The sequence below is a fragment of the Algoriphagus hitonicola genome (assembly GCF_900113375.1).
In the GTDB taxonomy this organism is placed as follows: Bacteria; Bacteroidota; Bacteroidia; order Cytophagales; family Cyclobacteriaceae; genus Algoriphagus; species Algoriphagus hitonicola.
Genome location: NZ_FOPC01000001.1, coordinates 346,029 through 403,699 on the forward strand (window position 1 = coordinate 346,029; position 57,671 = coordinate 403,699).

Genomic DNA, 57,671 nt, shown 5'->3' on the forward strand with positions numbered 1-57,671 from the left:
ACGGGTTATAAAAACTTGGATTTCCTTTCCCAAGCGAGTAGGCGAAGCGGGCTGTCCATGGGTTTTGGCAAGCATGGGGATTTCACTCCATGCTTCAGCCTGAGCGGTGAGTTTCTGAATAACTTCATGCAGCTGAGGTAAAATCACCTTTTCCAGCCCATCTTTAAGCATCAGCGGTGTGGCGGTATTGTTGATGTCTTGGGAGGTCAGCCCAAAGTGGATAAACTCCTTATAGGCTTGCTGACCCAGCTCGTCAAATTTTTCCTTTAGAAAATACTCTACGGCTTTGACATCGTGATTGGTGGTTTTTTCGGTTTCTTTGATCCATTCGGCATCTTCCTGAGAAAAGTTTTTCACCATATTTCGAAGGGCCGAAAACAGATCGGTATCAAAATCCTGAAGTTGGGGAAGCGGTAATTCGCAGAGCGCGATGAAATATTCGACTTCCACATGAACCCGGTATTTGATCAGGGCAAATTCGGAAAAATAGCTTCTCAAAGGGATGGTTTTGGCAGCGTATCGGCCATCTACAGGGCTAATAGCACTCAGTGCATTCAATTCCATGGGTATCTAGTTAGTGCCTATTGGCTCAGGGGGTTTTTAATTCAGGCTGCAATTTAGGGCAAAGCCTGCAAATTCGCCCGCTCACCGAAAGAATAATCCTCCTAAGGCAAACTTACTTTCTGCTTTTTGGGTTTTGTTTCTGAATTTCTCGGGTTTGGGGCAGATTAATCTTTCCAAGCCCTTAATTTTGCACCTGAATAAAAGAATCCAATTTTCGAATGTTCAATTTATTTAAGAAGAAAAAGGAGGAAGTGAAAAAGACATCCTTTCTCCCGCTGAAGGTACGTGAGGTAGTCAGAGAAACGCCGGATACGGTGAGTATTTATTTTGAGCAGCCGGAGCCAGCTATGGATTACAAGCCGGGTCAATTTTTGACTTTGGTGATGGATTTTGAGGGCAAAGAAGATCGCAGGTCTTACAGTCTCTGTACTTCTCCGTTTGTGGATCCCTTTCCCGGTATTTCCGTCAAGCGGGTGACAGGTGGCTTATTTTCCAATTTTCTCAATGAGAAAGTTTTTCCCGGCAAAACCATCAACGTACTTCCCCCGATGGGGAATTTTACGGTAGATTTTCATTCGAAAAATCAGCGCCATTACATCATGGTTGCAGGTGGAAGCGGGATCACTCCGATCATGGGAATATTGAAATCTGTATTGGTCAATGAACCCAATTCCATCGTTACGTTGATCTATTGCAGTCGTAACGAAAATCAGATTATTTTCAAAAACCAACTGGAAATGCTCGCTAAGGCGAATCCAGAACGCTTAAAAGTGAAGCATAACCTCAGTCAACCTTCAGATTCCTGGAAAGGATTTAAGGGGCGATTGAATAAAGACTCCTTCCGAAGCCTGGTGAGTCTAGCCGAATACGAACAGCGGTATGAGGAAATCTATTTCCTTTGCGGTCCGGATGGTATTATGAATACGGCCAAAGAAGTCTTGATGGAGCAGGGAGTCGATGAGGCCCGGATTCATGAAGAAAGTTTTTATTCGGCTGCCGCTGAGCAGGCTAAACTCGAAGCTAAGGCTGGAGTGACTAAGGGGCTTTTGACCCGAGATGTAAAAATCATATTGGAAGGCGAAGAGCACATGATTACGGTGGATCCTTCCAAGACGATTTTGGAAGCGGGATTGGAGCAGGGGTTGAATATGCCTTATAGCTGCCAAAGTGGACTTTGCACGGCATGTAGAGGGAGAGTTTTACAAGGCCAAGTGAAAATGGATGAGGATGCGGGGTTGAGTAAAAATGAAATCGATGAGGGTTTTATCTTGTGTTGTTCCTCAAGGGCAGCTTCGGATGATATCCAAATTACCATAGAATAATACCTGCTATTTTGACTAACGAAGAACTCAAAAAATCCTACCATAAACTGGAGCAGTTGGTCTTGATTCTGATGATCCTTGCTTTACCGATTTTTGGGATGGTTTACTTGTATTTTATTTCTGGAAATCTTAACTGGAACCTACCCCAACTCCCCGGTTTTGTTAATGGGTTGCTTGTGGGATTTAGCATTGGTCTTCTGGTGGCTCAGTATGTTAAGTTTCATCAGGATGTTAAAGCAGGAAAGGGCTCACCGGATTTAATGGAAAAAGTCTCGGTTTACATCCATTCGACACGAATTCGGTTTTATTTCCTTTTTTTAACCTCTCTGATTTGCGCCATTGGCTTGTTGTTTTTCAAAAGCGAAATTTATGTGGTGCTATTTGCGGTAGCCTTGGTTTTTTTTTCTTTGGCAAAACCTACTCCAGATCGAATCAAGCGGCTATTTCGGCTTAATAAAGAAGATGCGGAGTTTGTTCGGCTGATTTCCAGACCGGACTGATAGAGTGATAAAATGATAAAAGCCCCGATTTCATTTTGAATTCGGGGCTTTTCTATTTGGGAAAATCAGCCTTAATTCTCAATCACAATGGATCCGGAAGTGATGTTTCCTTTGATGGAATTTGAGGAATTGTTGTTGATTTCTAGGGTTTTTCCGGTGGAGATATTTCCCACTGTTAGATTTCCCGAAGAGGCTCTTAGATCAAAATTAAAATCCTTGAGATTGGAAGTGGTTTTTACCCGGAAGTTTCCAGAAGATCCACTGAAAGAAGTATTGGCCCCTAAGCCGGCATTTTCTGCCCGGACATTACCAGAAGTGAAGCGAAGACGTCCGAGCTCTCCTACATCCGTAAGCCTTGCATTACCAGAGGTCAATTCTACCTCAACGGCTCCTTTGATAGTTTCTGCGGTCAGCGAACCACTGGTAGATTCATAGGTGAGACTACCATCTACATCACTGATGTCCGCATTACCAGAAGTCATGTAAGCGGCGACACTTCCGCTGACTCCATCGACTTGAATAGATCCAGAAGTGGCTCTCAAATCTAAATCCCCCTGGAGGTTTTGTGCAGAGATCCTTCCTGAAGTGACGCTGAGCTTGGTCAGATCTTGAGATACGTTTTGCACCTCGAGATTTCCAGAGCTGTTTTTTATTTGGATATTGATATTTTCGGGTCCGGTGATGTTGATGAATCCCTTACTTCGGTTGTTCCAAGAGTAGTTTCCGGATTCTCGCTTGTAAGAGATCTTTAGGACATCCCCGAGGGTCACAAACACGATATCCTGTCGATCATCATTTGACTGAAGAAATGCCTCTACATGCACGACATCTGATCCACCGACGTAGCTAACATCCAGCCAGCCTCCTGATACTTCGATCGTTTTAATTCCTGGGTAATCCTTGTCCACATCGACAAGGACTTCTTGGGCTTGACTGATAGTCCCCAGTAGGAGAAATAGTCCTAGAAGAGATGAGAATTTTAGAAGGTGTTTCATGGGATGGATTATTTAAAGATTAAACCAAAGCTAAAGGCATTCACATCGGGACCTTTCCCGGTCTCGAAAAGTGAATTAGCGTCATAATTGAAATAAAGATCCACGTCACCAATTCCGATTTCCGCGCGGGGGCCGTAGCGGAGATTGCTGACGTACATGTTTGATTTGGTGAAGATTTTTTCTTTGTTCCCATCCAAATCATCATAAACAAATTTTCCTCGTCCACCGATTCGAAGTCCCGCAAATCCACCGACACCGATTCTGACTTTGCCGTTGTTAGTCAATACCGTGGGCACCAAAGTTAAATTAGCAAAAGAGGCCGAGAGTTTGGATTTGGTACCGACTCCTTCAGTGAACTCATTGAAAACCAATCCGTCAGCTGTGCGATCGATAAATAGCTTTCGGTCTTCCAACTTAAAATTATACCAGGAGACGCCAATTCCGGTTTTCAAATGAAAGTTTTTGCTTGCACGATAATTCCCCACATAGTTTAGTCCCACATTCCAACTTCCCCAAGGCTTCACTTGAGGAATATTGTCAGTTGGCGCCCAGATGTTGATTCCTAGATCGGTTTCCATTCCACTTTGAAATTTGGTGGATTTTCGGGAAAATTCCGGTTTGGGTTCGTCAGGTGTGGAAAAAGCATAGGATTTGGTTCCATCGTCATATTTTTCCATGTACCAATTGAGTCCCAAAAACCGGGATTCCTTAGTTTTTACGACTGTTTTTTCTTGTGCCAAAGCGAATTGGCTAGTCAAAGCAATCAATAATAATAGGGATGAAAAATTTTTCATAATAAACAAATTAGTTGGTTTAGTTTCTTTTAGGGAATGGGGAGGAGGGAGTCCTCCCTAGGTTTTAAAATACTATTCCGAAGGTGATGGGGTGAAGTTCCGGACCTTTCACCTCTTGGAAGAGTTCATTCAAATCATAGGTGGTAAAGAAGGTCACCCGCCCGACACCTACTTCACCTCTGACACCATATCGGAAATTATTGAGGTAGAGGCCGGTGTTTTGCTTATCTTTTTTGCGACCTGAGCCTTCGTACTCTCGATAGACATACTTGGATTGACCCCCAAGTCTGTATCCTGCATAAGGTCCTGCAGCGATTCGGAAACCTCGTCGACCGTTATCTTTCATTTTTCCAAAATCCAATTCCAGTAAAGTCATGGCAGTGATGTAGGAGGCGGAGATTTTACTTTTGAATCCATTCACGTCGGTTCGCTGTGCGAAGTCGATTCCTCCCAATCCGCGGGTAGCTTGATAGTCGCGGTTTTCAAATTTGAAATTGTACCATTGGAAGCCCAATCCAAAGTTCCAGTGAAAACCTCTGGAAATCCGTTGGGAAGCCATCCAGTTGAGACCGATATTCCAGCTGCCCCAGCCTTTGACTGCATAAGGGTTTTCGGAGGTGGGAAAACTGCCGCTAGGGGTGAGGTAATTGGAGATTCCGATGTCTGTGTTGAAATAGGTTCTAAAAACCGGGTCTTTATCTTTCTTTTCACCGCTTTCGATTTTCACTCGGGTATTTTCCCCATTTTCGTCCACATAGACACGCATCTTGCCGATGTTGACTTCGGTTTCTCCGCCATTTTCTCTCACGCGGACGATTTCTTTGGAGCTGCCGTCTTTCTTTTTGATTTCTACGATGGTCAACTCACCGGTATCTTCATTTTCTTGAAGGTCGAGAGAGGCGATGATTTCATTGATATTCATCATTTTCAGCTTTTCAAAATCTTCCTTGTTCTCGACGATGATGACTACTTTTCCGGATTTTCCGAATTCTATGATTACAGAATCTTTGTTGATCTGATGATCTGCGATGGAGTGCAGATCAGAGGCAAAGGCAACATGCACCAGCGCCATCATACAAATTAATAACAGGTATTTTTTCATGATTTCTTTCCCTTTGGTGGGTTGGTGATTTGATTAAGGCTTTTGGCTGGCGCGTTCTTTTTTGGAAGTAAGCCTTGCATACAAGCCGTTTTTGGCATCTTGAAGGTTGGCAAAGAGGTCTACCTTTTCAGTTAATCCTTCCAGTTGATCCACGGTTTTTCCCAGATTGGCTACGAGTCCTTTATTGTCCTTGAGTCCATCGGAGCGAATGGTTACCGTGTATGCTGGCTTCTCTGGGCTTACTGGATTCAGTTCGGCAATTGTCGGATTGCTTGGAACAGTTTTAAGTTCAGGTAGATTTTTTTCTACAAATAGGGGCTCGCTTTTATTTCGGATAATCGCCGATTTTTCATCAGATACGGTTTCCTCTTTTTTATCCGCTTCAGCGAGTAGATTATTCGTCGCTGGAGTTTTGAAATTCGCAGAAGACTGATTTTCCTCGGCAGGTTTTACTGTTTTTTCCGACTGTTTAGAATCGGATTTGAGCTCTGAATCGATCACGTCCGGGTTTTCCTCGACTTTAGGCGTTTCCACTTGTTCGAAACTTGTCGAAGGACTCTCTAAAGCTGGATTTTGCTCTTCGGAGGCCAGAAGATCTTCTTTTTTTATCGTTGAATCATTGCTCCAAAAGAGTGCTCCGACGCTCAACAAAACCAAGATGACCGCGGCTGCTGCCCAGAGGAATCCGCGATTTTTTCGGGGTTGGGAAGGCAGTTGGTTTTCGAGTCTTTCCCAGGCAAGTGCGCTGGGCTTTTCTTCGTGATTCTCCAGTTTTTGCCGGAAAATCTTATCCATATTTTTTGATTGATTAGCCATTGATTCTCCTTTCGTTGAGGTTTTGGGCAATAATTTTTTCCTTAAGGGTATTTCTCGCGCGATTGAGCTGGGATTTAGAAGTGCTTTCGGAGATGCCCAGCATTTCTCCGATTTCCTGATGCGAATAGCCCTCTAAAATGTAGAGGTTGAAAACGGTCCGATAGCCCACCGGAAGATTCTTAATCAGCTCCATGAGGTCAGCAGCTTCCAAATGGTTGAGCTCATACTGCTGATCTTCATACTGACTTTCATTTTCCATATTCACCTCCATCATCAAGTGGCGGTTGCTCCTGAGTTTCATCAGTGCCTGAGTGACGACGATTCGCTTCATCCATCCTTCGAAGCTTCCCTTTTGCTCAAACTGAGGCAGCTTCTCAAAGATTTTCATAAAGCTCTCGATCATCACGTCCTCGGCATGCTCCCGATCCTTGAGGTAGCGGATGCAGATGGCAAGAAATTTCCCCGAATAGGTATCATACAGGTGTCGCTGCGCACTGCGATCGCCTTTGAGACATGCTTGGATTAATCCTGGTTCGGAAGAAAAGTCGAGTCTGGTAAACATTCCGTTTTATGCTTTCAAATAGGTAGATGTCCTTTGGTTAAAAATCGTTGCATGGAATATTAAAAAATCTGAAAAAAAATATAAAAAGCTGTAAATCAAAGTGATAAATTTTTGATTCTTGGATAGGATTAATGCATCCCCTTCCTGCTCGCTAATAGGCTGCCTTATAATTGACCAAAATGTTCAGTTCGGACCAGTTGCCTTTTTCCACTTGAATGGGCTGAATATTTCCGTTTAGATCAAAACTATTGGCAAAAAGCCCGTCTTCTTCTTGCGTAAATACCGAATACTGTCCCGGGGCCAATTCCACTTCAAAATTTCCCTCTTCATCGGATTCTACTTCAGCGATGGGTTTTCCATCAACTGCGGTAAAAAGGCTGTTTTCCATCTTGGTATCGGAGATTTTGGTCAAGGGGTAAATGATGATTTTTCGTTGGATTGGTTCACCAGTTTTGCGTTCGGGAGCAGCCTCTCCTTCTTCGCTGATCATCGGCATTTGATTGCCTTCTATCCAAGTGACTTGTCCTTTAATTCCCTGTCCTTTACTTTTCATGGTTTTGCATTGAGAAAATAATACTACCGTTAGGCTTAAGGTCAGAATTGTCAAAAATTGCTTCATCGTGATTTTTTCTTTTAAATACCCTCAAATAAAACGACCGATTCCAGGTAGTTAGGAATGATAGTTTGCCATCCAAGTTCGTTGTGCAATTTTTCAGCCAAGACCTCTGCACTTTTATCCTCTCCATGGACTATAAAGGTGATTTTTGGTTTTTCGCAAAATCCTTCGGCCCATTCCATCAATTCATCCTGATCGGCATGTGCGGATAATCCATCGATTTGGTAGATTTTGGCATTTACCGGAACTTGATTGCCGTAGATCGTCAGAAATTTTTCTCCTTCGATGAGTCTTCGACCGCGAGTCCCCTCGGCTTGAAATCCCACAAAAACCACCCCATTTCGCTCCTGAGGTAAGTGATGATACAGGTGATGAAGGACACGCCCACCTGTTGCCATTCCACTGGCAGATACGATGATGGCGTTTCCCCTATATTCATTGAGCGATCTGGATTGCTCTTGCTTTTGAAAATAATGAAGCTGATCGTGCTGAAAAGGATGATGTCCTTTTTCCTCTAAAACAGCACTAAGCTGATGGTCCTGGTGAAAGTCATTGTAAAGTTTGGTGGCATCTATGGCCATTGGCGAATCCAAAAAGATCGGAGCTTTTGGAATTCGGCCTTTTTGCATCAGCTGAAACAAATAATAGAGTACCAACTGGGTACGGCCTACCGCAAAGGAGGGAATGATCACTAAACCTCCTCGATCAAAAGTCTCACGAATGGCAAGTCCAAGCTCAGCCTCAGGATTGCTCTGAGAAGCCTTCCGATCTCCATAAGTGGATTCGATCCAAAGGATATCTGCCTTTGGGATTCGGGTGGGAGGGTAGAGCAATGGATCGTGATATCTTCCTAGATCTCCCGAGAAAACCAACTTTTTTTCTTGCCGATCTCCTTTAATCTTGATTTTGGTAATGGCTGCTCCTAAAATATGGCCTGCATGATAGTAGGTGACGGTAATATTTGGGTGGATGTCAAAGGGCTTTTCAAAGGCCTGTGGAACCAATAATGGGAAAACAGCCTCGGCGTCTTCAATTCCATAGAGCGGCTGAGGATCATCATGTCTGGAGAATCCCTTTTTTTTGGCGTATTCTGCTTCTTCTTCCTGGAGCTTACCCGAATCCAAAAGCAGGATTTTTGCGAGTTCGGCGGTAGCTTCTGTGCAATAGATCGGACCACGAAATCCCTGCTTGACCAATCGCGGCAAATAGCCGATATGGTCCAAATGTGCATGGGTCAGGACTACGGCTTCCATCTCATCTACTGGCATGGGGAACTTATCCCAATTTCGCTCCCGGAGTTCTCTTCGGCCCTGAAATAGACCGCAGTCTACTAAAAATTCAAATTCACCAATGTCTATCAAATACTTAGACCCCGTGACACTGCCTGCACCTCCTAAAAACTTTACGGTTACATCCATGATTTTTCAGTTTGAAGGCAGAAGATACAAAAAAAGAGGCATCCTAACGGACACCTCTTTTTAAATTAGGTTTATTCTTTTAAAAAATATGCACCTTGAAATTTGGCCCGCGAGAGGCTATCAATCCGCTCCTTTTCACTTAGAACTTGGTCTTCAGGATTTTCACTTTCTTCAGTTTCATTGTCTGCTTCATCATAGGTTTTTTCAGGACAAGTCAAGCAGAGTAATCCATTTTCATTAAAGACCCATATACTTCGTTGGGAAACATCAGATGTACGATATCCATTAATATAAATGGTGTTTTTGATGATTTCCAGTAAAGATCGCTCCATGATGAAAGGTCTATCATACGGAACTCTAAGCTGAAGGTCTAGTTCCTGAGCCCTAAACATGTCTGTATTTTTCAAGTCAAACCCTTCATTGAAGAGGATCAAGGAATCAAGCACTTCTACTTGGTAATCCAGTTTTTGGGCATTTTCCAAGGCTTCCGCTTTGGTTCTTCCTCTTGACAGAAAGGACTTTTCCAGAGTGAGCAAGGAATCCGTCGTGCCTACGATCTGTAGATCGACATGATTGAAGGTAGCTTCCTCAGATACTGGGTTGAGCTTGAAAATCAATACGCCTTCAGAAACAGGAAGGGTTTCCTGAATCTCATGCCGATTTTCCTCTTTAAACTGAGCGACGATTCTTGGAATCTGAAAAGCCGAAATACCGATGCAAAGCAACCAAAGACCCAAAGCAACCAAGCCAAATCTACTGCCCACTAGATTCTTTTGAGCCAAGACACTAAGTCCCAAGAGCAAAAGAATAATCCCCGGAATAATGATGATAAAAGAAGCCCCGATCACCAACCAAATGGGAATCAAATTGGAGAATAGGTCAATAGGGAAGTTATCCATCAATATTTGATAATCCTCACTGGCGAATATTCCGAAATAAACCGCGATAGAGATCAGTGGTGCTATTGTCAAAATCAAGCCTAAGAACAATACAAACAGCCCAAAGATCACACGGAGAACGGTAAGGAAAAATTTCCCCAAAGGCCCCAAAGCACTTCCTATGGCTTCGATCACCTGACCTAACACCCGAAATGGAGCCATCAGGATTTTTCTACCGGTGGATTCCTGCTTGGGCGGAATGGGATTCTGGTTTTCCTTCAGTGTGGAGTCAATATTGTCCAGCGTGATCTCTCCGCCTTTCATCCGGATACGCTCGGTGATGGAGGTGGCTACCGGTGTGATAATCCACAAGATCAAGTAGATCAGGATGCCCGATCCGCCAGCTAAGGTAAGTATCACAAAAGCCAATCTGGTCCAAATCACTTCGACCCCAAAGTATGCGGCCAATCCACTGGCTACCCCACCAAGGGCTTTGTCGTCTGGATTACGGTAGAGTTTTTTGATGTTTTTGTCCTCCTCAATATCATAAGACACGGGAAGAATAACCCACATTACGATGTAGGCAATGACCGTGAAGATCCCGAAGGAAATATTGAAACGGAACTCATCAAATATCCAGAATCCATCGGATAGAAAAGTCTTGTTGATTTGACCGCTGAACAATAGAAGTAGGGCTATCAATCGAGGCCAAAGTGGATCGATGGAGAAGTAATGTGCGATTCCGGCACAGACACCTCCGAGGATTTTTTTAGGCTCGATCCGCATGAGCTTTTTGTAGCCCCTGTTTTCAGGATCGGGAGGAGTCACGTACTTGTAGAAGTCGTCCTTGCTCTCCTTCTCCTCTGCAGCCTCTTCGGCTTCTGCCTCACTGATGGAAGCAAAATCAGCGATCGTACCCATCTTTTCGATGAGTTTGTCCACATTTTCTGCGGTGATGACTTGCTTGTTGTTTTTCAGATTGCTCAGAAAAATCTCTGCGATTCGGGTTTCGATATCCGAGATGATTTCATGATTGTCTTTATAAGAGGAAAAGTGCCGATTGATTGCATCGAGATACTTGCGAAGGGTATCGTATCCGTCTTCCTCTATGTGGAATAAAATCCCACTGATGTTGATGCTTATGGTCTTTTTCATGTGTGTGTCTATTTATTCTTTTTCGCCAGGGGTGATATCTTCCTGGGAAGAAGAGTCGGTGGTTTTTTTCTCTAGGTGCGTTTGTGTGATCAGTTGGGTGGACTTGACCAGCGATTTCCAGGTTTCCTCTAGGGTATGAAGAAAGGTGCTTCCCAGAGTGGTGATGGAGTAATATTTGCGTGGAGGTCCGGATTCTGATTCCACCCATCGGTATTCCACTAGAGATGCGGATTTGAGCCGGTTGAGTAGGGGATAGAGGGTACCTTCGACCACGATGAGTTCGGCCTGGGTCAGTTCCTCGATCAAGTCGGAAGTATAGACCTCGCCCCGGGAAATGATATGGAGTACGCAATACTCCAAAATCCCCTTTCGCATTTGAATTTGTGTGTTGGCGACATTCATGTTCAGGTGATTAGATGATAGGAGATATTTTTATCTCTTTGATCTAAGGATGAAAAATGATACCAATCTTAAAAAAAGTACCTTGTTATACCTAATTCCTTGTAATAGGTTGGCCTTTATCTCCAGGTTTTAAATTCAAAAACCACGTTTTGAGCATTTGGAAGTAGTTTTTTGAGGATTTTAGATTTTCTGTAATTTTTTTTAATGGAGGAATTTTTCCTAATGACTTATGGGTGACCTGTTAAAAATGTGAACATAGAATTGTCCGAACCCGTACAGTTCCTCTTTTTTGCAAAGATTATTTTAGTAAGTTCGATCTTGGAAAGCGAATTTGCTTTATTTTGGAACTATGAATCCTAGTTGGAAACCTATTCTATTGCTCTTTCTAATTTCCTTCATCTACATGGGGGGATGCCAAATGGGATTTTCTCAGGATTTAACGCCTAAATATTCCAATGAATTTTTGAATATCGGAGTGGGGGCAAGAGCCTTGGCCATGGGCGGGGCACAGACTGCAGCGAGCCGGGATGTGACTGCGGCCTACTGGAATCCGGCAGGATTGATGGCTGTCACGCATAAGTATGATGCGACGTTGATGCATGCTGAGTATTTTGCTGGGATCGCCCAATACGATTATTTAGGCTTTACTACTCCAATTAAAAATGAAAGTCAGGTGGCTGTTTCCTTGATTCGGTTTGGCGTGGATGATATTCCGGATACCCGCTTTCTTTACGATGCGAATGGTGCACTCAATTATAATAACATCCAGTTTTTTAACGCGGCCGATTATGCACTTTTGCTTAGCTATGCACGGGATATTTCAGATAAATGGAAAATAGGTGCTAACGCAAAAATTATTCATCGAAATGTGGGGAAATTTGCTCAGGCATGGGGTTTTGGATTGGATGTGGGGGGATTGTACGTGCAAAAGCGATTGACTGCCGGTTTGATGCTTCGGGATATCACGACCACGTTCAATGCCTGGTCGCACAATGCCGAACTGGTGCGGGATATTTATGCAGACACCAATAATGAGGTGCCGGTCAATTCCGTAGAACTGACGCTTCCCCGAGCTATTGCTAGCCTAGCATACAACTGGAATCTCGGAGGTACATTTTCTCTATTGACCGCTTTGGATTTGGACATGACTTTTGATGGTCGGAGAAATACCGTCATTGCTTCGGATTTGATCAGTGTTGATCCTAGAATCGGGTTGGAATTGGGATATAAACAAGTGGCTTTTCTCCGTGCTGGAGCGAGTACATTTCAATACATCAAGGATTTTCAGGGAGAACAATCCATGAATTTTATGCCCAGTGCGGGACTAGGTGTTCGGCTCAATGACCGATTTCAACTGGATTATGCCTTATCCGATATCGGGAATGTGTCTGATACGCCCTATTCGCATGTGTTTAGTGTACGTGTAAGCTTGAAAAAATTGGAGGAAGATTTTCGGAAATTTAAAGGGTGGGATCAATGAAAAATTGGATAGCAACGATTTTTGGAGTTTTGGTCCCGATGCTGCTTTTTGCCCAGCAGCCGATTTGGTATTCTTTTGATCAGGATTATTATAAAATCAAAACCGCTGCCGATGGGATTTATCGGGTAGATGGCGAAACCTTGGAAAATTCGGGATTGAATTTATCGGGAATAAATCCTGCCAACTTGCAACTTTTTCACAGAGGCCAAGAAGTCGCCATTCATGTCGAAGGTCAGGAAGACGGTAGTTTTGATGCAGAGGATTATATTCTTTTTTATGGACTTCGAAATGACGCTACCATGGACTCGGTTCTTTATCGACAGATCGGTCAGATTCCCAATCCCGAATACAATACTTTCACAGACACCACCGCTTTTTTCCTAACCGTGTCACCTGCCATCACCGGCAAAAGAATGGCGGTTCGTCCTGCCCCCTCTAACAGCTTATCTCAGACCACGACTACAAATTCTGAGCGGGTCAGGGTTTTTTCTGATCAATATTCTCTTGGGATTTCATACACTTTGGGATTTAGACTGTCTCGGTATGATTATGCGCAAGGATGGATGAGCGGGGTAGTTAGCAAAGGAGCCACAAGTCAGGTTTTGTTTGAGGATTTGGGTTCACTTCCTTCCTCAGGAGAGGCTATGGTGGAGGTGGGGTTAGTTGGTCGTTCGGCTACCGAACATTCCGTCAGGATTTTGGCTGGACGATCTGCCACTACCCAGCGAGAAGTCGGAGTAGCTGATTTTACAAGTTTCAACTCGCAGGTGTTCAGCTTTCCGATGGTCATGTCTGACTTTAATCCCAGTGGTTTTATTTCGATTGGAATCAATCCCAACGGGGTCGGTACATCAGATAATGTATCCATTGCTTATGTGAAAATCAATTATCGGAAAAACATCGGCTCAGGAGATTTTGATCAGGAGTTAATGGTTTTTTCCGCTGATGAACAACGGGTTCAGATTCCACAAACTACGGGTAGTTATGAGGCTTTGGATATCAGTTCCGAGCAAAATCCACAGCGGATTACCTTAGATCAGGGTGCAAGCTCTCTTGGATTTCAAGCGGGAGTTTCGGGAGGTAGCAGTCGGATTTTTATCCAAAATCAAGTTCAAATCAACCAAGTGAGTGAGTTGGAAAAAATCAGATTCAGAAACCTGCTGGCTCAGCAAGCCAATTTTATTTTGATCGGTCACAGTGCCTTGGAGCAAGCCACAGAAGACTTCCCAAATCCTATGAAAGCCTACGCCGAGCATCGTGCCTCTACGATCGGTGGAGGGTATGATACCTTGAGTATTCGGATGGAAGATTTATATGATCACTTTGGATATGGCGAACCCTCCCCGGTAGCGCTGTTTCAGTTTTTGAGAACTTACTATCCTATTCACAAGCCGTCGCATTTACTTTTGATGGGGAGGGATTTGGCCATTTACTCCACAGCTCGCTCCGCTGGTGTGAATTATTTTTATCGAAAAAATCCCGCTGTCTTTTCATTTCAGCGATTGGTTCCTGTGGGTGGATTTCCTTTTTCTGACAATACTTTTGTGGAGGGGCTTGATCCTGCTTTTCCCGATTCCCCGGGAATGGCTGTTGGGAGAATTGTGGCCAAGAATGCGCAAGAACTCACCAACTATCTCAACAAGGTCATCGAAAAAGATCAGGTAGGTTTAGAGGGACCATGGCAAAAGGAATTGATTCACTTGGGTGGTGGTGTTTCTGAATTTGAGCTAAATCGTTATTTCAATTTCCTGAATGGATTTAAAGATATTGCTGAAGGGCTTTATTTGGGTGGAAATGTGACCACTTACCGAAAGCGATCCAACAGTGTAGTCGAGGTCATCGATATTACGGGCGATTTGAAAGAAGGTAGATCTTTGGTGACTTTCTTTGGACATGGATCTCCCACCATTCTTGACATTGATATTGGTTTTGCCTCGGATCCGACTATCAATTATCAAAATAAGGGCAAATACCCGGTGATGCTTTTCAACGGTTGCGATTATGGGAGTGCCTTTGGGACAGGATATACGCAAGGGGAAGATTGGGTTATGACTCCTGATAAAGGTGCCGCTGCAATCATGGCAAATTCGGCAATCGGCGTGGATGTATATCTGAGGCGGTATTCGGATGCGTTTTATCAGAAAGCCTTTTCAGATTCTTCCCTGATTTACCGGTCCTTGGGAGAAATTAAGATGGAAGCGGAACAGTTTTTTGTTCAACGATACGGAACCAGTCCGCTTAATTTCTCCCACATGGAGCAAATGATTCTGATGGGTGATCCTGGAGTTAGAATTTTCCCCGCTGATAAAGCCGATTACAGTTTGGATCCGCAGGAAGTTTCCATTGATACTTTTGATGATGATCCGCTGACTTCACTTTCTGATAGTTTAAAGCTCACTTTCGCTCTTCGGAATATCGGAAGAGTCGATACGGATTCGATTCGGTTTAAGATAGACCGGACACTTCCCGGTGGTACGATGATCTCCTATGATCCCGTCCAAATCCCATATGTTGCCAGATTGGATACACTGGAGTTTTCGGTGCCAAATATGAATCTGGTATCCGCCGGGGAAAATACCTTTACCCTTACCATCAACGACAATCAAGCTGTTGATGAAATGAACTTTTCGAACAATCAAATCACCTTTACACAGTTTATTTCACTGAGTGGAACGATCAATCTTTTTCCTCAGGAATACGGAATTGTCCCTGAAAAAGAATTGGATTTAATCGTCCAAGTACCTGGAAAAAATGAGCAGGAACGGACGATTATTTTACAACTCGATACCGCAGCTGATTATAGCTCGGCCTACAAGAAAGAACTTAGAATTGCCACCCGAGGATTGGTGGATTGGCCGGTGGAATTGATCTCAGGAACCGATTCGGTCACTTACTATTGGCGCTCAAAATATCAGGATCCACGACCCGGAGAATCTGATGAATGGACTGTTTCGAGCTTTTCTTACATCGATCAATCCTCCGAAGGCTGGACCCAGCGGACTTTTCCTCAGGTAAGTGAAAATCAGCTGAATAATTTGATAGTAGATGAGTCCAGCAATAAACTTAAGTTTGTCGATCAACAACTGCAGGTCGAGGTGTTTACGGTCGGAGCAGCAGTGGATACACTTTCGTTTAGGAATACTCAATTTTACCTCAATGAGATTCCTCAAATCATCGATAATGTCAACAATGCCAATAGTCGGCTTTGCCCCAATGGCTCCTTGGGCTTGGTGACTTTTCAGCAGGCCACCTTACAGCCCTATCTGCCCATTCCTGTACCGGGTTTTGATATTTTGGACGGAAGATCCTGCGGCAGAACACCGCAGTTGATTCAGAGTATTCGGAATACCTGGATTACCGGACCGGGACAAAATATGCTGCAGGACTACACGAATAATGTCCCTGAAGGAGATTTTGTGGTGATTTTCTCTGTAGGTAGCGTCACCTTCGATGCTTGGCCGGATCGGGCTTATGAATCGCTGAAACAGTTTGGTGCCAGTGAGGTCACGCTTCGTGCTTTGAAAACTGGTGATCCCTATATTCTTTATGGACGAAAAGGAATGCGTCCTGGAGAAGCTTTGGAAATTGTGGGTAATCCCGATATGGAGGTTGATCCGGCTCAGCAGACTTTATCCTTCGAAACTGATTTGAAAGGATATATTACAGATGGGGTGATCATTACTCCACGGATCGGTCCTGCTTCTTCCTGGCAGAACTTTTTTCAGCAGGTCAATGATAAACCTTGGATTGAAGAAGAGGGAAATACGCAGTTTGATATTTTTGGAATCAAAGAAAACGGAGAAGAAGAACTTCTCCTGGGCGAAGAGCTCAATACCAGTATTGATCTTTCATTTATCAATTCTCAGGAATATCCTTACCTGAGACTTCGCTATGCAATGAATGATCCGATAGCCACGGCTCCGGCGGATTTGGACTTCTGGCAGGTAAATTATACCGGAGTGCCCGAAGGAGTCCTATTGGTCAAATCTACCAAAGAATCGATCAATGTCGTGGAAGGAGAGACCGGGATATTGGAGATGCAGTTTAAGAATATTTCTACCCATGACTTTACGGATTCTATTCAGGTCGATTGGACGATTAGAAATGTGACCTCAAGAGAAGTAGAGAATTTCAGTAAGAAATTCCCTGCCGTCAAAGCCGGGGAAACACTGGATTTTGATATTGAATTTAATTCTATGGGCAAGGACGGCGAAAATGAAATTGAAATTTTTGCCAATCCAAGAATCTTACGAGAGCAGACCTATCGAAACAATCAACTCGATCTAGGAGCGTATTTTATCGTTCAGGGCTCGGCCTCGACTTCCCTTTTGGATGTTAATTTTGATGGAGTTTATATCATGGATGGAGATATCGTTTCGCCAAATGTGATGATCAATGCAATCCTAAAAGATGATCAAACTTTGATCTACAAGACTGATACGCTCGGATTGGAGCTTTATCTCAAGGAGGACTGTGAGGAATGTCGCTTTGAACGGGTCAATTTCTCAGATCCAAAAGTGGTCTGGTCTCCCGCCAGTGAGGAAAATGACTTTAGAGTATCTCTGCAGCCTGGACCACTTCCCGATGGGATGTACACCTTGAGGGTGGTCAATGAGGATTCTCCCGAACCCTATGAGGTCAACTTTGAAGTCATCAATGAATCTCAAATCACGAATTTCTACCCCTACCCAAATCCATTCAGTACCAGTGTCAGATTTGTGTTTACCGTCACAGGATCGGAAGTTCCGGATGAAATAAAAATCCAAATCATGACCGTTACCGGTCGGGTGGTTAGAGAAATTTTGCAAAACGAACTCGGTCCGATCCGCATCGGTAATAACCTAACCGAATATGCCTGGGATGGAAAAGATGAATATGGTGATCAGCTCGCCAACGGGGTTTACATTTACCGGGTTTTGGTACGGAAAAACGGACAATTTATGGAGCATCGAGCCACAGCAGGAGATCGGGGCTTTAACAAAGGCTACGGCAAAATGTATCTACTTCGCTAGGACTTTGATTTTTTCCAATTTGTCCAAATCCCCCAAATGCTGATCAAGAGGAAAAAAAGTAAAAACCCGAGTTGATAAGGATCTCGGAGCGAGGATTTTGCTGCCAAAAAATCACTGGCCACTATCCCTGCCAAAAAGGAAAGAATGGTTCGTGGGAGCATTCCGGGAATGCCATAAAGGAGAATTTTCTTGAGCGAAACTTGAAGAGAGGCAAAAATAAAATTAGCCAGTGCAAAAGGAATCACCGGACTGATTCGGATGAAAAATATCAAACCTCCGGGTTGAGTTTTTCTTTTTTCTACTGCAAGGCTGATTTCCGGATATCGCAGACAGAGTAATTCCCACAAGTTTGCATTTGACCATTTACCAAAGGAATAGCCTAGCATAGTCGCCAAACCATACGCTATCACCAAGAGCGGAAGTCCGATCCAGCCCAAAACAAACCCGGTAAGAACGGCAGTGAATGTGGTGGGTAATAAAGCAAAGCCCATACAGATAGCCGCCAATATCATAAAAATCAAATATCCCAAAAGGCTCTGAGGCGAAAGCAGCAATAATTCTTCATAATTAATCAGCGCGATCAGAGAGCCTATAGCCGGAAAAACCACCACCCAGGCCCAAGTCAAAACTGCCCATGGTTGGGTTTTTGCATACACTTGAAAGAAGTTGAAAATACTGCCCTTTTTTGTCATCTTTGGCGGAATTTGGGAAGGATTCTTCCCCAAATCGGGTTACAAGTATACGAGATAAGAATAAATTCGCCTATTCATTTAGCTAAGACAAACTTTAAAGATTAAAACCAATATGAAATTCGGTACAAAAGCCATTCACGCCGGAGTAGAACCAGATCCAACAACCGGTGCGATCATGACTCCCATCTACCAAACCTCTACCTATGTGCAGCGCTCCCCCGGAGACCATCAAGGATACGAGTATTCCCGAACACATAATCCCACCCGAACTGCCCTTCAGGACAACTTGGCAGCTTTGGAAAACGGAAAACACGGCATTTGTTTTTCTTCGGGATTGGGAGCGATCGATGCGGTGATCAAGCTTTTCAACCCAGGTGATGAAATCATCAGTACCAATGATTTGTATGGAGGTACTTATCGATTGTTTACTAAAGTTTTTGAGCGCTATGGAATCAAATTTCACTTTGTTCCCATGGCCGATGCCAGTGTAGTAGCCGAGAAAATCAATGCTAACACGAAGATGATATGGGTAGAAACCCCCACCAATCCCATGATGAATATCATCGATTTGGAAGCTATGGCTAAAGTCGCCAAGTCCAGCGGTGTCCTTTTGGCAGTTGATAATACTTTTGCCTCTCCGTTTATCCAAAACCCACTTGACTGGGGAGCAGATATCGTGATGCACTCGGTAACCAAATACCTTGGCGGCCACTCTGACGTGGTGATGGGCGCTTTGGTAGTAAATAACGATGAGCTTGCGCAAAAGCTGGTATTTATCCAAAATGCCTGCGGGGCCACACCGGGTCCACAGGATTGCTTTTTGGTATTGAGAGGAATCAAAACGCTGCATTTAAGAATGGAGCGTCACAGCCAAAATGGCAAAACTATCGCAGCTTACCTGAAGAATCATCCAAAAGTTGCCAAGGTCTATTGGCCAGGTTTCGAAGATCATCCCAATCACGCTATTGCTAAAAAGCAAATGCGGGATTTTGGAGGAATGATTTCGTTTACTTTGAGGGACAATCGATTAAAAGATGCCAAAACAGTCATGGAAAATTTCAAACTTTTTTCTCTGGCGGAATCCCTTGGTGGGGTAGAGTCTCTTTGCGGACATCCAGCCAGTATGACTCATGCGAGTATCCCCCGGGAAGAGCGGGAAAAAGTCGGTTTGGTCGATTCACTGATTCGGCTGAGCGTCGGCGTAGAGGATGCTGAAGACTTGAAAAATGATCTTGCCGAAGCCCTGTCAAAAATCTAATTAATCCAGAATTTTCTGGAATAAGGTCAAAGCCTGTTTTTCCACTTGGGAAGACAGGTTTTTCTTTTTGTGGCGCAATTCTTTGACCCAATCCACGTATTTCTTGGAAACCTGTTCTTTGTCACTGAGAAAATAAGTCAAAGACTGAAGCTCCAGATGATTCGCATACCAAGGCTTGAGTTTTTCTTTCAATTCCGAAATTTCATCATGGATTTGATCTACAAAAATGGAATTGAAACCCAGGTGGATCAGGAGATTTTCTAGCATAATGATTTTGCGGAGCCCTTCAAAAATATCTTTTAATGCTTTGGAATCCAGTCCGTTACTTTTGTCAAGTTGAAAATATTCCAGTTCTTCTTGAATCAGCTGGTTAATAGCTGTATTGACCGTCAGCGGCTTGATGTTTTTACTGCTTTGTTGTGATTTGAGGAGGAGTTCATCCCAGTCCTTGAGGGAACTTCCGATAATCTGATCAAAGGTCTCGGTATAAAGCCCTTTTTTTGATTTGTCCAGGTAGCCAGCATAGGAATTGTATGTTTCCCCTGTAGTTTGGATGCGTTCCCGGATTCCCCGCTCGACGAGTTTAAGGTGATGGATTTTCCGCAGGTTTTTTTGAAGGGTTTTGAAAGGCGAGAACAAATCAAATTGAAGGCCTTCTTTTTCGAAGTGAACCTTGGCCATCAAGTCTGAATAAAGCTCCAAAAAGCTCAGTTTATTATAAAGTTCGATTGATTTTTTGGACTTGATTTGTTTTCCGAGAGCCAGGAATAATTCCTTCGCTTCGCGGTGCTGCTGCTCAAAAGCCTGAAAAATCGGAGAAGTTTTTCGCTGCATGAATTAGGAAATTCTGACTAGGGTGGCTCCAAAGCCCCACTTATCTTTCTGCGTGTCCTGAAAGTAATTAATATTTCCCAATTGACTGAGGCGCTTGTGAATTTCTTTTCGAAGGACTCCGTTTCCGATCCCGTGGATGAAGGTGATTTCGTCCATACCGGTTTGAATGGCTTGGTCGAGTTTTCGCTCAAAAACCTCCAATTGAATCCTGAGCTTTTCCGAGTTGTTGAGCGAATCGTGGTTTTCTACCAGTTCTTCGATGTGCAAATCGACGCTTCGATTTGGTCGCTCTCGTCGCTGTTCTTCGGGTTTGGGCCGTAGCGAGTCCAGTTCGTAATTCAGCGCCTGAATATCCAATTCCTTGGTGGTTTGCTCCAAGTGAAAAAGATAGGCGGATTTGTTGAGAAAAAGGGCTTTGCTGAGATGCTTGAAAAACTGGGTAGGTTTGATTTTGAGTTGTCTTTCAAAAGGAGGAATGGCTTTTTCCAGTCGGTTTTGAATTGGAATAAATCGAAGTAAGAAAGCTGGCCACTGATCCATTTCTTTGAGCATGCGATCGTCAAATTTTTTAGCGATTCCGGGTTTGATATTTTCGGCAAGAAGCGTCCGATGATTGGGACCAAAAACCTCTGAGGCATGAGCTAAATATTCCTGCTTGCTATCATTGATGAGATAGAGACTTAAATTTTGATCGTTGATCGGGACAAAAGCCAGATACAATCCCTGATCTTTTGGAGCAGAAATTGGCGCGGGGGTTTCGGCTTTGATTTCAGTTGATTCGTTATCCCCGAAATAGGCTCGCTCGACTTCAGAGATGACGACCGCTTCCGACTTCATGGCCGGAATGATAAATCCATCCTCGATTTCTACCTCGATTCTACCACCTGAGGATATTCTCCGGATTATTCCTTCTTCTTTGCCGTGAAGTAATCGTACTCGATCGCCGATGTTCATGAATTCAGTGCTTCTTTGTAAGTATCCAATGCTCTTTGTCTTGCAAATTTATGATCTACGATGGGTTTTGGGTACTCTTTGCTATTTAATTCTGGAATCCATTTTTTGATGTACTTCAGATCCTTGTCAAATTTCTCCGTTTGGGATTCGGGATTGAAGACCCTGAAGTAGGGCTGCGCATCCGTGCCCGTCCCGGCAGCCCATTGCCAGCCGCCGTTGTTCGATGCAAGTTCGAAGTCCAATAATTTTCTTGCAAAATAAGCCTCTCCCCAGCGCCAATCAATTAGCAGATGCTTGGTCAAAAAAGAAGCAACGATCATCCGAACTCGATTGTGCATATATCCGGTGGTATTGAGCTCTCGCATCCCCGCATCCACGATGGGATAGCCGGTTTTTCCTTCGCACCAGGCCTTAAACTCCTCTTCATTATTTCGCCAGGGAATCTGATCATAAGCTGGCTTAAAAGCTTTGTCCACCACTTGGGGATTATAGGCCAATATGGTCATGTAAAACTCCCTCCAAATCAATTCATTCAGGTAGGTGTCATTGAGTTTTGCGGCTTGGAGTGCTAGATTTCGGATAGATATCGTCCCAAAACGCAGGTGAATCCCCAATCGGCTGGTTCCTGATTTTGCTGGGAAATTCCGGGTTTTGTCATAATGGGCAATAATTTCTTCATCAGTTTGCCTCGGAGGGATTTCGATTTTTGATCGGATAAATCCCACTTTTTCCAGACTTGGCAGTTCCAAGGCCTTGGTTTGGTAGAGATTTTTCCAGTGGAAATAACTGAGTGCCTCGATGTTTTGCTTTTTAAATTGATCCAGCCAAACCTTACTGAAAGGGGTGAAGACTTTATAAAATTCACCCGAACCGTTAAGCACCTCGCCCGGCTCAAAAATCATTTGATCTTTAAATGTGTAAAAGTCAATCTTTTGCTCCTTAAGGAGTTTTTCTACCGCTTGATCTCTTTCTTTGGCGTAGGGTTCGTAGTCACGATTGGTGTAAACGGCCTGAAGATCATATTCTTGCGCCAATTCCTGATAGACTTCAATCGGCTTTCCGATTTTGACGAGTAGGGAACTCCCTTTTTCTTCCAACTCGGATTTGAGTCGGCTGATCTGATCATGGATAAATCCCACCCGGGCGTCATCTTTGTCCTCTAGTTTTTCGAGGATGTTTTGATCAAAGATGAAGAGCGGGAGGACGTTTTCTTCCTGCTGAAGCGCATAATACAATCCAGTATTATCTTCCAATCGAAGATCTCTTCGAAACCAAAAAAGCGTCAATTTTTTCATGGGGTTAGTTTTTGATAAAAAGTGAATTCAGACTGGAAATGTTCAGTTGTTTTTCTCTTTTGGGAGCACTTTCGTTTCCTTCTTTTGATGAAGTTTATCCAGTCGTTCTTCGATATTATCCAGCTTCACAGGTTTCCAGTCCTCCTCTTTATATCTCAGGTAGTTGTCCGAGTCCTCGCGGAGATCATCCTCTTCCTCCTCTTTTTGGGTGATTTTCCGAAACAGTTCAGAAAAGGAGTTAAAAGAGATATTCTGAGATAGGGATACCCCGTAGGTGGCTACATTTCTGGAGAGCGATAAGGAAGTAAAGGTGTTGAAATTATTTCTATTGAATACCCGAAGTCGATACACACCGTCTTCTGTGATCATGTACTCGGCTTGCCAGTCGCCAATAATGGATGCTGCATCGGCCTGTCCGTTATTTCCCGTAAATCCCCCGTCTCGAGATACCCGTAGCCTTCCATCCAAAAAGGTATAGGCCACACTCAACTGGAATGTTTCCAGTGCATCTTGATCGAGCGAAGCCAAGTCAATGTTTACCTCCAGATTTTTGTCCACCTGACCGAGGAAACTATTCAATTGCGAGGAAAGAAGTTGCCCCAAGGAATTGGAGAAGGAATTTACCCCTGCAAATTGACCTTCAGGGGAGAATGATCGGGTCATAATGACGGAGAAAACCTGCCGGTTCATTTCCTGTTCGTCATTTGCGATACGGGACTGAAAAGCAGAAATGGCTGTTTGAATTTCTCCGCTGCTTGGGAATTGCGAGAAGTCAAACCCAAAATCAAATTCGGGTGAGAGTAGTTCTCCATTCAAGTTCATAATTACATCCACGGGGAAGCGTCTTCTGGTTAGGCTACTTTCTTGTTCGCTGACAGAAGTCCGGGCCACGAGTGGCTGAATCGAGACTTGTTCAGTGTATTTGGCGGTCAAATCCATCACTCCCTCGTAGGGGTTTCCATACCAGGTAATGCGACCTCCAGGCTCGACTGCAAACTCTTTGCGAAGCACATTATAGAGGGAGAAATTATACATGGCCTCGGTGATTTCATAAGTTCCGCTCAAGGTGAAGAGTCCCTGCGTGTCAATATTCATGGTCAAAACTCCCCGGCCACGGCCTGAGATTTTCTCTTCCGTTCGCGGATCGATGATGATTTCTGCATAGGCATCTGGGGTGATGTCGAGAATAAAATTCATTCGTACATTTTCGATGTCGAGTCGATTGACGTCCTCCGAGATTTCCTGAATTCGCGCGGTATCCTGCACATTGATGAAATGGATAAAATCTTCACTGGTCTGATCATCACTGCTAGTCAGGGGTATGAAAATCCGCGTGTTGGGCTGACTGGTGGCTCTTGCGGTAATATCCAAGTTAGAGGTAGATCCTTCGATGTCCAGTGTACCCGTGACAAAGGCATCCCCGTAAAAGGTTTCGTTGTCTCGGTCGGTGGTGTTGAGTACCTGAAAATTATTCATCCTCGAATCAATATCCAGAATAATATCATTCAATCCCTGATAGGTAAGTCCGCCATTGAGACTGGCGGTATTGCCATTCACATCTTTCAGGGTCAGTTGTGAAAAATTGATCTGTCCTGGATCGAATATCATACTCCCGTCGAGTTGATAGGGAGTGTTGAGGAACTTTATCCGGAATTTCCCCTGATTGACATCTCCACGTCCCGTTAATTCGGGCTGACTGGCATTTCCTCTCAACCGGAGATCACCGGTGACTGTGCCGCCCATTTCAGAGAGATAATTTGACAAAAACGGCTCAAAACTCCCCAATTCTGCACCTCTCAGTTCTCCATCTAGATTAAAATCAAACTCCTCGAGACCGATGTCCCCGGCCATTTGGATCGTTCTATTCCCATTGAGGTAATTCTCAAAATTCACTTTTAGTTGGTTTTCAAAGAGTTGGGCTGTGGTTTGGATATTTCCGATGGGCAACTGATTGATCAGAAAATCCTTGATTTCAAACTCCAAATCGAGCTGTGTCTCCCCACTCTCAGAGGTTCGCAAGTAGATATTTCCATCAGAAGTACCTTCGTATTCTTGGGCGGTGAAGGTATTGAATAGGTCAACATTGACATTTTGAATGCTCAGGTTGAGGCTGTCTTTGACATTCTCACCATAGGTTCCTTCGAGATCAATTTCTTCTTTACCGGAGAGGATCCTTACATTTTCAAAGGCAATTTCTCCTTGCCGAAGTGTGATTAAATTGAGTGAATCAAAATTCCAGTTTCTATCCAAAACCACTAATTCGGAAGGTTGAAAGGAGATTTTAGTGTCATTTTGCGAAAATTCCGCAACAGCATCCACTCGGGCACTGCTCATGGTGGAATCTTGGTCGAGGGCAAATTCCAGATTCAGGGCATTTTCATTCCAAATCGCTTCAAATCCAAAATTGGAAAAATCGAGTTCTCGGCCAATATGCTGTTCCTTTGAATAGATGTAAAATGAAGCTAAAATGTCTTCACTGTTGATGATTTTTGAGGTGTTAAAATCAATATTGACGTCCCGAGCCATATTTTCCTGGTATTGCAGGGTATCTATGCTGGTGAAAAAGTTGAAGATGGTATTTTCTTCGGTTTGGTAAAATGCACCTTCAATTACTGTGTTTTTGGAAATTTGGTAATCAGGTTGAAACAAATCCAAGAGCGGATTGATATCGATTAGGCGGACATTGAGGTCCAAATTGTAAGGGACGGAAAAATACTCCTCCAAATCTGCCACCGGAGGTTCTTCTTTGGTGATGATCGATAAATATTGCTGAAGCAAAAATGGGAGATCTTTGGCCATCTGCTCTAGCTGAAACTGTCCCGATGCACCGGCTACCACATAGTCGGAATTGAGTGACATCGTCCGAGTGCCTCCAGCAAAAAGGGACTGAAAATAGAAGTCACCCAATTCTAGGTAACGATCTTTATACCCCATGGCTATATCTGTAAATCGGGCAATTCCAGTCAGGTCATCGATATTGATCCCCTCAGTATCCATTTCGATTTTTCCCTTGACAAAGGTCTTTTCCTGAGCGAGTTTTAGCTGGTCGAGATTTGCGCTATCCAGCGTAAGTTCGAGATTGATCGCTTCTGAATCTTCGCGAAGATCGATAGAGCCATTGGCTAACAACTGAAGATTGGGATCATCGATTTGGAGATCCCCCTCAAACAGGTCCAATCCATAGGTAGCCGTCGTCTCGATGTCCTTGTAGTCATAGCCCAGGATACCGATATGGGCGATTTTTGCATCCAAATCCAAGAGTAAATTATCGCGATTATTTCCCGTGATATTGACATTTCCTTCTAGACTTAGTCGCTGAAGCAATTCAGGATTATCGATCAAAACACCCAAGTCAAGTTCTCGGATGACTACTTTTGATACGATTTGGTTGACTCCGTCTTTGAGATCATAATTAACTCGACCCTCCAAATCTCCGATGCTGGTACGGAACTCACCATTGGTGGTAAATCGGGTGGGTAAACCTGCAAAATCCGCATTGAGACGAATAATATTCAGTTTTCGGATTTCTTTTTGAATATCCTCACTGAGGTAAGGCGCCAAATCCTGGGCTTGGATAGTTGAGTTTTTTAAAGATAAATTCAGGTAGGTGTTTTCCACATCGGGAAGTCCATCTACTCGGAAAGCACCAAAAATTTCTGTTCGTCTCCCAAGTCGAATCAATAGCTCTTCGGAACGAATATCCGAAAGTGGTCCTGAAACTTTCCCACTCAACACGATATTATCTTCGATATCTGGAAGGTCAGGGACAAAAAACCGTAAATCCTGAAGTCCGATGGAGGTTTCATCAAAGTCAGCGATTACGACGACTTTATTGATAAAATCCGAAAATGCAGCTGCGCTGGCATATTCGAGTCTGAGAAAGTTTTTGATCGAACTTTTGTTGGTGATGAGATTAAGCTGATCAAACTCCAAAAGCTCGGAGTTATAAGTAAGATCAGTCGTAAATTCTTTGATTTCCAGACCTGAATTGGATTCAATCCCAGCCAAAAGTTCGATATCGATTCCGATTTCATCCCCTTCCACATAAAAATCGGAGGCACTCGCCTCGATCTCTCTAAATCTCATATGATTATAATCCAATCCGGTTGGAATGGTGTCTGCGTTATAATTGGCCAAGGTGAAAGCCGATTCTCTCAACTCCAGCTTCCCAATACTAAATCGACCGCCTCCGGAGGAATTACTCGAACCAAAAAGGGAACTTAATTCTTTGATCCATCGATTGATATTCATAGCTGAGTCTCCCGAGTGGGTCAAAAGCTGAATCGTCGCCTCTTCTATCCGGACTTCATCGAGTTTGGGGCCGGAGCCGGATAGGAGGGAGTTTACCTCAAAATCAATAAAGGCGCTTTCGGCAAAAATCATGGTGCTGTCCTGATGATCTTTGATTTCCAGCTGGGATATTGATATCGCATCCCACCAATTAATCGCCACCCGATCGATGCGGGTTTTAAAATCAGAGTTCTTGTTGAGGTAACCGGTGATTTGATCGATCGCCCAGTTTTGGACAGTTTCGGTCTGCAGGAGTCCAGCGATGAGTATAATCGTTAAAAATAAAGTAGCTATACCCCAAAGCAATAATCGAAGTGCTTTGAATAAAAAATTCCTAACTTTCGTGCTATTTTCCAATGGATACCAACGATATTTCTATTTTAGCAATTGAGTCCTCTTGTGACGAAACCTCTGCCTCTATTATCATAAATGGCAAAGTACTTAATAATATTGTGGCCACACAATCAGTCCACGAAAAATATGGGGGAGTTGTTCCCGAATTGGCTTCTAGAGCGCATCAGGAAAATATAATTCCTGTCGTTGAGGAGGCTTTGAGGACTTCAGGAATTAACAAAGAGCAGCTTTCGGCCGTGGCTTTTACCCGTGGACCGGGTTTGATGGGCGCTTTGCTGGTTGGGGTGAGTTTTGCCAAAGCGTTTGCCTTTGCTAGAAAAATCCCCTTGATCGAGGTTAATCACATGCAGGCGCACGTTTTAGCGCATTTTATCGAAGATCCAAAACCCGATTTTCCCTTTATTTGCCTGACCGTCAGTGGAGGGCATACCCAGCTGGTATTGGTCAAAAGCCCGCTTCAGATGGAGGTAATCGGAGAGACTCGTGACGATGCCGTGGGAGAGGCTTTTGACAAGACAGCCAAGCTCTTGGGGTTGCCCTATCCGGGAGGTCCGTTGATTGACCGTTATGCTAAAGAGGGAAATCCAAGGGCTTTTGAGTTTCCAATCACGCGGATGCCCGATTTGGATTATTCCTTCAGTGGAATCAAAACAGCAGTATTGTATTTTCTGAGGGATCAATTGAAGGAAAATCCGGATTTCATCTCGGAAAATTTAGCTGACCTTTGCGCCAGCATCCAATACAGTCTAATCGAAATGCTGCTGATCAAGCTGAAAGCTGCAGTAAAACAATACCGGGTCAAGGAAGTAGCGATTGCGGGTGGAGTATCAGCAAATTCCGGATTACGAAAAACGCTGTCCGACCTTGCAGATCAAAAAGGCTGGAATCTTTACATCCCTAAATTCGAATATTGCACCGATAATGCTGCGATGATTGCGATGGCGGCGCATTTCAAGTATCTTAAAGGGGATTTTTCGCCAATGGATGTCACTCCTCTTGCCAAAATGAAACTCTAATATGTCAAAGACCAATAAATTTGAGAAAATCATCAACATCAAGAATAAGAAGGCAAGCTTTCAGTTTGAATTTATTGATACCTATGTCTGTGGGATGGTCCTGAAAGGGACGGAAATCAAATCGATCCGTGAGGGGAAAGTGTCACTGACAGAATCCTTCTGTATTTTTTTGGATGGGGAATTGTACGTCAGGCAGATGCACATTGCGCCGTATTCCATGGCTGCCAATTACAATCATGAGGCGGTCCGTGACCGAAAATTACTTTTGAATAAAAGAGAACTCGAAAAACTCGAAACTAAGTCAGCGGAAAAAGGTCTTACTATCATTCCGGTTCGTATATTTATCAATGACCGAGGCATCGCAAAAATGGAAATAGCCCTAGGTCGAGGTAAAAAAACGCACGACAAACGACAGGATTTGAAAGAAAAAGATGCCAAAAGAGAACTTCAGCGAATGGCCCTTAAGTGATGGATACGGGATCTGTAGGCAGACCATATTACCGGTCTACAAAAGGCCTTCGGTAGATTCAGCCCTTTTGACCCAATTGCTTTTTGGTGAATGCTATCAGGTATTGGCCGTAAGTACCGACCGGTCCTGGTACAGGATTTTTCATGAGGACTCGCGAATCGGCGGATGGATTTCTTCCAAATCGCTCAAAGAGATTAACCAAGAAGAATATCAAAATTACCTCAATCAGGATTTTCAAGTAGTCGTCAGTCCCATTGCTGCCATTGAGTATAGTGGGACCAACTTATATTTATTGCCCGGGAGCCGCTTGCATTTTTCGGATTTGGAGCTATTCAACTGGCAGGATCATATTGGATTCACCGGGCAGACCCGCAGTCATGCGCTTCGTGCCAATCGGGATGAATTGATACAAATTGCCTTAAAATATATCAATGCCCCTTGGCAATCCGGAGGAAGGAGTATTTTTGGCTTAGATGAAACATTGGGATTTGCTTTGATTTTCCAAATGGCCGGTTATTCTTGGCATTCAGGCCATCTTCCTGGAAGTTTAATTAGTTTTTCCAAATGTGAAGTCGGAGATATTTTGATCTGTCATCAACCCGGAGCCGAAAAAGACCAATTTGCCATTTATTTGGGATTGGAAGAAGTCCTCCAAATGGATGGTAGAATGCGAGTCTGTGATTTGGATGAATGGGTGGCAAAAGTGACAAACAATCGAAATAAACAGGAAGTTTTGGAAATTAGAACTGTTTTTAGTGCATAATTATGGAAAAGCGAGTGCTCGTTTTGAATATGGATCATTCTCCGATAGGGGTGGTTTCTCCTCAAAAGGCCATCGTCCTGACCTTGTTGGATAAAGCCAATGTGCTGTCGACCTATGAACTGTTGGAGATTCGTACAGTCAGTAGAAGTTTTGAGTATCCGGCTGTTATTTGCTTAAACGAATATAAAAATGTTCCTTACAAGGGAGTTTTGCTTAATAGAAATAACCTGTTTCGCCGGGACAACGGAGAATGCCAATATTGTGGCAGTAGAAGGCATTTGACCATTGATCATGTGGTGCCCCGGTCAAAAGGCGGCAAGACTTCCTGGACCAATCTTGTAACAGCCTGTAATCGATGCAATGTCAACAAAGGAGACAAAACTCCCGAGCAGGCCGGCTTGTTGCTTCGAAACCATCCCTTCCGACCTTCTTTGTCCTTTTTTTTGGCAGACTATGCCGAGCGGCACGCAGGGGAGTGGCTTCCCTTTTTGCAGGTGAAAATTACTCCCTGAATTTTTAATCAAGACGATGGAATTTGGCAATAAAATTGCCTCTTTAACGATATGAATTTCAAAGTCTACGTTATCTTGGCCTTTAGTTTATTTTGGTCAGCACCAATCCAGGAAAATCCCGATCTAATTGGGAAATGGCAGTTGGTATATTTTGATGGAATCGAGCAAATCAGACAGTCATCGCGCTATCGAAATGCCCCTGCCGAAGCCAAGCAAGACATGGAATACCGAATTGCCAATAGACTGGAAAATACAGTGTATGAATTTATGGAAGAGGATTCCTTGGTTTTTACCGATTACGGTCAAAAAGGGATCGTCCAAAAGCGGGTGAAATTTGAGGTGGGCGAAGATCAAGTGCTTCACATTTTTGAAGAAAATCAAACCCGTAAAGCCAAGATTATAGAGCTGACAGAGAATCGCTTGGTTTTAGAACCAATCAGTGAAAGTGGGGTTTTGGGAAAGCTTATTTTTGAACCTTGGGTAAAGCCTGAAGAATAAATCTAGCCTACATCTTCAAGTTTAACTGTTCCGGCAACAGCTTAAAACTATTTCGGTGCCATTTTGTCTTTCCGTGTTTTCGAATGCCCTCCCGATGTGCAGCCGTGGGGTAGCCCACATTTCTTTCCCAAGCATAATGCGGGAATTCCAATGCGAGTCCTTCCATCAATTGATCCCGATACACTTTGGCCAAAATGGATGCTGCAGCAATGCTGGCTATTTTTCCGTCTCCTTTGATTACACAGGTGTATTCCAACCCCAATTTGGATCGCCAACGATTTCCGTCTATCAGGAGGTGTTCCGGTCTGACTTCCAGCTGCTCCACGGCCCGTTCCATCGCCAGAAAAGAGGCATTCAGGATATTGATTTGATCGATTTCGGCAACTGAGGCTTCGGCTATCGCCCAAGAAAGGGCTTTGTCTTTGATCTCAGCAATTAGATCTTCCCGGTCAGCTTTTTTGAGTTTTTTGGAATCATTAATCCAGGGATTGTTGTAGGTAGATGGCAAAATCACCGCAGCAGCTACCACAGGTCCTGCCAGGCATCCGCGACCTACTTCATCACATCCGGCCTCGATTCGATTAGCTTCTAAAAAGGGGAGAAGGGGCATGATCTTCAAATTCTTTTTCCTTATAATATTTGTGAATCATCTCTGATACCAGGCCTGTCCAACCGGTCTGATGGGAGGCCCCCAGACCTTTGCCGCTATCTCCATGGAAGTATTCATAAAACAGAATGTAATCCTTGAAGTGTGGATCTTTTTGAAATTTTGAATCATTTCCAAAAACAGGCCGATTCCCCTGTTCATCCCGCATAAATATTTTCATACATCTGAGCGACAATTCTTTGGCGATGAGGTCCATAGTCATAAAATTGCCCGATCCAGTGGGGTATTCGATAGAGAAATTTCCCCCGTAATAAAAATCAAATTTTTTGAGAGATTCGATGATCAAATAATTGATCGGAAACCAGATCGGTCCCCGCCAGTTGCTATTCCCGCCAAACATCCGGGTATCGGATTCTCCGGGAGTATATTTAACAGAAAAGATGTCCCCGTTGATTCTCATGGTGTAGGGATGAGCCAGGTGAAATTTTGATAGTGAACGGATTCCGAACTCACTCAAAAACTCTTCAGAATCCAACATTCTGTGTAGTACACTTTTCATCCGATGCCCTCTCAGAAGGGAGAAAAGTCGCCGTTTGTCCTGCCCGGGCTGAGCCCAACTGGACACCAATGCTGCCAATTTTGGCTTTTCGCGCATGAAAAAATCCAACCGTTTTTTGAACTCCGGCAACTCGTCAAAGAGATCCTCCCGAATCGGCTCCACAGCAAACATCGGAATCAAACCGACAATGGACCGAACTTTCATTTTCTTGGGTTCTTTCCCTTTGACATGAAATACATCATAGAAAAAATTATCCTCATCATCCCAAAGCGAAATATGTTCCGAGGAGATATTACTCATCGCACCGGCGATGTAAAGAAAGTGCTCTAGGAATTTGGTGGCGGTAAACTGATAGGTCTTGTTGAATTCACAGAGGTCAAGTGATATTCTCAACAAGTTGAGAGAAAACATCGCCATCCAGGAAGTAGCATCAGCTTGCTCGAGTTTGCCTTGATAGTGTTTGGCATGGCTCCGGTCAAAGAGGGATATATTATCCAATCCCAAAAATCCACCTTCGAAAATATTGTTCCCTTCTGAGTCTTTTTGATTGACCCACCAAGTGAAGTTGAGCATCAATTTGTGCATAGCCCGCTCCAAGAATTCCTGATCGCCTTTTCCTCCGTTTGCTTTTTTATCAATTTGATAGACCCGCTGCACGGCATAGGCATGGACTGGTGGATTTACATCGGAAAAATTCCATTCATAGGCTGGAATCTGACCATTGGGATGCATGTACCATTCATTGAGCAACAAAAGCAGTTGGCCTTTGGCAAATTCCGGATCGATTCGCGCAATCGGAATACAGTGAAAAGCCAAATCCCATGCCGCGTACCAAGGGTATTCCCATTTGTCCGGCATGGAGATGATATCGTAATTTTGGAGATGGCGCCAGTTGCCATTTCGTCCTTTTTTTCGCTCGACCGGGGGAATGTATCTTCCGGGGTCTCCCTCGAGCCAGCGTTCGACATCATAATAATAAAACTGCTTAGACCACATCATGCCTCCATAGGCTTGACGCTGAATATTTTTTAAGTCTGGATCAGAGACCCTTTTTTGTAAGCCCTCATAAAACTCATCAGCTTCTTGTTTTCGCTGATTTAGACAATCCTTACAAATACTTAGCGGATTGGGCTCGTCTTGCCTTTGCAGCCTAAATTTTACCTGTCGGCTTTCACCCGCCGGAATTTTCAATTCATAAATAGCCGCGGCTTTGGTGCCAAAAAACGAGGGATTGAGCCGGTTGTCATTACCATGAATGACGAAATCATTGATGGCATCCTTGGTGTATGGACGCTCATTTGGGATGTTGTATAGTTTTTCCCGGTTGGTTTCATTGTTACAAAATCGGATATCCGGATTCCCATCAAAAGTCATGTTGAAGTTTCCGGATTTAGGACTGAAAACCTTGATTTGATTGGATCGCTTGAGACTTAGTTTGGGCATGAAAGGCTCATGTCCGGTAAACCAAGTTTTTCGAAACCAAATCGTAGGCATTACCCAGATAGAAGAGGCTTCTGGACCGCGATTATGAATCGTAGCCACAGCGATGATGTCCTCAGCATCATGTTTGGCGTACTCAATAAATATGTCAAAATATCGGTCCTCATCAAAAATCCCCGTATCCATCAGTTCAAATTCCGGGTCTGCTTTACCTCGACGTTTGGTTTCCTCGACCAATTCTTCGTAAGGAAATTTAGCCTGAGGATACTTGTAAAGCATCTTCATGTAAGAATGGGTTGGGGTAGAATCAAGGTAATAATAGATTTCCTTGACGTCCTCGCCATGATTCCCCTGATTTCCGGTCAAACCAAAAAGTCGCTCTTTGATAAAAGGGTCTTTACCATTCCAAAATGCCCAAGCAATACAGATTTTCTGCTTGTAATCCGAAATCCCGGCAATCCCTTCCTCTCCCCAGCGATAAGCTTTGCTCCGGGCTTCTTCGTGCGTTACATTTTCCCAAGCCGCTCCGTCCGGGCTGTAGTCTTCCCGGACCGTTCCCCACTGCCTTTCCGTGAGGTAAGGTCCCCACTTTTTCCAGTGTTTCTTGCGCTCCTTATCTTCTTGTAATCGTGTGTATTCGGCTGACATGTAGGTTCTCAGTATTGAGCAGGGGCGAAATTAGGATATTCTCGCTATTAACTCTAAAGAAATCCATTAGGTTTTTTTAACGATTCTACATTTGTAGAATTAAAAAACTATTCTACATTTGTAGAGAACAAATGAAAATCTACTCCATGCTATCCAAGTCAGAAGAAGAATTGATGAATTACCTCTGGAAACTCAAAAAAGCCTTCATGAAGGATCTTTTGGAGCAATATCCGGAGCCAAAACCTGCCCCGACTACGGTTTCGACGCTTTTGAAACGAATGCAGGAAAAGCAATTTGTGGGGTATAATTTAATCAGGAATATGCGGGAATACTATCCTTTGGTCAGCAAAGAGCAGTATTTCTCAACCCATCTAAAAGGCCTGATCAAAAACTTCTTTGATGATTCACCGGCGCAGTTTGCCTCATTTTTTACCAAAAAGACAGAAATGTCAGAAAGTGAACTGAAAGAACTCAAGGCTCTTATTGACGATCAATTAAAGAAAAAATAATGGAATACCTGTTCAAATCCATCGCTTGCTTACTGCTGTTTTTATTGGTACATCGCCTCTTTTTGCAACAGGAAGTTTTGCATCGATTCAACCGCTTTTTTCTTTTGGCAGCTGTGCTTTTGTCCTTTTTGATTCCACTCAATCAAATCGAAGTACCTTCTCTCAAGCAAGCGCATCTAGTGGAAGAAGAGTTTTCCCAACCCGAAAATTTTTCTGTAAATGAAGGATTTACCCCAACAGAAATCGAGTATAGCAATAAACCGGAAGCATTCTCTAATTGGGATTGGAGTAAACTTCTTTGGGGGATCTATTTTCTAATTTCCCTTGTCTTTTTATTTCGCTTTTTGAGAAATTTTCAGCTGCTTATTTCTAAGATCAATTCAAACATTCAAGTGAATTATCGGGGACAGACCCTGATTTTACTTCCTGAAAATACCCTCCCTTATTCCTTTTTGAAATACATATTTGTTTCAAAGGACGGCTTCGAAAGCGAAGGCCTATCTGATGCGGTGTTTGAGCATGAGCGGGTTCATGTGGTTGAGAAACACAGTTGGGATTTGATTTTTGTAGAGTTGCTGCTGATTCCGCTTTGGTTTCATCCTGGGCTGTATTGGCTAAGACATGCCATCCGACTCAATCATGAATTTATCGCTGATCGTTCCGCAATTCAGCGCACTGAAATCACCGACTATCAATATGAATTAATCCGCTTGGCCCAGTCCGGGACTCCTTCTGCCTTGGTCAGCACTTTGAACTATTCCCTCACTAAAAAGCGCATTCAAATGATGACTAAAACAAGTAAGCCGATTCATGTGGCCTGGAAATTCCTAGCGGTAGTCCCGATTTTGGGGTTGATTTATTATGGATTTAGTGAAAAGGTAATTGCACAATCAGATAAAAGGAATAGCGAAGTGCACATTTATTCCGGAGGGAATGAACGTTCTGAGAATACCTATGATTTGGCTTTTTATTTGGATCCGAGTGGAAAAATTTATCAAGAGGGTGAAAAGAATCAAAAAGATCATGAACTCTCAGAATTAGATCAATGGCTTTAAGAGTTACCTGACCAGAAACTTAAAATAAAGATGATTGTCCTGGAAGGAAATACCACCGGGAATGTGGCAAAAGCTCAGTCTATTCTGGTAAAACATGAAATTCGAAGAATACGGATGATGGATGATCCAAAGAAAGAAACACTCGAAAAGAGTTCCTCCATGAGTTACCAGCTAGTTTATGGTCAGAGTCTTCAAAAAATGACCAAGTCTAAGTACTTCAGCCAAACCAAATTTATTCTCAAATTTCCCGATGGGGAATTGGAGGAAATGAGCTATGAAGAGCTCCCTCAAAAAATCAAAGACGAACTTCATGAGGCTCCAGGAAAAATCGAACCGAATGCCCCAACTGCGGATATATTTGAAAGCTGGAAAGATGGGGATGAGTACGCGCTTTGGCTGGATGGCAAGGTGATTCCCAATTCAAAACTGAATGAGATTTCTCAAGATGAAATCGTACATTTCTTTTCCAGTTACGTACACGACAATGCGAGATCGGAGCGCTTTCCGCAGGATTATCAAGTGCATTTGTACACCTTAGAGGCTTTTGAAAATACCTATGGTGAAAACTCAGATATAAGGACCAAGCCGCTTCGAGGCACAGTAACCATTCCGGTGAACGAACCTAAAAGCCAACTTTTTTCATCAAGTAGTCATCCTCTTTCCTTGTATCAGAGGGATTTGGAATCTTATCATCAAGCTCTAAAAACAGGTCCTCACTTTGTCGAAAGAAGTCAACTAGAGCAAGAGGAAATGATGCGACAATTTTTGGATCTAGGAGGAAGGTACTATAGGTTTCACGCAGCCAATAAACCGGATGTAGATCGGCCAACCCATCCTTTTGCACCATTTGTTCAGTTGGAGAAAAACGGGAAAACGCTGTTTAAATTACCGGAGGATTTGACGGAATCAGAGAAGGCAAATCTTCAATCTCCTTCGCCTGCCACGGCGGTTTCTTCCGCGGCGAAGACCTATCAGAAATTGTTTTTTGCCTATGAAATCAAGCGAAATGAAAAACGACATTTTGTAACCAAAACTCCCGAGGAACAAAAAAGACTTCTCGATGAATTTGAAGAGGTCCAAAATGCGTACATGGGCTTGGATCATCTCGAGAAAAGAACTGCGGTAAGACCCACCAATCCCTACCATCCGTTTGTAAAAATAGAGGAAGGTGGAAAGTCTTCCTTTAAGTTAATTGCAGCATTGACCTCCGAAGAAAGGGCTGCTTTGGGTTGTTAAAAATGGGAGAGTCGAATGGGGTGGTTTTATCCCAATTCCAAGCTAGGAGACTGGTTTTGAGAAAAATATTCTTCAGGTTGTAAAAGACCTTGAAGGATATTTCCCCAGGTAAGTTGCCAAATTTGGAAATTTAGTTTTTGACTTTCCCATTCGGAGATTTGACTTTCAAACCAGCCAAAATCAAAACTTTTGGAGGGGATTCCGATGCCATTTTGTTCAATTTCCAGGGCATTACAGGCTTGCTCGTATTGTCCTGCCACAGGGATGACCATGACTGGCTTTCCCAAATACATAGCCTCACAGACGGATTCAAATCCAGCGGTACAAACCAAACCTCGGCAAGCTGCCATATCAGCCAAAAATGTCCGATCATTTACCCGATGAAAACTGAGATTGGGAAGTGGGAACTCGCATTCGGCGGCATCTTTTTTGTCCCAATAGGCCTTGATTCTCAGCTGTGGATTAGCTTTCGCAAACTGGAAAACCTCCTCTGCGTATCCGGGATTTACCATATAGGTGAGGAAATAATCCCCATTTGAGGAATCAAGATTCTTCACTTCTCGTCTCAAGAGCGGAGGAACGACCTGAACTTTTGGAGTGGACTTTTTCTGCGGTAAAAAGGAAAGACCCAAAACTTCATCCGCGCCCAACCCGGTCAGTTTGGTATTGAGTTGAAATAGGATTTTTTCCAATGCGCGATTAGGTGCAAACCGAAAATCAGGATGCCAAATCATGTATTGATGGCCGATGACCCAAAATTGGGCTTTAGGACGAAACCAAAAATTGTAAAGTCCCCCGAGCAAATCATAAAAATTGAGAATAATGTCCGGCTGGGTTTCCGTGACAATATGATGAATGCGATTAAGACTTTTTTGATAGCTTCCGACTTTCAGGCTGTTTTTCCAGATCGTTTTCGTCAAGTTGATCTTTTTCTGAGAAGCATCACATTCAAAATTGGGACTGTCCACCAAACTGATGGGTGCCTTGATTTCTCGTTCAAAAAAGGAAGGAATTTCCCTTCGCTTGCTTTTCCCCACAATGACCGCCACCAACTCGTGACCCTGAGTGCTCAGCAACTGTGAAAATGAAATCGCCTGGGTCATGTGCCCGCGACCTTCTCCCTGTACGATGAACAAGAATTTCATGGCTTATCGAAATGCAGGTGGATTCAAATCGTCCTTGGGAGGAGTGAAAGAAACCTGTCTTAAGGGAATCACTCCATCGTTTTCACCCGAAAAGAAGCTGCCGACTTGATTATCCCGAATCGATTTAAAGTCGATTTCACTGTAGTAGATGAGCTGCCAATTACCTTCGTGATCTTCTGCCAAGGCTGACATGGTTTCTACCCAATCCCCGGAGTTCATGTATTCTACCCCATCGATGATGCGTTTTTCGGCTTTATGAATATGCCCGCAGATAATGCCATCACAGCCTTTTGCTTTGGCCATTTTGGCCAGTTCGGTTTCGTATTGATCAACGTAGGAAACGGCAGATTTGACTTTGCTTTTGACATATTGGGATAGCGAAAAATAAGGCAATCCCCGTTTGAATCGATAGTGGTTGACTACCCGGTTAAGCCAAAGGAGAAACGTGTAGCCCATATCCCCGAGATAGGCTATCCAGCGAAGATTGGTCGTGATGCTGTCAAAGACATCGCCGTGGGTAATGAAGTATTTTTTACCCGCACTCTCGTAAATCATATCCGTTTGGATGGAAAGATTACCGATTTGAAGCGGAAGAATTTGATCCAAAAAATCATCGTGATTTCCTCGGAGGTAAAACACTTTTGTTTTTTGATTGTCGATCATTTTGATCACCCGGTTGAAAAAACGGGTATGTTTGCGCTTCCAGGTGCCGGATTTTTTCAGCTGCCAGCCATCGATGATATCTCCATTGAGAATGAGGTTTTCGCAGCGGTATTGCTTGAGAAATCGGACGATTTCTTTGGACTTGGATCCTTTTGTCCCGAGGTGAATGTCAGAGACGATGATGGTTTTGAAATGTGTCTTCAACCTTTTTTGTTTTGCTCGAAAGTTAGGGGAGAGATTTAAATATGTGATGTTTAGTTTGTTAACAATTTGCTATGATTTCCAAATAATCTTTGGTGATTATGAAGCGGGTGTTAAGTAGATATGAAAAATCCCACCGATTGAGAAAAGCGGGGTGGAATAAGCAGATTTTGGATTTTTACGCAAGCGGTAAAGCTACTTTTTGACCTACACTTTAGTTTAGAAGCTTGAATATAAACTCCTAAGAATATGCAGCGAATTATTGGCGTGATCACCCTCTTTTTTGTCCTGACTGTAGGACAGGCACAAGAGCAGGTGTATCCCGGAAATTATGAATTGGCGGGACGGTTTTCACCGGAAAAACTCCGTAAAATGATTTTTTCGACCAGTGTCAACCCACATTGGATGAAAAAATCCGATCGGTTTTGGTACGAATACGAGACGAGTGACGGAAAGAACTGGTATGTCGTAGATCCTGTACGCAGAACCAAATCCGAACTATTTGATCGGGACAAACTGGCCGCCGAGATCACCAAAGCGGTCAAAGATCCTTTTGACGGACAGCATTTGAAGTTGGACGACTTGAAACTTATGGAAGATGAAAATACCATTCGGTTCAAAGTGAAAAGTACTGCCGACGTCCTAAAATCTGACTGGGAAGAGATCAAGGAAAAGAACAAAAATGCAAAGGATTCCTTGGAGAAAAAGGTGCATACCTTCCTTTGGAATATCTCCACGCAGACCTTGACTGAAATCGAAACCGAGAAAGATCCGAAGCGACTTTCTTGGGCCAATATTGCTCCTGATTCCTCTAGAATTGTCTATGCCAAGAACCACAATCTGTACTGGATGGATAAGGAGAATTTTCTCAAAGCAGTAGAGGATGAAAAAGACTCTACCATTGTTGAAAATCAACTCACCGAAGATGGGGAAAAGGATTATGAATATGGCTGGGGAGGCCGAGGCGATGATAATGTAGAGGAAGAAAAGAAGAAAGATGATCGAAAGCGAGTGGGTGTACTTTGGAGCACAGATTCCAAGCAATTTGTCCTGACCCGAACTGATCAGCGGGAAGTCAAAGACCTCTGGGTAATTCACAATACCCGTGATCCCCGACCAACTTTGGAAACGTACAAATACGCTATGCCGGGAGAAAAAGAGCAGCCACAGACCGAGTTGCTTCATTTTTCCTTTGACAATATGGAATTGAATAAGTTGCCGATTTCCACCTTCAAGGATCAGACCGTTTCGCTTTGGTCCACGACCCCGGCGGCAAACACCAGAGATGATGATTTTCGTCCGGCCACTTGGTTAGGCGATTTGGATGAATTTTACTTTGCGATTACCAGTCGGGATTTGAAACGAGTGGATGTGGTGCGATGGGATATTGCCAATAACGAAAAAGAAGTGGTCATCGAGGAGCGCTCCAATACCTACATTGATTTCACCAAACTCGAACTCGTCGGAGAGGATCTTATCTGGTGGTCTGAGCGAGACGGCTGGGGTCATCTTTACCTATATGGGAAGGATGGTACGATGAAGCGTCAGTTGACTTCCGGACCCTTCCACGTCGGTGGTGTGGCAAGAGTAGATGAGCGTAATCGTAAGGTGTTTTTCGTGGCCAATGGACGTGAAAAAGACGAAGATCCTTATTACGAGCACTTGTACAGTGTGAGCATGGATGGAGGAGCGATTAGCCTCTTGAATGCCGGTGATTTCAATCACGACATTGATATCAATGATAATGCTTCCTTCATCGTAGAAACCTATTCCAGAGTAAATACAACTCCGGTTTCTGTATTGAGAGATAAAAATGGCAATAAGGTTATGGATTTGGAAACCGCTGATCTGAGCCAACTTTTTGCTGCAGGTTATCAGTTTCCCGAGCCTTTCAAGTTCAAGGCAGATGATGGCATCACTGACCTTTATGGCGTAATGTACAAGCCGTTTGATTTTGATTCCACCCGAAAGTATCCTCTAGTACAATATGTGTATCCAGGGCCTCAAACTGAAGCAGTGAACAAGGCCTTTGGTAGAGCATTTGACCGAACAGACCGATTGGCCCAGTTTGGATTTGTGGTGGTGACCTTGGGTAATCGTGGAGGACATCCTGCCCGGTCCAAGTGGTATCATAACTATGGCTATGGAAATCTTCGCGACTATGGATTAGCTGATAAAAAAGCCGCGGTGGATCAATTGGCTGATCGCTTTGATTTTATCGATCGAAATAAAGTCGGTATTCATGGGCACTCCGGAGGTGGATTTATGTCCACAGCAGCCATGCTGGTTTATCCAGAGGTGTTTAAAGTGGCTGTTTCCTCTGCTGGTAATCATGAAAACAATATCTACAATCGCTGGTGGTCTGAGAAGCATCATGGGGTGCAGGAGCGGATTTCTCCAAAAGGGGATACTACGTTTGTCTACCAAATTGAGAAAAATCCCGACCTAGCCAAAAACCTAAAAGGTCATCTGATGCTTTCGACGGGAGACGTGGACAATAATGTGCATCCGGCAGGAACGATTCGTATGGCAGAGGCTTTGATCAAAGCCGGAAAGCGATTTGAATTTGTGATTTTGCCCGGACAGCGACACGGATACGGTCCGATGGCCGAGTATTTCTTCTGGAAAATGGGTGATTATTTTGTTCGCCACCTTTTAGGCGATAATACGCCCCCTCCCGTGGATATGGTCGAAATGCAGCGGGATAAACCGCAGGATAAATAAGAAAGCTGAAGTTAAAAATCTGAAACAAAAAGCCCGATTCCATTACAGAATCGGGCTTTTTTGGTAGTGGGTTCAATGATTAAACAAAGAATGGTCTAATTATCCAGTACTTGAGAACGATTCATCTATGTAATTGTGACAAATAATAATCGTGCGCAAAAAAAATTAAGGAAATCGAATTTGATTAAAGGTACAGAATAGTTTTGGTCTTAATTTCCCTCCCAGACTACCTTCTTTTCTGCTATTTCGGCTCTTAAAATCGCATTGATGTCCACTTTGGCTTTCCTGAGGAAATGAACCTTCGTTCCTTTTTCCCTCGCAAGAGGATGGGTGATTTCTCCAATTTCTTGATATGCTTCGAAAAAACCCAATTCCCGATTTGTGATCTTTTCATCCTTTTCCCAAACCAAAATCAGATGATCTACTTTTTCTTTCAAATCAAACCAATACAGGTAATCAGCATTCATGGTGAAGGCTTGAAGGCCGGGAATTTTAGAGTAATAATTAATGGCTCCTGCCTGTCCATAGTTGTCACAAATGATCAGAATTCTTCCTTGGTGAGGCATCATCTGATAGGCCGAATCCACCAGTTGAGCAAGTTCACTCCAGCCCAGCATATCTGCAAAATCCTGCGGAATAGGATGTGATTTGCCATCTTCCCATCGATTAAGATCAAGTTTCGAATAGTTAGGCGGATCTTTTAAAATCCTATCGGGGGAATAAAAAGGATGAACCAGCGGAAATGCGAAGGCAAAAAGTACCGGAGGAATCAGCAAAAGAATAGGTTTCAAATAATTTTTCCGGAGGCTATCCATGAAACCTGCAATCCAAACTGCACCAAATCCGATCAATACCGGATAAAGTCCTATGGCATAATAGGCCTTGGCATGGAAATACGTAAAGATTGCAATCGTAAAAATATACGTCCAAAATACCCAGCGGAAGGTTTTAAACTTCCCTGAAGTCCCCAGTGAGATCAAACCTGAAATCCAGATAAAAATACAAGGGTAGAAGAAGAGCAGTTGCTCCATCAGAAATCCGGTTCGGCTGTTATTGATCAGTTGATGCTGGCTCAGCAATCTCATGTGAGTGAGTACGGGAAAGCCATTTTCCCACTGCCAAATGAGGTTGGGAGCCACCAAAATCAGAGCCAGTAGCAATGCTATGTAAAGGTTCCTGTTTTTGAAAATCGATCGTGCGGGAGTGAGTGCCAATGCTGGAAACAGACCCAAGGCTAAAAAGACAATGGAGTATTTGTTTAGAAATCCCAAGGCAAAACTAAAAGCTAGGATATAAAACCATTTCGAATGCTTGGTTTGGATAAGTCGGATTAAGCTATATCCTACCAAAGTCCAGCAAAAGATGTCGATGGAGTTGGGCTGAAAAAGGATATTTAATCGGATCAGGGCAGAAAAAAGCAAGCCAACTGCTGCGAGTGATTGTGCAAAGAGGTTTCCACCAAGTCTTTTTACCAAATCCCAAGTCAGCCAAATCGTCAATACTCCAAACAGTGCTGGGAAAAAGCGGACCCAAAATTCCCCGTTTCCAAGCCATCGGATCAAAACGGAGATCCAAGAAGTCACCGGTGGAACAGATAAATACCCCCAAGCCAAATAGTTTGCCTGATCCATATGCAAAAACTCGTCCCGGTGCAATTCAAAATCGGGATGGACAGCAAGGTACTGCAAACCAAATTTGAGGACGATAAAAAACAGAAGGGGGTTTCCGGATTTCATAACCGAAATTAATCGAATTCTTAAAATTTCTATCCAGCCAGGCCTTTTTTGCTCCTTCAGGAATCTGAGCCAATATTCAAAAATAACCTATTTATACTCTTTGATCAGGAGGGTATAGTTGATCGAATCCTCAAATTTCTCAATCGGCATCCTGCTTTGGGAATCAGGAAAGCGATAAATGGGCATTTCCGGATTTAGAGACGGGGATGGTGAAGCATACATTTCTCTATCCTTGAAAAATTCTTTAGGAGTAAACACTATCGCTGAATCCGACTTAAAAGTGTCTTTTCTGTCAAAATCTATATCGGCGATGATATCTCCGAGTTTTGGGTTGAACTTTTTTAATTCTTGGATGGAAGGTTTTCTTTTTTCCTGTTCTTGCGAAAATCCGAGAGTAACCACTCCTAAAGTCAGAATAAAAATGCCGATAAGAATTTTCATGAATTGATCCGGTTTGCGATGATAATCAGTTTTATAGGCAGGGTTTTTCTTTTGAGTTTTACACTTAAAAATAAGATTTCTTCAATTAGGAGAATGATTATTTAAGTTAAAAATTCTAATCGAATAGGGTCAGTTCCTTTTTCGATTTTCTATTGATCGTGATTTGGGTTTCAAGATGTTTTTGGAAAATACCTAAAACGATTCAGTACACTTTTTAAACTGAGGGATCCGGATTTTCTGTTGGTTGACCTTTTTTACCCATTAAAAATCAACTTAAAAGTCGTTCCTTCTCCCTGAATTGATTTTACTTGAATATTCCCTTTGTGACGGCGCATGATTTGCTTGGATAGGCTGAGCCCGATTCCGGAGCCTTTTTTCTTGGTGGTAAAGAAAGGAATGAAAATTTTACTCAGCGCTTCCTCTTCTATGCCTTTTCCCGTATCACATACTTCGATGATGATCTTCCCGGCTTCGTCGATATAGGCCCGGAGACGGATGATTTTTTTATCGGAATCTTCCAGAGCTTGGATTGCATTTTGGGTGAGATTAATCAGGACCTGCTCGATTTGGGTTTGATCTCCAAATAGAATGAGTTCCTCCGGTTCCAGTTCTTTGATGAGTTGGATACCTCCTGATTCGATTTGATGATTTAGAAGAATTTCCAGTTGTCCAAAAAGATTTGAAATTCGAATACTACTGAATTTTGGGGCAGGAATATGGGCCAGACTTCTAAAGTCAGAGACAAAGCTAATCAAGCCCTCACTTCGCTTTTCGATGGTGCTGATTCCCATCATGCAGTCTTCCATATCAGATGGGCTGAGCGGTTCGTTATGCTCCATCCGATCTTCGAGTTCGCCCTTGAGCGTACCCGCAAGAGAAGAAATTGGAGCGATGGAATTCATGATTTCATGCGTGAGGATTTTGACCAGATTTTGCCATGCTTCCATTTCTTTTTCCTCCAGTTCGGATTGAATATTTTGGAGCGAAACGAGTTTGAATTTTTCTCCCCGCATCAATAGCTCAATGACATACACAGAGAGCTGCATGATTCCGTCTGGGTGGGCGATTTTAATCAATTCGCTTCCTCCGGTTCTGAGGTTTTGGATAGCGAGATGCAGCTCTTTATTGATCTTTTCGATTTCCGAAATATTCTTCAGATCATCTACATTGAGAATTCGCTTGGCAGCGACATTAAAGATCTGGATTTCGCCATTTTCTCCGTAAGTGAGCAGTCCGATGCTCAAGTGTTTAAACACAGACCGAAAATACTGGTAGTTGGCTTCTTTTTCGGCTTGGTCTTCTTTGAGTTTGGCTAGAATTGCATTGAATTCGATATGGAGATCATCCGTTTCTGTCCCGTCAAATTTGACTGGGTAGACCTGACTATATTTATCCTGTTTGATGTTGTCTAGAAAGGTCCGGACTTTTTTGAAGGAACTCTCAGAAAATCGAACCAATAAAATCACCTGAAAAATCACCAAAATAATAAAAAGGGAAGTCATGAAGACTCCCCAGTCATCAAGAATGGTATAGGATAAAAAGAATAGTGTAATGGCTAGGAGGACGATTCGTCCCAGCAGGCCTACTTTATAGTCCATATTTTTCCAATCTTCGATAAAGCGAAGCTCTCGTCAATCCGAGTTCTTTGGCAGCCTTGGAAATATTCCCGCCATTCTTGTCAATTGCCCGCTGAATAGTGCTTCGCTCCATATCGTCGAGGTTTAGCGTATTATTTGCAGGGGCTTTTTCGGAGGCAGGTTTTGCCGAAAGGAAAAAGAAATCCCGTGAATCCAATTCATCCCCGTCAGCCATGATGATCGCCCGCTCAATGGCATGCTGTAGCTCGCGGATATTGCCAGGCCAGTTGTAGCGCTGCAAAAGCTCCATAGCGGCGGGTCTAAACCCGGTGAAATTCTTCCGGTATTTCTGGGAATATTGTTTGAGAAAGTGATTGGCCAAAGTCGGAATATCGTCTTGACGCTCACGAAGAGGAGGGAGGAAAATTTCCACCGTATTGATCCGGTAAAGTAAATCTTGTCTGAATGTATTTTCCATGACCATCTCATGCACGTGCATATTGGTCGCGCAGATCAATCGGATATCAACGGGAATGGCTTTGTTGGTACCGATACGGGTGACTTCACGTTTTTGCAAAACAGTCAGAAGTTTGGATTGTAGGGGCATGGAAAGGTTTCCAATTTCATCCAGAAAGAGCGTGCCATTATCAGCAATTTCAAACCGGCCGGCACGGTCATCCTTGGCGTCGGTAAATGCACCTCGCTTGTGGCCAAATAATTCGGATTCGAACAGAGTCTCTGTAATTGATCCCATATCCACACCTACAAAGATTTCGTCTTTGCGAAGTGATCGTTCATGAATCGCCCGAGCGATGAGTTCTTTACCGGTTCCGTTTTCCCCCAAAATCAGAATATTGGCGTCGGTTTGTGCAACTTTGTCAATGATGGAAAAAATATTCTTCATCGAAGCTGAATTGCCGATGATATCCGTGTAGGGTTTTTTCAGGTCAGACTGAAGCTGTTTTTGCTTTTTCTGCAGCTTGTCCACCTCATTGTAGCTTTCTTTGAGTTTAATTGCCGAAGATAATGTGGCAATTAGCTTTTCATTTTGCCAAGGTTTGAGGATAAAATCAGTGGCGCCCTCTTTAAGTGCCTGAACGGCCATTTCGACATCTCCGAATGCAGTAATCAGAATGACCACCGCTTTTGGATCGATCTCTTTGATCTGCTTGAGCCAATAAAAACCCTCTTTTCCGGAAGTGGTGTCCTCCCGGAAGTTCATGTCCAAAAGGATGACATCGTAATTATTATTATTGATCAAAAAAGGAATTCTTCTTGGATCCTTTTCGATCATAACTTCTTTGGCGTGTTTTTTTAGAAGCATTTTTGCTGCAAAAAGCAAATCTTCATTGTCGTCGATGATGAGGATTTTTCCTAACTCTTGGTTTTCCATGATGGTCTTGTTCAGCCTATATTATGTGAAAAATAATGCCAAGTGCAAATTAAGGGTAAATAGGCGTTTTTGATCGCAAAACTGTCCGATTTTGTACGTTAATATATCATTATCGGACAAAAAAGCGGACAGTTTATCGATTTTCCCGCCCCGCATATAATTTGTATCTTTGTTCTTTAATCAAAAAAGAATAATTATCATGCAAGCAAAAAAAGGTGATAACGTACAAGTACACTACACGGGAAAATTAGAAGACGGAAGCGTATTTGACTCTTCTATTCAACGCGAACCACTCGGATTCACCTTGGGTGGAGGGCAAATGATTCAAGGCTTTGATACAGCTGTACACGGTATGGCTGTTGGCGATAAAAAAACAGTGACGATTCCTGCTGCGGAAGCTTATGGTGAGCGTAGGGACGATATGATGATTGATGTACCGTTGACTCAGGTGCCGGAAAACATCAAGCCTGAAATCGGAATGCAACTGACCCTACAGGGTGGAAACGGGCAGCCGATGCCAGTGACAGTGACCAATATGGATGAGGAAAAAATCACTTTGGATGCCAATCATCAATTGGCTGGAAAAGACTTGATTTTTGATATTGAGCTCGTCAAAATCGGATAATATTCAATCTAATCATTCAAAACCCGGTCTTGAATTTAATTTCAGATCGGGTTTTTTTATGGTCTATTTTGCAAGGAGTCGGGTATGTCAAAAAGTTCGATTCGATCCTGAAATATCAAGGCCATGGTTTCTTGACCAAACTGGATTTGCTTGACTCCTTCAAAATCAAATGTCATCAAGGTTTCGGTTTGCCGACTGGGAATGTGATAGGATTGAATCGTTTGACCCTGAATCCAAAGTAACCTTTCTTGATAGTAACAAATCCGCTCAAAACGGGGGATTTTGATTTTTTCCAGAAGGTTGGCTTGATTGTCAAAGATAAAAATGCCGCTATTTTCAGTGTTTACAAAAAGGCGATTTTTGATTTCGCGGATTTCTAAGACTTCCAGATTTTCAGTGTTCAAAATCAAATTGAGCGGTTGCTGATCCATCACTACTTTTCTCCGATAATCCATCCGCTTAAGGTTAAAATCCGATTCGTCCCAGATCCAAATAATATTTCCATTACCTAAAGTCGAGGCCTTTGCGAGATTGATTTCTGGAAAGGGAAAACGACCCTCTGAAATGGGATTTAAAAAGCGATCTAAAATCCGAAACTCCTGTCGGTCTTCCGAAAAACTAAAAACAGTAACCGTCCATGCGGCCTCGAGCTGCTGTAATCTGCCCTGCTGTGGAGGAGAGAAATAATTAATTTGATTTCCGTTTTCATCAAATAAAAACAAATCCCCCTGAGCAGTAGAAAGGTAAAGCTGATCCCGGTTGTCAAAAGAAAGGAGATCAAAATCAGGAATGGTAAAGGTGGCAGTCGGCGAAGATTCCAGTTTGGTTTGGGAGAAACTTTCCAAAAGGCCGAAAAACAAGAAGAAAATTATCCCCAGTAATCTCATTCTTCAAAGGTTTTAAGTTTTGCCTGCTCTCCGTCAAACTCCAGGAACGTACATTGGCTTACCCATTCTCCCAGATTGAAGTACGTTGAGCGCTCACTTACGGGGATTTCCAAAGGCAAATGTCGATGGCCAAAAATGTAAAAATCGTGGTGAGTTTTTTCTTCCAGGTCTTTGCAGTATTGCCAAAGCCATTCATCCTCGCCCAAGAAGCGGCCTTCTCCTTTTTTGATGTTGGTAATGCGGCTTTTGCCAGACCAAGCCTTGGCCAAGCGGATACCTAAATCGGGATGAACCCACCGAAAGGCCCATTGGGCAAAAGGATTGGTAAAGACTTTTTTCAGGAATTTATACGAGGAATCTCCAGGACCCAATCCATCCCCATGGCCAACTAGAATCCGTTTGTTTTCGATAATCAATTCAATCGGATGATGGTAAATGGGGATTTCGAGCTCTTGGGTAAAATAGTCTTTCATCCAGAGATCATGATTTCCGGTGAAAAACAAAATCGGGATTTGCTTGCTTCGGAGCTCATGAATTTTCGAAATAAAAGGGACAAAGCCCTTGGGAATTACTTCACGATATTCAAACCAAAAATCAAAAATATCGCCTACTAAAAATATCGCTGCTGCCTCATGCTGAATCTCATCCAGCCAGCGAATAATTTTCTGTTCCCTGATTTTGCTCTCTTCAGGATTTGGAGCACCTAAGTGAAAATCGGATGCAAAAAATAGCTTTTTTCCATTTAAAGGGAAATTATGTGGATCGGTAGCCATGCTGAAAGATAAGGGACGGTGCAAAAATAAAAAAGCCCCGAATCTTCGGGGCTTTTTCTAGTTATTTTTCTGTTTTGGACTCGGGCACCGTGGCCGAAACAGATTCCTCTTCAGTCTCTGCATCGGGATTTGATTTTTCCTTGTCTCTCGGGTCAGGAGCAGGCAAGGTAGCCTCTGGGACCAATTCAGGATTGACTTTCTCTTTTTTATTGGTAAATGCCTGATAGGTAGTCTCTTTTTCGAAAGGACGTTTTCCAATCAATTTTTCCAGGTCAGACTGGAACAAGATTTCTTTTTCCAATAGTTCTTTGGCCAAGATCTCCAACTCCGCTCTTTTGTCTTTCAATAGATCAATGGTTCGCTTATAGGCAAATTCGATCAATTTGTGAACCTCCTGATCGATCAGTTCGGCGGTCGCCTCAGAGTAAGGCTTAGTCATCTTATATCCATCAGGCTTGCTTTCATAGAATGAGATATTTCCCAATTTCTCGTTCATACCGTACACCGATACGATAGAGTAGGCCAGTTTGGTGATTCGCTCCAGATCGGAAAGTGCTCCGGTAGAGATTTTACCAAAGATGATTTCCTCAGCCGCTCTACCTCCGAGTGTCATGCACATTTCATCGATGAGCTGCTCAGTCTGATAGAGAAACTGCTCTTTGGGAAGGTATTGAGCATAGCCTAAAGCCGCAACTCCACGAGGCACGATACTTACTTTGACCAAAGGATCTGCATGCTCAAGAAACCAGCCCGCTACCGCGTGACCTGCTTCATGATAGGCTACGATTTTCTTTTCCTCAGGAGAAATGATCTTATTTTTCTTCTCCAAGCCTCCAATGACCCGATCCACAGCATCCTGGAAGTCCTGCATATTGACTTCAGTTTTATTTCTTCGCGCTGCGATCAAAGCTGCCTCATTACAGACATTGGCGATTTCTGCACCGGCAAACCCCGGAGTCTGAGCGGCCAATTTTTTAGGATCGACATCTTCACCAATTTTAATTGGCTTCAGGTGAACCTTGAAAATCGCTTCTCTACCCACGATATCGGGCTTATCAATGGAGATCTGACGGTCAAATCTTCCCGGTCTCAATAAGGCACTGTCCAAAACATCCGGCCTGTTAGTTGCGGCTAATACGATCACTCCTGTGTCTGTACCGAAACCATCCATTTCTACCAAAAGGGAGTTAAGGGTGTTTTCCCGTTCATCGTTTGAGCCCGGCATTTGGCCTTTTCCTCTGGATCTACCGATCGCGTCTATCTCATCAATAAAGATAATACAAGGGGCTTTTTCTTTGGCCTGCTTAAACAAATCCCGAACTCGTGCGGCTCCAACACCGACAAACATTTCGACGAAATCCGAACCGGAAAGTGTGAAGAAAGGGACGCCAGCTTCGCCGGCCACGGCTTTGGCCAAGAGAGTTTTACCTGTTCCCGGAGGTCCTACCAACAAAGCTCCTTTTGGAATTTTGCCACCGAGCTTGGTAAATTTGGAAGGATTCTTCAGGAATTCGACAATTTCCTGAATTTCCTCTTTGGCTTCATCCAGTCCTGCGACATTGTCAAAGGTGATTTTTACCTTGTTTTCGGCGTCAAAGAGTTGGGCTTTGGATTTACCGACATTGAATATTTGTCCTCCAGGACCTGATGGTCCCGCCATTCTTCTCATCATAAACCAGAAGAAAACAAACAACAAGATCAAGAAGCCAAAGCTTCCGAACCAGCTGCTCCAATTTTCCTCGGTAGTGACCGAATATCCGATTCGCTGATCTGCTTCGACTTTTTCCTCCAGTGTATCAAAATCCGTTGCAAACTTATCAGAAGATGCTACCTGTAAGGAATAATGGGGTCCATTGGGATTGAAGAAGCTGGAATTGGCTTCCAGTTCAGCTTTATATTTTTCTTCAGAAAGTGCAGAAGGCTTGAGTGTGACATCCACTCGATCCATATTTTTGACGATCATGACCTTAGCGATGTCGCCGGAAATATACATGTCCTCAAATCGCTTCTGAGTAATGTCCACCATAGATCCACGCTGCTGAATCCAGGTAAGTCCGATCAAAACCAAAATAGCCGCTACAATTAACCAAAGTTGGAAACCCGGCTTTTGCGGAGGTTTTGGGACAAATTTTTTGCCTTTATTTTTCGTGTTCTCGCTCATCTATTTTTGATAATTCTATAAACTTATGTTGAAACGGCTAGCTTGCCTGAAAGTTTGTGGAAATTAATTGACTTGTACCATTTTGGCATCACCCCATAGTTCTTCCAAACCGTAATAGTGTCTTTTCTCTTTGAGAAAAATATGGGCTACCACATCGACATAGTCCATGAGAATCCATTGTTTACCGTTTTTTCCTTCTTTTCTGTAGGGCAAAGATTCGCCGGCCTTAAGAACTTGTTCTTCTATTGAATCTGATATGGATTCCATTTGGGTGTCTGAGTTTCCAGAACAAATCACAAAAAAATCAGCTACTGAATTTTTGATCTTTCGTAAGTCCATGACCACAATATCGGAGGCTTTTTTTTCCTCCATTCCTTTTACAATGATTTTGCTCAGCTCTTCTGCTGTCATATTATTCTTTTAATTTTGCAAAGCCTAAATAAACTAATCGTTACTAGGCAAACTCAATATTTATGTATAAAATTCTTGCCAACACGATTTTTTTAGGAAAAGATATACATTTCCTGCCAGTCTGTCATTCAAGCAATGACATCGCACTCCGATTAGTCAGGGAAAAACGGGCTATGGAAGGAACCATCGTGGTTTGCGCTGATCAAGTCCGTGGAAAAGGACAGCGGGGCAATACCTGGGAAACCCAAGCTGGGAAAAATTTGACCTTTTCCCTGGTGTTGAAGCCTGATTTTTTGGATCTAACCGAACAATTTTACCTCAATATGGCCATTTCAAATGCCATACGAAAGATTTTTGAAGAATATGTTGCGGATATCCAAGTGAAATGGCCCAATGATCTGGTTGTGCCCGGATTTGGGAAAATCGGGGGAATTTTGATCGAAAATATTTTAGCCACTAAAGGTTGGGAATTTGCCATCGTAGGAATCGGGCTAAATATCAATCAGGAAATCTATTCAACTCCTAAGGCTACTTCACTTAGAAAGTTGACTGGATCAGAATTTGACTTGGAGGAAATTTTCAGACTGTTGATTATTCAGATTGAGCAGAATTATATCCGATTAAAGCAAAATGCGCTTTCGGCCTTAAAAAAGGAATATCTCCGACATCTGTACCTTTGGGATCAGTGGCAAACATTTGACACAAAATCTGGTAGTATAGTGGGGAAAATTTCAGGAATCGATCCTCAGGGAAAGCTGGAATTGACACTGGAAAACGGTGAGCTTCAATTCTTTGATTTTAAGGAGATTCGCTTTCCCGGAATGTGAATTTGATTTTAAATTCCAAGATTTAAGCGGTACCTTTGCACGAGTTTTTGAAAAAAAGATCTTATCAATTAACACAATTCATATGTCAGAAATTAAGTCTGAAAAATTTATTCCGTTTAAAGTAAAAGATATCTCACTAGCGGAGTGGGGAAGAAAAGAGATCAAACTTGCCGAGGCAGAAATGCCCGGTTTGATGGCCTTGAGAGAGGAATATGGTGCAGCTCAGCCTTTGAAAGGCGCTCGCATTGCTGGATGTCTGCACATGACTATTCAAACTGCGGTTTTGATTGAGACCTTGGTGGCTTTAGGTGCAGAGGTGACTTGGTCTTCATGCAATATTTTTTCTACACAGGATCACGCTGCTGCGGCAATTGCTGCTGCGGGGATTTCAGTTTATGCCTGGAAAGGAATGACTGCCGAGGAATTTGACTGGTGTATTGAGCAGACCTTGTTTTTCGGTGATGAGAGACAGCCGCTTAATATGATCTTGGATGATGGTGGAGATCTGACCAATATGGTTTTGGATAATTATCCGGAATTGGTTGGCGGGATCCGAGGCTTGTCTGAGGAGACGACCACAGGGGTTCATAGACTTTATGAGCGCATGAAAAACGGTACTTTACCGATGCCTGCCATCAATGTCAATGATTCAGTTACCAAATCCAAATTTGACAATAAATACGGATGTAAGGAATCTTTGGTCGATGCGATCCGAAGAGCTACTGATGTCATGATGGCTGGAAAAGTCGCTGTCGTGGCTGGATACGGTGATGTGGGCAAAGGATCCGCGGCCTCTTTGCGAGGAGCTGGAGCTAGAGTGATTGTCACGGAGATCGATCCAATCTGCGCGCTTCAGGCTGCCATGGATGGTTTTGCTGTGAAAAAAATGGCTGATGCAGTCAAAGAAGCTGATATCGTGGTAACGGCCACTGGAAATAAAGACATCATCACCGGAGAGCATTTCTTGGGGATGAAAGATAAAACGATCGTTTGTAATATCGGCCACTTCGACAATGAGATCGATATGGCTTGGTTAAACAAAAACTATGGACACACCAAAAACGTCATCAAGCCTCAAGTGGATTTGTATGATTTGGATGGCAAAGAGTTGATTATTTTGGCAGAAGGAAGATTAGTGAATCTGGGATGTGCGACTGGTCACCCGTCTTTTGTGATGTCAAATTCATTTACCAATCAAACCTTGGCTCAATTGGAGCTTTGGGAAAAGCACGAGGAATATCAGCCAGGAGTCTATGTGCTTCCAAAAAATCTAGACGAAAAAGTAGCCGCACTTCACCTCGCCAAATTGGGTGTGGAGTTGGAAACGCTTTCTGAAGATCAGGCCAAATATATCGGAGTAGAGGTACAAGGGCCGTTTAAGCCTGAGTATTATCGATACTAAAATCCTTTTCGAATTAAAAAAATCAAAGCCCCGAAAATTCTTCGGGGCTTTTTTAGTTTTTATGTTTTGACTAATTATTTAACTGTAGCCTTCTTCCATCAGGCAATTGAGCGAAGGCCAAAACTTTACAGTCCAGTTCATTTTCGAAGGTAAGTGTGTGATTGACCTCCTCATTCTCTTCTCTGCCAACTTGCCAAGTCTCCGATCCTTCTAGCTGCAAGATTTGATCACTTTTAAAACAGTTGATGGAGATTAATTTAGGACTAGATACGGTAAGCTTAATTGTTCGCCCGACTGCATTTCTTCCAGATAGATTCCCTGTGGTGGTGAAGGATTGAACTCTAAAATCACTTCTTGAGATTGAATGGGAAAATTCTCCCGAAATAGGATAGGTCATGTCGTTTTCGAAAATCAAAACCAACTCATCAAAGCTTTCTGTGAATTCCGAAAGGGAGATTTGTTTGAAATTGCGTGTGCCTGAAAGCTGGGCTTCTCCAAGCTGATAATTGTTGTAGATTATAGTTCTGTAGGATGCGTTTGATGTGTTGACGAATGAAATGGTGATTTTTCCACTTCGATTGTTAACTGGATCGGCTTCAGCTTCATAGGATTGGTCAAAATCCAGCGTAACTTGTCGCATTGCTGAATTGATTTCTATTTTTGGGAAACCTGGGAGGCTCGTAGAATCCATGGATTCAAAATCCGAGAAGCTGTAAGTGAAAAGCGGTGAGCTTTCTCCCAAAGTCCTAGAAATATCAAACAGCTGCATCGCCTCAGTGGGCAAACTCGTCTGGATGACTCGGTCTGTATCATCTTGACAGGCGAATCCAAAAACCAGAAGAAATAGTGAAATGTAAATTTTAAAAGGTTTCATACTGCTTATAGAAACGGAAAATGGAAGGCTTTATTTACTTTCAATTACCAGGCCGTATCCTTATCTTGTCCCAAGTCAATTCAAAAATAATATGATTTTAAACGAAGGAATGCTTAAAGCCGGTTCTTTAAAAGGAAAAAATATCCTAATCACCGGTGGAGGTACAGGTTTGGGCAAATCCATGGGCTTGTATTTTTTGGAGCTTGGGGCAAATTTGGTGATTACCTCCAGAAAATTGGATGTGCTGGAGCAATCTGCCAAAGAAATGATGAATGAAAAAGGAGGTCAGGTCTTGCCGCTTTCCTGCGATGTCAGATCTATCGATGAGGTGGAAAAAATGTGGGAGGAGGCCAAAGCCAGATTTGGTCAAATCGACGTGGTGCTCAACAATGCCGCGGGTAATTTTATCAGCCCTACAGAGCGGCTATCAACCAATGCTTTCAATACGGTTTTGGATATTGTGCTGAAAGGGACTTCGCAAGTGACCTTGACCGCAGGTAAAGACTGGATAGCCCGGAAACAAAGCGGGACTTTTTTGAATATTGTGACTACTTATGCCTGGACTGGTTCGGGCTATGTAGTTCCTTCAGCTGCGGCCAAGGCCGGTGTTTTGGCTTTGACACGAAGCTTGGCCGTGGAGTGGGCCAAATACGGTATCCGATCCAATGCAATAGCGCCCGGACCATTTCCTACCGAGGGCGCCTGGAGCAGGTTGCTTCCCGGAGATCTGGTCAAGAAGTTTGATCCGGCCAAAAAAGTACCGGTAGGTCGAGTAGGGGAGCATCAGGAGTTGGCCAATATTGCGGCCTATTTGGTGTCGGATTATTCTTCCTTTGTCAATGGTGAAGTGATTACCATCGATGGGGGAGAATGGCTCAAAGGTGCTGGAGAATTTAATAATCTGGATCAGATTCCGGAGGGAATGTGGGATATGCTTGAAGCCAGCAGAAGAAAAAAAGCATGAGCCCCAAGTTGATTTGGGGCTATCTGAAAGCAAAATGGAAGATCAGGAATCTTTGATTGAAAGGCTATGGGAGTCTTGGTCGAGATCTGTTTCCTTTTCCAGCGACTTGTGATGCTGAACTGATTCCTTGATGCTTTTTTTCAAGGCTAAGTCAAGCTCTTTGGTTTCCTTTTTGATGATGTCCACGATTCGCCTTGACTCGACAGACTGAGCTTCAATATCCAAGACTTCCAATAAGCCAAGAATATTAGCCACCCGGGCACGGAGCGTATGGGATTGTTTGAATGCCAGTTCTTTTAGAAAAAAATGATGTTCCTTCAACCAAAGTTCTTGTTTTTTGCGCTCTGAGATATCGATGATTAAACCCAAAACCCGAAGCGGTTTCCCTTCAGAGGTGGAGGTGATTGTTTTTCCAAAGCCAACCACCCAGATTGTCTGAAACTGTTTGGTGATCATCCGAAATTCTCTTTTGAAAGGGAGGTTTGGGGTGTTTTTAAAATGGCGGACCATGTCCATGGTCAAGACCGTGTAATCTTCAGGATGAATATGCTTTTGCCAAGGTATTTCGGTGGTTAATTCAACCTCTTTTTCTGAATAGCCCAATGCCTGCGCCAAACTGGTACTGATGGAATTTTTTTTACTGAAAGGGTCAAAATCCCAAAACCCGATAAGTTTATTATCTAAAAGACTTTCCAGTAATTCATTGGAATTGTCACTTTGTTCGAGAATTTCCCCCAGACCAATGTCATACGGTTTTTTGGATTCCAAAGGATGACCTATCCCGAGGCAAGTGCCAAAATCCTCCGAAATGAAATAAAATTCCCATTTGGTTGGAATGGTGGTACCGATCGAATAATTTATTTTCCGAAGGTTGACAATAAAGGACTGCTGATGATTATTCCATGCTTTTAACCGGTTATTTTCATACTTTACCCAATCCGATGAAGTAAAGCAATCCGAAAAACGAATGGGTTGATCGCTATTGTCAAACAGTGAAGGGACCGGTCCAATCCCCGAGTCGGAAGACAAAACTCTTCCCTCTCTATCCAGTGTGACCTGCATAAAGTATTCTGAATTGATGGCGATCTGCGCCAAAACTTCCAGAGACTTTCTATCAACCATGGTGTAAAAATAAGAAATTACAGATTCAATATATTTAAAAAGCATTAATATTTATTCAAAATACAAAAAAAATAATACATAATGGATTTCGAATCAATGAAATTAAACAGAACTGAATTCGGTCAAGCATCAAATCAGGGGAATGTCATCAGCGAAGAAGAGGCATTTGAGCTATTGCAAGATTGGGTCAAAAATGAGAAGCTAATCGTTCATATGAGGCAGGTAGGACATCTTATGAGAGAGTATGCCGCATCAATAGGTTTGTCTGAGGAGGATCAATATCGATGGTTTTTGGCGGGATTACTTCATGATGCAGATTGGGAAAAATGGCCCGAGACACATTGTCACAAAATCATTGAAGAATTGGAAGACCGATCCGTAGATCCGGAAATCATCCGTGCTATTGCATCGCATGGTCCGCGATACTTTGGGGTGGAGCCTGTAACGCCAATGGATAAAATGCTCTATGCTTTCGATGAACTGAGTGGTTTTGTCCATGCCTATTCACTGATGCGCCCCAATGACTATGAGGGGATGGAAGTGAAAGGAGTGAAAAAACGACTTAAAGATAAAACCTTCGCCGCTCAGGTCAGCAGGGAGGATATCGCTGATGCCTCTGCTCGGGCAGGCATTTCTGTGGAGGACTTGATTCGCTTTGTGATCGACCATCAGCCAAATGCACTGAATTAATCAAAAAAGGCCGCTAATCGCGGCCTGATTTTTATTCCTGTTCTTCTTCTACATTTTCAAGGGGTTTGAAATTCCCCGGAGGTAGATCGGGTTTTTCTAATTCGCTATCGTAAGGGAATACCTCTACAATCGGACTCTCCGTGATATCGGGAACCCGGAAACTCACCAGCATATTATTCAAGCTTTCCTGAATTCGGTCATAGGCCTGCTTTACGTCTTCGGCTGTCACGATCATGTATTGGGTTACTTTCTTTTCCTTGCCATTATCTCCATCTGCAACCAAATAAGTGATTTTGCATTTGTGCCATAGGTCCGCGTCTTCATAGAAGAAAACATCGACAATATTGCTTTTGCTGATACCGGTGACTTGGAAGTCACCACGTATCTGTGATCCTAATCGGTCATAGAGGATTGCCTCGGCTTCCGTAAAGGAAACGGCATCCACGAGAT

General features: G+C 43.2%; 49 protein-coding genes (2 of these 49 cut by a window edge). 19 read left to right on the forward strand and 30 right to left on the reverse strand.

Annotated elements, in window-relative coordinates:
* Positions 1-564 carry the 5' portion of an adenylosuccinate lyase gene (gene purB / locus BM043_RS01605; RefSeq protein ID WP_092788488.1) on the reverse strand. 780 nt of this gene lie to the left of the window's left edge, so only the first 564 of its 1,344 coding nucleotides appear in the window; its start codon is at positions 562-564; the stop codon falls past the left edge of the window.
* 218 nt (positions 565-782) lie between these two features.
* Here purB and BM043_RS01610 point away from each other — a divergent pair, with 218 nt between their 5' ends.
* A complete protein-coding gene (locus BM043_RS01610) occupies positions 783-1,886 on the forward strand; it encodes a ferredoxin--NADP reductase (RefSeq protein ID WP_092788489.1) in 1,104 nt (367 codons plus the stop codon).
* A gap of 11 nt (positions 1,887-1,897) precedes the next feature.
* Entirely contained in the window at positions 1,898-2,386 is a 489-nt protein-coding gene (locus BM043_RS01615) for a hypothetical protein (RefSeq protein WP_092788490.1), read from the forward strand.
* A gap of 71 nt (positions 2,387-2,457) precedes the next feature.
* Here the strand turns inward: BM043_RS01615 and BM043_RS01620 are convergent, their stop codons facing one another.
* The 9 genes from BM043_RS01620 to BM043_RS01660 form a co-directional block, all read right to left on the reverse strand.
* Entirely contained in the window at positions 2,458-3,381 is a 924-nt protein-coding gene (locus BM043_RS01620) for a DUF4097 family beta strand repeat-containing protein (RefSeq protein ID WP_092788491.1), read from the reverse strand.
* 8 nt (positions 3,382-3,389) lie between these two features.
* Positions 3,390-4,175 carry a hypothetical protein gene (locus BM043_RS01625; RefSeq protein ID WP_092788492.1) on the reverse strand — a complete coding sequence of 262 codons (786 nt, stop codon included), beginning with the start codon at positions 4,173-4,175 and terminating at the stop codon, positions 3,390-3,392.
* A 64-nt stretch (positions 4,176-4,239) separates the two neighbouring features.
* A complete protein-coding gene (locus BM043_RS01630) occupies positions 4,240-5,277 on the reverse strand; it encodes an outer membrane beta-barrel protein (protein ID WP_092788493.1) in 1,038 nt (345 codons plus the stop codon).
* Positions 5,278-5,310: 33 nt separating this feature from the next.
* Positions 5,311-6,072, reverse strand: a complete 762-nt coding sequence (locus BM043_RS01635; RefSeq protein WP_143071017.1) for a hypothetical protein — start codon at positions 6,070-6,072, stop codon at positions 5,311-5,313.
* Positions 6,073-6,085: 13 nt separating this feature from the next.
* The gene (locus tag BM043_RS01640; protein ID WP_092788495.1) at positions 6,086-6,655 is read right to left on the reverse strand and encodes an RNA polymerase sigma factor; all 570 of its coding nucleotides are present in this window, start codon (positions 6,653-6,655) and stop codon (positions 6,086-6,088) included.
* Between the two features lie 151 nt (positions 6,656-6,806).
* The gene (locus BM043_RS01645; protein WP_143071018.1) at positions 6,807-7,208 is read right to left on the reverse strand and encodes a carboxypeptidase regulatory-like domain-containing protein; all 402 of its coding nucleotides are present in this window, start codon (positions 7,206-7,208) and stop codon (positions 6,807-6,809) included.
* Between the two features lie 80 nt (positions 7,209-7,288).
* Positions 7,289-8,689, reverse strand: coding sequence for an MBL fold metallo-hydrolase RNA specificity domain-containing protein (locus BM043_RS01650; protein WP_092788497.1), 1,401 nt, complete (start codon positions 8,687-8,689; stop codon positions 7,289-7,291).
* Positions 8,690-8,760: 71 nt separating this feature from the next.
* On the reverse strand, positions 8,761-10,722 hold the full coding sequence (locus tag BM043_RS01655; protein WP_092788498.1) for a PspC domain-containing protein: 1,962 nt from the start codon (positions 10,720-10,722) through the stop codon (positions 8,761-8,763).
* A gap of 12 nt (positions 10,723-10,734) precedes the next feature.
* Positions 10,735-11,124, reverse strand: coding sequence for a PadR family transcriptional regulator (locus tag BM043_RS01660; RefSeq protein ID WP_092788499.1), 390 nt, complete (start codon positions 11,122-11,124; stop codon positions 10,735-10,737).
* Positions 11,125-11,527: 403 nt separating this feature from the next.
* Here BM043_RS01660 and BM043_RS01665 point away from each other — a divergent pair, with 403 nt between their 5' ends.
* Positions 11,528-12,604, forward strand: coding sequence for a putative type IX sorting system protein PorV2 (locus BM043_RS01665; RefSeq protein ID WP_092788724.1), 1,077 nt, complete (start codon positions 11,528-11,530; stop codon positions 12,602-12,604).
* The gene (porU2, locus tag BM043_RS01670; protein ID WP_092788500.1) at positions 12,601-17,616 is read left to right on the forward strand and encodes a putative type IX secretion system sortase PorU2; all 5,016 of its coding nucleotides are present in this window, start codon (positions 12,601-12,603) and stop codon (positions 17,614-17,616) included. Before BM043_RS01665 ends, porU2 begins: the two co-directional genes overlap by 4 nt.
* On the opposite strand, the gene BM043_RS01675 is transcribed toward porU2, so the two are convergent.
* The gene (locus BM043_RS01675; protein WP_092788501.1) at positions 17,613-18,308 is read right to left on the reverse strand and encodes a TVP38/TMEM64 family protein; all 696 of its coding nucleotides are present in this window, start codon (positions 18,306-18,308) and stop codon (positions 17,613-17,615) included. The two genes, porU2 and BM043_RS01675, sit on opposite strands and share 4 nt — an antisense overlap.
* Positions 18,309-18,420: 112 nt before the next feature.
* Here BM043_RS01675 and BM043_RS01680 point away from each other — a divergent pair, with 112 nt between their 5' ends.
* Entirely contained in the window at positions 18,421-19,566 is a 1,146-nt protein-coding gene (locus BM043_RS01680) for a cystathionine gamma-synthase (RefSeq protein ID WP_092788502.1), read from the forward strand.
* Here the strand turns inward: BM043_RS01680 and BM043_RS01685 are convergent, their stop codons facing one another.
* The 4 genes from BM043_RS01685 to BM043_RS01700 are packed head-to-tail and all read right to left on the reverse strand — an operon-like array spanning position 19,567 to position 27,245.
* Positions 19,567-20,400, reverse strand: coding sequence for a hypothetical protein (locus BM043_RS01685; protein WP_092788503.1), 834 nt, complete (start codon positions 20,398-20,400; stop codon positions 19,567-19,569).
* Between the two features lie 3 nt (positions 20,401-20,403).
* Positions 20,404-21,354, reverse strand: coding sequence for a Smr/MutS family protein (locus BM043_RS01690; protein WP_092788504.1), 951 nt, complete (start codon positions 21,352-21,354; stop codon positions 20,404-20,406).
* Positions 21,351-22,649: a cryptochrome/photolyase family protein gene (locus BM043_RS01695; RefSeq protein ID WP_092788505.1), complete on the reverse strand. Its 1,299-nt coding sequence runs from the start codon at positions 22,647-22,649 to the stop codon at positions 21,351-21,353. Before BM043_RS01695 ends, BM043_RS01690 begins: the two co-directional genes overlap by 4 nt.
* Positions 22,650-22,691: 42 nt before the next feature.
* Positions 22,692-27,245 (reverse strand): translocation/assembly module TamB domain-containing protein, encoded by a 4,554-nt coding sequence (locus BM043_RS01700; protein ID WP_245752887.1) that lies wholly within the window; start codon positions 27,243-27,245, stop codon positions 22,692-22,694.
* A gap of 50 nt (positions 27,246-27,295) precedes the next feature.
* On the opposite strand from BM043_RS01700, the gene tsaD reads away from it, so the two are divergent.
* From tsaD to BM043_RS01725, 5 genes are read left to right on the forward strand one after another with little or no spacing between them, the layout of a single operon-like run.
* Positions 27,296-28,309 carry a tRNA (adenosine(37)-N6)-threonylcarbamoyltransferase complex transferase subunit TsaD gene (tsaD, locus tag BM043_RS01705; protein ID WP_092788506.1) on the forward strand — a complete coding sequence of 338 codons (1,014 nt, stop codon included), beginning with the start codon at positions 27,296-27,298 and terminating at the stop codon, positions 28,307-28,309.
* A gap of 1 nt (position 28,310) precedes the next feature.
* Complete coding sequence (smpB, locus tag BM043_RS01710) at positions 28,311-28,778, forward strand: SsrA-binding protein (RefSeq protein ID WP_092788507.1); 468 nt, start codon at positions 28,311-28,313, stop codon at positions 28,776-28,778.
* Entirely contained in the window at positions 28,741-29,541 is an 801-nt protein-coding gene (locus tag BM043_RS01715; RefSeq protein ID WP_092788508.1) for an SH3 domain-containing protein, read from the forward strand. Before smpB ends, BM043_RS01715 begins: the two co-directional genes overlap by 38 nt.
* Positions 29,542-29,543: 2 nt before the next feature.
* Positions 29,544-30,053: an HNH endonuclease gene (locus tag BM043_RS01720; RefSeq protein WP_092788509.1), complete on the forward strand. Its 510-nt coding sequence runs from the start codon at positions 29,544-29,546 to the stop codon at positions 30,051-30,053.
* Between the two features lie 51 nt (positions 30,054-30,104).
* Positions 30,105-30,551: a lipocalin family protein gene (locus BM043_RS01725; RefSeq protein WP_092788510.1), complete on the forward strand. Its 447-nt coding sequence runs from the start codon at positions 30,105-30,107 to the stop codon at positions 30,549-30,551.
* A gap of 7 nt (positions 30,552-30,558) precedes the next feature.
* Here BM043_RS01725 and BM043_RS01730 read toward each other — a convergent pair whose 3' ends face one another.
* Positions 30,559-31,161 carry a ribonuclease HII gene (locus BM043_RS01730; RefSeq protein WP_092788511.1) on the reverse strand — a complete coding sequence of 201 codons (603 nt, stop codon included), beginning with the start codon at positions 31,159-31,161 and terminating at the stop codon, positions 30,559-30,561.
* The gene (locus BM043_RS01735; protein ID WP_092788512.1) at positions 31,133-33,805 is read right to left on the reverse strand and encodes an MGH1-like glycoside hydrolase domain-containing protein; all 2,673 of its coding nucleotides are present in this window, start codon (positions 33,803-33,805) and stop codon (positions 31,133-31,135) included. Before BM043_RS01735 ends, BM043_RS01730 begins: the two co-directional genes overlap by 29 nt.
* Before the next feature lie 131 nt (positions 33,806-33,936).
* Between BM043_RS01735 and BM043_RS01740 the strand changes: the two genes are divergently transcribed.
* Genes BM043_RS01740 through BM043_RS01750 form a run of 3 tightly spaced genes read left to right on the forward strand, consistent with a single transcriptional unit; the run spans position 33,937 to position 36,605 of the window.
* Positions 33,937-34,314, forward strand: a complete 378-nt coding sequence (locus BM043_RS01740; protein WP_245752889.1) for a BlaI/MecI/CopY family transcriptional regulator — start codon at positions 33,937-33,939, stop codon at positions 34,312-34,314.
* Entirely contained in the window at positions 34,314-35,369 is a 1,056-nt protein-coding gene (locus BM043_RS01745) for a M56 family metallopeptidase (protein ID WP_092788513.1), read from the forward strand. Before BM043_RS01740 ends, BM043_RS01745 begins: the two co-directional genes overlap by 1 nt.
* A gap of 30 nt (positions 35,370-35,399) precedes the next feature.
* Positions 35,400-36,605: a hypothetical protein gene (locus BM043_RS01750; protein WP_092788514.1), complete on the forward strand. Its 1,206-nt coding sequence runs from the start codon at positions 35,400-35,402 to the stop codon at positions 36,603-36,605.
* A 26-nt stretch (positions 36,606-36,631) separates the two neighbouring features.
* Here BM043_RS01750 and BM043_RS01755 read toward each other — a convergent pair whose 3' ends face one another.
* Positions 36,632-37,750 carry a glycosyltransferase family protein gene (locus BM043_RS01755; protein WP_092788515.1) on the reverse strand — a complete coding sequence of 373 codons (1,119 nt, stop codon included), beginning with the start codon at positions 37,748-37,750 and terminating at the stop codon, positions 36,632-36,634.
* Between the two features lie 3 nt (positions 37,751-37,753).
* On the reverse strand, positions 37,754-38,617 hold the full coding sequence (locus tag BM043_RS01760; RefSeq protein WP_092788516.1) for a UDP-2,3-diacylglucosamine diphosphatase: 864 nt from the start codon (positions 38,615-38,617) through the stop codon (positions 37,754-37,756).
* Positions 38,618-38,863: 246 nt separating this feature from the next.
* On the opposite strand from BM043_RS01760, the gene BM043_RS01765 reads away from it, so the two are divergent.
* A complete protein-coding gene (locus tag BM043_RS01765) occupies positions 38,864-41,338 on the forward strand; it encodes a S9 family peptidase (RefSeq protein WP_092788517.1) in 2,475 nt (824 codons plus the stop codon).
* Positions 41,339-41,547: 209 nt separating this feature from the next.
* Here the strand turns inward: BM043_RS01765 and BM043_RS01770 are convergent, their stop codons facing one another.
* The 4 genes from BM043_RS01770 to BM043_RS01785 all read right to left on the reverse strand — a co-directional run bounded on the left by BM043_RS01770 (position 41,548) and on the right by BM043_RS01785 (position 46,485).
* Positions 41,548-43,074: a glycosyltransferase family 39 protein gene (locus BM043_RS01770; RefSeq protein ID WP_092788518.1), complete on the reverse strand. Its 1,527-nt coding sequence runs from the start codon at positions 43,072-43,074 to the stop codon at positions 41,548-41,550.
* 87 nt (positions 43,075-43,161) lie between these two features.
* On the reverse strand, positions 43,162-43,515 hold the full coding sequence (locus BM043_RS01775) for a hypothetical protein (protein ID WP_092788519.1): 354 nt from the start codon (positions 43,513-43,515) through the stop codon (positions 43,162-43,164).
* Between the two features lie 254 nt (positions 43,516-43,769).
* Positions 43,770-45,113 (reverse strand): sensor histidine kinase, encoded by a 1,344-nt coding sequence (locus BM043_RS01780; protein ID WP_092788520.1) that lies wholly within the window; start codon positions 45,111-45,113, stop codon positions 43,770-43,772.
* A complete protein-coding gene (locus BM043_RS01785; protein WP_092788521.1) occupies positions 45,103-46,485 on the reverse strand; it encodes a sigma-54-dependent transcriptional regulator in 1,383 nt (460 codons plus the stop codon). The genes BM043_RS01780 and BM043_RS01785 overlap by 11 nt, the downstream gene beginning before the upstream one ends.
* A 196-nt stretch (positions 46,486-46,681) precedes the next feature.
* Here BM043_RS01785 and BM043_RS01790 point away from each other — a divergent pair, with 196 nt between their 5' ends.
* The gene (locus BM043_RS01790; RefSeq protein WP_092788727.1) at positions 46,682-47,110 is read left to right on the forward strand and encodes an FKBP-type peptidyl-prolyl cis-trans isomerase; all 429 of its coding nucleotides are present in this window, start codon (positions 46,682-46,684) and stop codon (positions 47,108-47,110) included.
* Between the two features lie 56 nt (positions 47,111-47,166).
* Here the strand turns inward: BM043_RS01790 and BM043_RS01795 are convergent, their stop codons facing one another.
* The 4 genes from BM043_RS01795 to rsfS form a co-directional block, all read right to left on the reverse strand.
* The gene (locus BM043_RS01795) at positions 47,167-47,997 is read right to left on the reverse strand and encodes a hypothetical protein (RefSeq protein WP_092788522.1); all 831 of its coding nucleotides are present in this window, start codon (positions 47,995-47,997) and stop codon (positions 47,167-47,169) included.
* A complete protein-coding gene (locus BM043_RS01800; protein WP_092788523.1) occupies positions 47,994-48,770 on the reverse strand; it encodes a UDP-2,3-diacylglucosamine diphosphatase in 777 nt (258 codons plus the stop codon). Before BM043_RS01800 ends, BM043_RS01795 begins: the two co-directional genes overlap by 4 nt.
* A gap of 61 nt (positions 48,771-48,831) precedes the next feature.
* Positions 48,832-50,931, reverse strand: a complete 2,100-nt coding sequence (gene ftsH / locus BM043_RS01805) for an ATP-dependent zinc metalloprotease FtsH (protein ID WP_092788524.1) — start codon at positions 50,929-50,931, stop codon at positions 48,832-48,834.
* A gap of 63 nt (positions 50,932-50,994) precedes the next feature.
* The gene (rsfS, locus tag BM043_RS01810; protein ID WP_092788525.1) at positions 50,995-51,342 is read right to left on the reverse strand and encodes a ribosome silencing factor; all 348 of its coding nucleotides are present in this window, start codon (positions 51,340-51,342) and stop codon (positions 50,995-50,997) included.
* Positions 51,343-51,404: 62 nt separating this feature from the next.
* Between rsfS and BM043_RS01815 the strand changes: the two genes are divergently transcribed.
* Both BM043_RS01815 and ahcY read left to right on the forward strand, forming a co-directional pair.
* Complete coding sequence (locus tag BM043_RS01815; protein WP_092788526.1) at positions 51,405-52,169, forward strand: biotin--[acetyl-CoA-carboxylase] ligase; 765 nt, start codon at positions 51,405-51,407, stop codon at positions 52,167-52,169.
* Positions 52,170-52,251: 82 nt separating this feature from the next.
* Positions 52,252-53,571: an adenosylhomocysteinase gene (gene ahcY / locus BM043_RS01820; protein WP_092788527.1), complete on the forward strand. Its 1,320-nt coding sequence runs from the start codon at positions 52,252-52,254 to the stop codon at positions 53,569-53,571.
* Between the two features lie 70 nt (positions 53,572-53,641).
* On the opposite strand, the gene BM043_RS01825 is transcribed toward ahcY, so the two are convergent.
* Positions 53,642-54,445, reverse strand: a complete 804-nt coding sequence (locus BM043_RS01825; RefSeq protein WP_092788528.1) for a hypothetical protein — start codon at positions 54,443-54,445, stop codon at positions 53,642-53,644.
* 91 nt (positions 54,446-54,536) lie between these two features.
* Here BM043_RS01825 and BM043_RS01830 point away from each other — a divergent pair, with 91 nt between their 5' ends.
* A complete protein-coding gene (locus BM043_RS01830; RefSeq protein WP_092788529.1) occupies positions 54,537-55,409 on the forward strand; it encodes an SDR family oxidoreductase in 873 nt (290 codons plus the stop codon).
* 42 nt (positions 55,410-55,451) lie between these two features.
* Here the strand turns inward: BM043_RS01830 and BM043_RS01835 are convergent, their stop codons facing one another.
* Positions 55,452-56,531, reverse strand: a complete 1,080-nt coding sequence (locus BM043_RS01835) for a PAS domain-containing protein (RefSeq protein ID WP_177188403.1) — start codon at positions 56,529-56,531, stop codon at positions 55,452-55,454.
* Between the two features lie 96 nt (positions 56,532-56,627).
* On the opposite strand from BM043_RS01835, the gene BM043_RS01840 reads away from it, so the two are divergent.
* Positions 56,628-57,221, forward strand: a complete 594-nt coding sequence (locus tag BM043_RS01840) for an HD domain-containing protein (RefSeq protein ID WP_377901331.1) — start codon at positions 56,628-56,630, stop codon at positions 57,219-57,221.
* Between the two features lie 31 nt (positions 57,222-57,252).
* Here the strand turns inward: BM043_RS01840 and BM043_RS01845 are convergent, their stop codons facing one another.
* On the reverse strand, positions 57,253-57,671 hold the 3' portion of the coding sequence (locus tag BM043_RS01845) for a DUF4494 domain-containing protein (RefSeq protein ID WP_092788532.1). It continues 79 nt past the right edge of the window; the window shows 419 of its 498 coding nt (coding positions 80-498); the start codon falls outside the window, past its right edge; the stop codon is at positions 57,253-57,255.

Excerpts from the sequence above, each read along its gene's own strand:
- BM043_RS01610 (WP_092788489.1), top strand. The coding sequence starts at position 783 with ATGTTCAATTTATTTAAGAAGAAAAAGGAGGAAGTGAAAAAGACATCC.
- BM043_RS01620 (WP_092788491.1), bottom strand. The coding sequence starts at position 3,381 with ATGAAACACCTTCTAAAATTCTCATCTCTTCTAGGACTATTTCTCCTA.
- BM043_RS01625 (WP_092788492.1), bottom strand. The coding sequence starts at position 4,175 with ATGAAAAATTTTTCATCCCTATTATTATTGATTGCTTTGACTAGCCAA.
- BM043_RS01630 (WP_092788493.1), bottom strand. The coding sequence starts at position 5,277 with ATGAAAAAATACCTGTTATTAATTTGTATGATGGCGCTGGTGCATGTT.
- BM043_RS01635 (WP_143071017.1), bottom strand. The coding sequence starts at position 6,072 with ATGGATAAGATTTTCCGGCAAAAACTGGAGAATCACGAAGAAAAGCCC.
- BM043_RS01640 (WP_092788495.1), bottom strand. The coding sequence starts at position 6,655 with ATGTTTACCAGACTCGACTTTTCTTCCGAACCAGGATTAATCCAAGCA.
- BM043_RS01645 (WP_143071018.1), bottom strand. The coding sequence starts at position 7,208 with ATGAAAAGTAAAGGACAGGGAATTAAAGGACAAGTCACTTGGATAGAA.
- BM043_RS01650 (WP_092788497.1), bottom strand. The coding sequence starts at position 8,689 with ATGGATGTAACCGTAAAGTTTTTAGGAGGTGCAGGCAGTGTCACGGGG.
- BM043_RS01655 (WP_092788498.1), bottom strand. The coding sequence starts at position 10,722 with ATGAAAAAGACCATAAGCATCAACATCAGTGGGATTTTATTCCACATA.
- BM043_RS01660 (WP_092788499.1), bottom strand. The coding sequence starts at position 11,124 with ATGAATGTCGCCAACACACAAATTCAAATGCGAAAGGGGATTTTGGAG.
- BM043_RS01665 (WP_092788724.1), top strand. The coding sequence starts at position 11,528 with ATGGGGGGATGCCAAATGGGATTTTCTCAGGATTTAACGCCTAAATAT.
- porU2 (WP_092788500.1), top strand. The coding sequence starts at position 12,601 with ATGAAAAATTGGATAGCAACGATTTTTGGAGTTTTGGTCCCGATGCTG.
- BM043_RS01675 (WP_092788501.1), bottom strand. The coding sequence starts at position 18,308 with ATGACAAAAAAGGGCAGTATTTTCAACTTCTTTCAAGTGTATGCAAAA.
- BM043_RS01680 (WP_092788502.1), top strand. The coding sequence starts at position 18,421 with ATGAAATTCGGTACAAAAGCCATTCACGCCGGAGTAGAACCAGATCCA.
- BM043_RS01685 (WP_092788503.1), bottom strand. The coding sequence starts at position 20,400 with ATGCAGCGAAAAACTTCTCCGATTTTTCAGGCTTTTGAGCAGCAGCAC.
- BM043_RS01690 (WP_092788504.1), bottom strand. The coding sequence starts at position 21,354 with ATGAACATCGGCGATCGAGTACGATTACTTCACGGCAAAGAAGAAGGA.
- BM043_RS01695 (WP_092788505.1), bottom strand. The coding sequence starts at position 22,649 with ATGAAAAAATTGACGCTTTTTTGGTTTCGAAGAGATCTTCGATTGGAA.
- tsaD (WP_092788506.1), top strand. The coding sequence starts at position 27,296 with ATGGATACCAACGATATTTCTATTTTAGCAATTGAGTCCTCTTGTGAC.
- smpB (WP_092788507.1), top strand. The coding sequence starts at position 28,311 with ATGTCAAAGACCAATAAATTTGAGAAAATCATCAACATCAAGAATAAG.
- BM043_RS01715 (WP_092788508.1), top strand. The coding sequence starts at position 28,741 with ATGCCAAAAGAGAACTTCAGCGAATGGCCCTTAAGTGATGGATACGGG.
- BM043_RS01720 (WP_092788509.1), top strand. The coding sequence starts at position 29,544 with ATGGAAAAGCGAGTGCTCGTTTTGAATATGGATCATTCTCCGATAGGG.
- BM043_RS01725 (WP_092788510.1), top strand. The coding sequence starts at position 30,105 with ATGAATTTCAAAGTCTACGTTATCTTGGCCTTTAGTTTATTTTGGTCA.
- BM043_RS01730 (WP_092788511.1), bottom strand. The coding sequence starts at position 31,161 with ATGCCCCTTCTCCCCTTTTTAGAAGCTAATCGAATCGAGGCCGGATGT.
- BM043_RS01735 (WP_092788512.1), bottom strand. The coding sequence starts at position 33,805 with ATGTCAGCCGAATACACACGATTACAAGAAGATAAGGAGCGCAAGAAA.
- BM043_RS01740 (WP_245752889.1), top strand. The coding sequence starts at position 33,937 with ATGAAAATCTACTCCATGCTATCCAAGTCAGAAGAAGAATTGATGAAT.
- BM043_RS01745 (WP_092788513.1), top strand. The coding sequence starts at position 34,314 with ATGGAATACCTGTTCAAATCCATCGCTTGCTTACTGCTGTTTTTATTG.
- BM043_RS01750 (WP_092788514.1), top strand. The coding sequence starts at position 35,400 with ATGATTGTCCTGGAAGGAAATACCACCGGGAATGTGGCAAAAGCTCAG.
- BM043_RS01755 (WP_092788515.1), bottom strand. The coding sequence starts at position 37,750 with ATGAAATTCTTGTTCATCGTACAGGGAGAAGGTCGCGGGCACATGACC.
- BM043_RS01765 (WP_092788517.1), top strand. The coding sequence starts at position 38,864 with ATGCAGCGAATTATTGGCGTGATCACCCTCTTTTTTGTCCTGACTGTA.
- BM043_RS01770 (WP_092788518.1), bottom strand. The coding sequence starts at position 43,074 with ATGAAATCCGGAAACCCCCTTCTGTTTTTTATCGTCCTCAAATTTGGT.
- BM043_RS01775 (WP_092788519.1), bottom strand. The coding sequence starts at position 43,515 with ATGAAAATTCTTATCGGCATTTTTATTCTGACTTTAGGAGTGGTTACT.
- BM043_RS01780 (WP_092788520.1), bottom strand. The coding sequence starts at position 45,113 with ATGGACTATAAAGTAGGCCTGCTGGGACGAATCGTCCTCCTAGCCATT.
- BM043_RS01785 (WP_092788521.1), bottom strand. The coding sequence starts at position 46,485 with ATGGAAAACCAAGAGTTAGGAAAAATCCTCATCATCGACGACAATGAA.
- BM043_RS01795 (WP_092788522.1), bottom strand. The coding sequence starts at position 47,997 with ATGAGATTACTGGGGATAATTTTCTTCTTGTTTTTCGGCCTTTTGGAA.
- BM043_RS01800 (WP_092788523.1), bottom strand. The coding sequence starts at position 48,770 with ATGGCTACCGATCCACATAATTTCCCTTTAAATGGAAAAAAGCTATTT.
- ftsH (WP_092788524.1), bottom strand. The coding sequence starts at position 50,931 with ATGAGCGAGAACACGAAAAATAAAGGCAAAAAATTTGTCCCAAAACCT.
- rsfS (WP_092788525.1), bottom strand. The coding sequence starts at position 51,342 with ATGACAGCAGAAGAGCTGAGCAAAATCATTGTAAAAGGAATGGAGGAA.
- BM043_RS01815 (WP_092788526.1), top strand. The coding sequence starts at position 51,405 with ATGTATAAAATTCTTGCCAACACGATTTTTTTAGGAAAAGATATACAT.
- ahcY (WP_092788527.1), top strand. The coding sequence starts at position 52,252 with ATGTCAGAAATTAAGTCTGAAAAATTTATTCCGTTTAAAGTAAAAGAT.
- BM043_RS01825 (WP_092788528.1), bottom strand. The coding sequence starts at position 54,445 with ATGAAACCTTTTAAAATTTACATTTCACTATTTCTTCTGGTTTTTGGA.
- BM043_RS01830 (WP_092788529.1), top strand. The coding sequence starts at position 54,537 with ATGATTTTAAACGAAGGAATGCTTAAAGCCGGTTCTTTAAAAGGAAAA.
- BM043_RS01835 (WP_177188403.1), bottom strand. The coding sequence starts at position 56,531 with ATGGTTGATAGAAAGTCTCTGGAAGTTTTGGCGCAGATCGCCATCAAT.
- BM043_RS01840 (WP_377901331.1), top strand. The coding sequence starts at position 56,628 with ATGAAATTAAACAGAACTGAATTCGGTCAAGCATCAAATCAGGGGAAT.